This window comes from Mycobacterium sp. HM-7, from assembly GCF_053852335.1.
Map to the genome: position 1 here is coordinate 56,687 of NZ_CM132657.1, position 57,333 is coordinate 114,019.

Here is a 57,333-nt window from a genome sequence, read left to right on the forward strand (position 1 = left end):
TTCTTCATGGGAGCCCGCATCGGCATCGGCGCGCAGGCGGCGGTGGACCGGCTGCTCAAGCCGAACATCGGGTCGGACCTCGCGGGCCCGATGGCCGCACCCCAGGCCCACCTGGAACCGGTCAGCCACATGTGGGTGACCAAGTTCCTGCGCACCCACGGTCTGGTGCACGACTGCCCGAAGCTGGTGATCCTCAAGAGCTACCCGACCATCGCGATCGGTGGCGATCCAGAAGGGTCGCGGGGTCTGCTCGCCGCCATGATCTGCCACCTGGCGGTCTTCCATCCGCCGGACCTGCTGCAGATCCGGGTCCTGATGGACGACCTCGACGATCCCGACTGGGCGTGGCTCAAGTGGCTGCCGCATGTGCAGAGCCAGACCGAGTTCGACGACGCAGGACCCAAACGCCTGGTGTTCACCAAGTCGGACGGGCTGGCTGACCTGACGGCGCGCGGTCCGCACAGCGCCGACGCGCCTCCCTCTGGGCCCTATGTGCTGGTGGTCGACCTGACCGGCGGCAAGGCCGGCTTCCCGGTCGACGGCCGCGCGGGCGTCACCGTCATCACCAAGGGCAACCACAAATCCGGATACCGCATCAAGGTCAATCCTGATGGCTCATGCGAGGACCGGGCTGCGAACCAGCCGTGGCGCGAGGTGACCACCGTGACCGACTCGGTCACCCCGGCGTCGGCCGGCCGGTTGGCGCGCAAGCTCGCGGGGTGGTCCATCACCGGAACGATCATCGACAGGGGCACCCGCGTCCAGAAGAAGGTGTCGAGCGAGTGGCACCACCTGGTGGGCGCGCGCACGGTCGAGGAGGTCACACCACGGCGGTGGCGGATGTACCAGGACACCGACCAGGACCGCTTGCGGATTCCGTTCGGGCATCAGCTCAAGAACGGCGAGATCATGCATCTCGACATCAAGGAAGGTGCCGAATTCGGTGCCGGCCCGCACGGCATGCTGATCGGTACGACGGGTTCCGGCAAGTCGGAATTCCTTCGTACCCTGATCCTTTCGCTGGTGGCCACGCACCATCCGGATCAGATCAACCTGTTGCTCACCGACTTCAAGGGCGGTTCGACTTTCCTCGGCATGGAGAACCTGCCGCACACCGCGGCGGTCGTCACCAACATGGAAGAGGAAGCCGAACTCGTCAGCCGTATGGGCGAAGTGCTCACCGGTGAGCTGGACCGTCGGCAGAACATTCTGCGCCAGGCCGGCATGCAGGTCGGCGCTGCCGGTGCGTTGTCCGGTGTCGCCGAATATGAGAAGTACCGGGAACGCGGAGCGGATTTGCCGCCGCTGCCAACGCTTTTCGTGGTGGTCGACGAGTTCGCGGAGTTGTTGCAGAACCATCCCGACTTCATCGCGCTGTTCGACCGCATCTGTCGCGTGGGCCGGTCGCTGCGTGTGCACCTGCTGCTGGCAACGCAGTCGCTGAACACCGGTGGTGCCCGCATCGACAAGCTGGAGCCGAACCTGACGTACCGAATCGCGTTGCGCACCACCAGCTCCGCCGAATCCAAGGCGGTGATCGGTACGCCCGAGGCGCAGTACATCACCAACAAAGAGAGCGGCGTCGGCTTCCTGCGGGTCGGTATGGAGGATCCGGTCAAGTTCAAGAGCATCTACACCGGTGGTACCTACGTGCCGACGGTGGCGGACGGCGACGACGGTGATGATGCGCCACGAGTGGTGGCGCAGAACACCTTCCGTATCCGCCCGTTCACTGCTGCGCCGATGGCGGATTCGGGGATCGGACGATGACCAACACCGAACAGCGCGCCTTGCGTGAAGTGGTGCTGAACCAGCTGACGACCGGAGAGAGCCGGGCGTACAAGATGTGGCTGCCGCCGCTGCTGGATCCGGTACCGGTCAATGAGCTGGTGGAGCGCGATCATCGGGCCCCATTGCGCTTCGGCCTGGGCATCATGGATGAACCCCGCCGCCACAAGCAGGAAGTGTGGGGCATCGACACCTCGGCCGCCGGTGGGAACATCGCCGTCGGTGGCGCGCCGCAGACCGGGAAGTCGACCTTCCTGCAGACGCTGGTGTTGTCGGCGGCTGCGACCCACTCGCCCAGGCAGGTGCAGTTCTACTGCGTCGACCTCGGCGGTGGCGGCCTGATGTATCTCGAGGACCTGCCGCACGTCGGTGGCGTCGCCACCCGTTCTGAACCGGACCGGGTGATGCGTGTCGTCGCGGAGATGAAAGCCGTTCTGCGGCAACGTGAATTGACGTTCAAAGAGCATCGCATCGGTTCGATCGCCAGTTACCGGCAGTTGCGTGAAGATCCGAATCATCCTGCGTCGCAGGACCCATTCGGGGACGTCTACTTGATCATCGACGGCTGGCCGGCATTCATCGGTGAATTCCCGGACCTGGAGCCGGTGGTGCAAGACCTCGCCGGTCAGGGCCTCGCGTTCGGTGTGCACGTCATCATCTCGACGCCCCGCTGGACGGAGCTGAAATCCCGCGTCCGTGACTACCTGGGGACCAAGGTCGAGTTCCGGCTCGGTGACGTCAACGAGACGCAGATCGATCGCATCACCCGTGATATCCCGACGAACCGACCCGGTCGGGCGGTCTCGATGGAGAAGCACCACCTGATGATCGGTGTGCCCCGGATGGACGGCGTGCACGGCGCCGACGACCTCGTACCGGCCATCACCGCGGCCGTCGACCACATCGCGTCGCTGCACACTGACATGGCACCGCGCGTCCGCGTGCTGCCCGAGCGGATCTACCTGAACGAACTCGATCCGAATCCGCCCGGACCCGAAAGCGACTACCGGACCCGCTGGACAGTGCCGGTGGGCGTGCGCGAATCTGACCTGTCGGTGGCGTACAACCACATGTACAACACGCCGCACCAGCTCATCTTCGGTGCGCCGAAGTCCGGCAAGACCACCATCGCGCATGCGGTGGCAGAGGCGATCTGCAAGCGCAACAGCCCCGACCAGGTGCGGTTCATGCTGGCGGACTTCCGTTCGGGCCTGCTCGACGCCGTGCCCGAGACGCACCTGCTCGCGGCGGGCGCCATCAACCGCAACATCGCTGCCCTGGAGGAGTCGATCAAGGCGCTGGCGGTCAACCTGAAGAAGCGGCTGCCGCCGCCGGACCTGACCACGTCGCAACTGCGCACGCGCTCCTGGTGGAGCGGTCCGGACGTCGTGCTCCTGGTGGATGACTGGCACATGATCGTCGCGGCCAGCGGTATGGGGTCGCCGATGGCGCCCTTGGCGCCGCTATTACCGGCCGCCGCCGACATCGGGCTGCACATCATCGTGACGTGTCAGATGAGTCAGGCGCATCGATCCACGATGGACAAGTTCGTCGGTACCGCTTACGGCGCCGGAACGCCGACGATGTTCCTCTCGGGTGAGAAATCGGAGTTCCCGTCGAGCGAGTTCAAACTCCGTCGCAGGCCCCCTGGCCAGGCACTTCTGGTCTCGCCAGACGGCAAGGAGGTCATCCAGGCGGCCTATGTTGATCCTCCGGCGGAATAAGTGTAGGTGACCCCCCAAAACCCTCGGTAGTATCTGATTCAGACGTTCAGCAACGGCTAAACGCCCGCTGAACGGCACAGGGGAACGGGGGTTCCGTGGGGGATCTTCAATTCGCATTCGTGCCGTTCGCACAATTCCATACCGCGATCTTGAATTGGTAAGGAGAAAAGAAATGCAGCCTTTGGAGCACGAAGAGGGCGCAATCGGCGTCGGTACTCAGGTCGTCGCCAACGGAACCCGTGGCGTGGCCACCGGCACCGCCACCATGGCTGAGGCCGGCGCCCTGGTTCCGGCCGGTGCGGACGAGGTGTCGATGCAGGCCGCCATGGCTTTCGCTGTCGAGAGCGTCGAGGTCATGGGCATCAACGCCTTCGCCCAGGAAGAGCTGGCGCGCGCCGGTGCAGCGTACGTCGAGGCCGGGGCCATGTATGAGGCGACCGACGTGGCTACGGCCGCGACTCTGATCTAGCCCTGCTACAACGAGCCCTAGAGCCTGAGGACAGCGAATTATGGGCCTACCCGCCATGCCGGCGATGTTCTACGGAGCATTTCCGCCGGAGGTGAACACCGGCCGGCTGATGGCCGGCGCAGGTGCTGCGCCGATGCTGCAAGCGGCCGCAGGCTGGGAGGCGTTGGCTGTTGCGCTGGAGACGCAGGCGGTGGAGCTTGCCGCGAGTTTGTCGGAGCTGAGCGCCAACTGGTCGGGCATGGGCAGCGAACGTGCCGTCACGGCAACCATGCCGATGGTGACGTGGTTGCACACGACTGCGATCCAGGCGCAGAAGCGTGCGATGCAAGCGTTGGCCCAGGCCGAGTCGTACACCTTGGCCTTGACCAGTACTCCGCAGCTGCCGGAGATCGAGACGAACCACGTCACGCACGCCGTGCTCGAGGGTACGAATTTCCTGGGTATCAACACGGTCCCAATCGGCTTCAACGAGGCGGACTACGCGCGGATGTGGGCGCTGGCGGGCACCGTGATGGAGGCCTATCAAGCCGAGACCACCATGAACACCCTGTTCGAACCGATTCTGCCGGCCAAGCCCATCGTGATACCGGGTGTCGGCGAGGCCGCCGTGGCAGGGATCGTCGCGCATGCCGCGATGGGGGTTTCGGAGGCAGTGGCGCGCAACCTGGTCATCGCGCAGGTGGCCAGCCAGTCGGCAATTGAAGACGCGGCGTTGATGGTCGGTAATGCAGCGGCGCAGGCCAATTTCGCCGCAGGGCGCGCGCAGAATCAAGTGTCCAAGGCGGAATCGGCGGCGCAACGCTCGAGTGAGCAGCAGGACAAAGGGCAGCAGGGCGCCCAGATGATGATGCAGGTGGTGTCACAGCTCGGTTCACAGGCAGCGCAGCTGCCGCAGCAGCTCGGCCAGCTCATCACACAGCCTGTCCAGCAGTTGAGCCAGCCGATGCAACAGGTGACGCAAATCTTCAGTCAGCTGGGCAGCAGCTTCGGACAGAACAACGGGCCGCAGATCGGCCTGATGGGCGCGAGCCCGTTCTCCAACCACCCGCTGGCGGGTGGCTCGGGGGCGACATCAGGCGCCGGCCTGGTGCGGGCAGCGTCATTGCCGGGCTTGGGCGGTTCGGCACCGCGGACGCCGCTGATGGCCTCACTGGTCGGCAGCCTTGGAGGCCCCCCGACTGCCTCGCTCGAGGCGGGCGCGGCGGCCGGTGCGGCCGGCGCCGGCAAGGCGCCGGTAAGCAGTGCCGGTGGTGGCGGGGCCGGAATGGGGCCCCGTGGCAAAGGAGAGAAGGGCGGAGGGACGAGGGAGGCCCTCAAAGCCCCCGGGGTTCTGGTGCAGGACCTCGACGACGATGACGACGATTGGTGAATCGTCGCGTCACACAAAGGCTTTCCGGCCCCGGGGGGTCGGCAAGGACTCGCCATTCCCGTGGTGAGGACACAGGAAACAGAAAAGGTGATCCAGCATGACGAGCATGAATACAGATGCCGAAGTCCTCGCCTCAGAGGCAGGGAATTTCGATCGCATCGCGGGCGAGCTGACCGGCGTCAAGACCCACGTCGATGCGGTTGCGGGCCAGCTCGCGGCGCACATGAAGACGCCCGAGGCGGGCATGGCGGCGCAGGCCGCACTGGCGCGCTTCGACGAGGCCATGACGCAGCAGCTCAAGGAGCTGGCTGATATCTCGTCCAACATCCAGACCGCCGGCGTGCAGTACACCGCGGCCGACTCCGACGCCGGGTCGTCGCTGTCGAGCCAGATGCAGATCTAGATCTAGTCAGACATCGACCACGACGTACAACGACTTAGAAGCGGAGAAGACAAATGGCACAGGATTGGAATTTCGCGGGCATCGAAGGAAGCGCCGGCGACTTGGCTGGTGCGGTGAACACGACGCACGGCCTGCTGGACGAAGGCAAGGCCTCGCTGGCGAAGCTGGCTTCCGTCTGGGGCGGCTCGGGTTCCGAGGCCTACCAGGCCGTTCAGCAGCGGTGGGACAACACTGCGATGGAGCTCAACAACGCGCTGCAGAGCCTCGGGCATGCCGTCAGCGAGGCAGGCGGCAACATGCAGTCGACCGAGCACGGCGTCACCGGAATGTTCGGCTAGGCGATCAGCACGACGCAACACAGGAGGTGGGCAGGTCGGCGTAGGGTCGACTCTGCCCACCTCATGTGCGTTCCCGGAGTAATCCGCCCACCATCGAGAGGTACTCATGTCCGCCGACTATGACCGGCTCTTCAACAACTCGCCGGGCCAGGCCGACAACGAGGAAGCCACGCGCACCGTCGACCATGCGACCCTTGCTGCCGCCGCGCAGATGTCGGCCTCCGCGGCCGCTGCCTCGGCTGCAGGGGCCGAACCGCCGTCGGGTCCGCCCGTTGCCGCGCAACAGCAGCAGCCGTCGGGCATGGTCCCGCCGCCGCGGCCGTCTGAAGTGACGACTCAAATGCCACCTACGCCACCGCAATTCATGCAGAACGGCCTGATGCGCTCGCCGCAGGGCGCGCCGATGGCCGGGGCGCAGTACGAGCAGCCGCAGCACGCCCCGATGATGATGCCGCCCCCGCCGCGGCACATGCAGCCGCCCCCACAGCACTACGCCATGGATCCCCAGGCCGACATGCAGTGGACCGAGCAGCACATGCCGGATCAGACGTCGGCCGCCACCATCGGCGACCACCGCGCCATCGACGCGCTGTCTCACGTGGGTGTGCGGGCCGGGGTGAAGATGCCGTCGCAGCGCGGCTGGCGCCACATGCTCTACCTGCTGACCCGCATCAACCTGGGCCTGTCGCCCGACGAGCTCTACGAGTTGGACCTCTACGCCAGGATTCGCCGGAATGCCCGCGACTCGTACCAGATCGGCGTGCTCGGACTGAAGGGCGGCGTCGGCAAGACGGCTGTGACCGTCACTCTCGGTTCCGTCATGTCGAAGGTCCGTGGCGATCGGATCCTGGCAGTTGACGCCGATCCGGATGGTGGCAACCTGGCCGACCGGGCCGGTCGGCAGTCGGCGGCAACCATCTCGGATCTGTTGTCGGACAAGGAACTTGCGCGATACAACGACATCCGCGCGTACACCAGCATGAACGCCTCCAACCTCGAGGTGCTGTCGTCGGCCGAATACAGTGTGGCGCGCCGTGACTTCAACGAAGAGGACTGGGCCGCCGCGGTCAAGATCGTCTCGCAGTACTACAACCTCGTGCTCGCCGACTGCGGAGCCGGTTTGTTCCACCAGGCCTCGCGTGCGGTCCTGTCGACCGTGTCCGGATTGGTGATCGTGGCCAGCGCCTCGATCGACGGTGCCCGCCAGGCCGCGGTGACCATGGACTGGTTGCGGCAGAACGGATATCAGGACCTGCTGGGCCGGGCGTGTGTGGTCATCAACCACGTGACGCCGGGCAAGACCAACATCGACGTCGACGACCTGGTGCAGCAGTTCGAGCGGCACGTGCCGGCCGGCCGCGTCGTCGTGCTGCCGTGGGACAAGCACATCGCCGCCGGTTCGGACATCCAGTTCGACTTGCTGGGCAAGACCTACCAGCGCCGGATCACCGAACTCGCCGCTGCGCTGTCCGACGACTTCGACAGGCTCGAGCGCCGGTGACCGCATCGGCCGGCCCTGCAACCGCTGCGCCAACCGCGGCAGTTGAAAATCCGACAAGGCAGTCGACCACCCGGGTCACCATCATGACCGGTCGCCGCATGACCGACCTGGTCCTGCCGGCGTCGACGGCGATCGAGACCTACATCGACGAGACGGTCAACGTGCTCGCCGATCTGCTCGACGACACCCCGGCTGAGGTGCTGGCCGGGTTCGACTTCAAGGCGCAGGGCGTGTGGGCGTTCGCACGCCCGGGTTCGCCGCCGCTGAAGTCCACCGAGTCGCTCGACGACGCCGGCGTCGTCGACGGGGCGCTGCTGACCTTGGTGTCGGTGAGCCGGACAGAGCGGTACCGACCACTGGTCGAGGACGTTATCGACGCGATGGCGGTGCTCGAGGAGTCGCCCGAGTTCGACGGTGACGCGCTGAAACACCTTGTCGGACTCGCCATCCCGGTCGCGACGCTCGCAACCGCCGGGGCGTCGTTGTGGTCGTGGTCGCAGTCCGGCCACGGATGGTGGTGGCCGGTCGCCCTCGGCTTGCTGGGAGCGCTGGTGTTGGCCGGAAGCTTCGTCGCGAAGGGACGATACGACAACGTCGACCTGTCCGAGAGTCTCCTCGTGGCCTCGTTGCCGCTGTTGGGTGGCGCGGCGGCACTGGCGGTTCCGCTGCCGCGCGGCATCAATGACATGGGCGCACCACAACTCGCAGGTGCGGCGGCGGTGATCCTCATCGTCGTGTTGGCGACCCGCGGCGGCCCGCGGAAACGCGCAGCAGTGGCAGCATTCCTGGCAGTCATCGCGGCCGCGGTGACGGGTGCCGCCATCGCTTATGGGTATGGCGGAGCAGACTGGGTTCCCCCGGGCGCCGTCGCCCTGGGTCTCATCGTGATCACCAACGCGGCGAAGCTAACGGTCGCAGTGGCGCGGATCGCCCTCCCGCCGATCCCCGCACCGGGTGAGGTGATCGCCAATGAAGAGTTGCTGGATCCTGTGGCTGCGCACAGTGATGTCATCGACGAGGAGTCGGCGACCTGGCGTGCGATCATCGATTCTGTGCCCGATTCCGCGGCGCGGCTAACCGAACGCAGCACGCTGGCGCGTCAGCTGTTGATCGGGTTCTTGAGTGCGGGCGTGACGATCCTGACCTACGGTGCCATCGCGACGGTCGTGCAGGGGCACTTCTTCGTGCACTCGATGATCGTCGCTGCACTGGTCACTGTCATCTGCGCCTTCCGATCGCGGCTGTACGCCGAGCGGTGGTGCGGCTGGGCGTTGTCGGCGGCGACGGTGGCCATTCCGACCGGCGTGATGATCAAGTTGGTGTCCTGGGATCCGGACGGCGCGTGGTTGGTGATCGCGCTGTACGTCGCCCTCGCGGTGGTGGCACTGGTCATGATCGGCGCGACCGACGGCGTCGGCCGGGTGTCGCCAGTGACGAAACGGATCCTGGAACTGACCGACGGTGCCGCGATTGCCGCGGTGATTCCCCTTCTGCTGTGGATCGCCGGGGTCTACGACAGCATCCGGAACATCCGGTTCTGACGGGTCCATCCGGCCGCTCCGATCTGCGATACCGCCGCGCGACCGGCCCGCCGGCGCCCGTACGGTGTCTTGAGTAGTCAATTTTTAGGGAGACCACGATATGTCCGAAAATCACGAGGCCGGCCCGGTGAGCGAGCAGCCACCGGCGGCAGGTGATCTCGAGGAGAAGACCCAGGTAGTCGATCGGTCGGCATTCCAGCAACCGAGCGCAACAACCCCGGAGACGGGCGACCAGACTCAGGTCGTGCCGCCCTCGGTCACCGCCCCGCAATGGCAGCCGCCACAGCCTCCCGCCGCGCCGAATCCCTACGGCCAGCAGGTGCCGCCCGCGGCCCCGCAGTGGCAGCCGCCGCAGCCCGGCTATCAGCCGCCCGCTCCGCAGCCGCAGTTCGGTCAGCCCGGAGTCCCGGTACCGCCGCAGCCTGAGCAGCCGTGGAATCCCGCGGGTGCGCCCGTGCCGCCGCCTCCCGGGTTCGGCGCTCCGACGTACGGCGCCCCGGGTTTCGGTGCGTCGGTGCCGCCGCCGGGATTCGGCCCGGGTGGTGCCCAGCCAGGTTTCGGCGCACCCCAGCCAGGCGGATACCCCGGTCCGGGTGGTCCGCAGTTCGGTGCACCGCAGCAGACGCCCGTCGACATGGCCAAGTCGCTGCTCACCAAGGGTGATTCGTTCATCTTCCGGTTGATGACGCGCGGCGTCCGCGGCGAGCTGATCCAGCAGCCGTGGTTCCAGAACATGCGGAACAACCCGCAGGGTTCCAACCAGTTCGTCTACATCGGATACGCCGGAGCGGTGCTGATCGGGTTGTTCCTGAGCCTGTTCGGCGGCATCGGTTCGCTCATCGCATGTGTGGTCTGGCTCGGGTTGGCCTACTGCTTCCTGGCGCTGGGCACGAAGCTGGCGGCGCAGTTCGTGGCCTACGGAATTTGCGGTGTGGGTGCGGCGGCCAGCCTGCTGGGTGTGTTGATCGGCATCATCGGCCTTGCGGGCGTGAGCAGCAGCCCCTACGTCAGCGGTACCCTCACGGCGATGCTGATACTGGCAGTGGTGATCAACGGCGTCATCGCAATTGTGCTGGGCTACATCGGGATTCAGGTCCACAAGGGTATTCAGAAGATCGCTACCGGTCAGTTCTGACAGCCCGGTCGATGAACGGTGCACCCTGAAATCGGGGTGCACCGTTCGCTGTTCTGAAGCTGCCGGCAGGCCATAGTCTGGACCGAACGTCAGGGGGGCACGATGACAGACGACTTCGGATTGCGGGTGATACGCGGAGCGGCGCTGCGACGTTCGGTGGCGCTGTGCGCGGTGACGCTCCTGGCGGGCTGTGCGCCGACCGTCACCGGCACTGCGGTGTCGCCCGTCAACGACCCCTTCCACGTCGCCGATCTGCCGGCCAAGGACGGCGCGAGTGGGTTGCGGGACAACGCGCCTGCGGCGGTGGGCAAGGTGCAGAACACCAACAATGGCGACGTCGATCGACTGGCGTTACAGGCCATCAACGACATTGCCGAATACTGGCAGCACGACTACAGCGCTTCAGGTTTGAAGGGTTCGTTCAAGCCGATCGAGAAGTTCCTGTCGTACGACGCCCGCGATCGGAACAGTCCGGAGGCGTGCGACGAGGATACCGCCGGCCTGGTGAACGCCTTCTACTGCCCCAGCGAGAAGCTCATGGCGTGGGACCGCGGCGTCATGGTGCCGACCGGCCGCAAGTACTTCGGCGACGTCTCCGTCGCCGGCCTGATCGGGCATGAATACGGTCACGCGATCCAATACATGGCCAAATTGGTGACCCGCAGTACCCCGGTCATCGTGCGTGAGCAGCAGGCCGACTGCTTCGCCGGCGCGTATCTGCACTACGTCGCGGCGGGTGATTCCAAGCGGTTCATGATGAGCACCGGAGACGGCCTCAATCATGTGCTCGCCGGGTTGATCACCGTCCGGGATCCAACGCTGGGTCCGCACGACGGCGACATGCTCACTGATGGTCACGGCACCGCGCTGGACCGCGTCAGCGCATTCCAGCAGGGTTTCACCGTCGGGCCGCAGGCCTGCGCGGCCATCGATCTGGACGACATCAAGCAACGCCGCAAGGGGCTGCCGATGGAGCTCGAAGATGAGCCGATGGACGACGACCACAGATCCGCAGACCTGCCGATCGACAAGGACACGATCGGCACCTTGGTCGAGTTGCTCGGGGTGATCTACTCCCCGAAACAGCCACCGAAGTTGACGTACGAGCCGGCGAAATGTGATATCTCCCAGGGTGATTCGCCTGCATCGTACTGTCCGTCGACGAACACGATCTCGGTGAATCTGCCTACCCTGAAGCAGATCGGCACGCCGGCCGACATGGCCGAGAAGACCCTCATTCAGGGTGACAACACGGCGTTCTCCATCGTGGTGTCGCGGTACATGATGGCGCTCGAGAACCAGCGCGGGGTCAAGCTCGACAACCCGACGGCCGCACTGCGCACAGCCTGCCTGACCGCGCTGGCCCAGCGACAGATGGCCAAGCCGCATGACCTGCCCAGTGGTGCCAGCCTGCAGTTGACCGCAGGCGACTTGGACAAGGCCGTCGCCGGGCTGCTCACCAACGGCTACGTCGCCACGGCGGTCGACGGGCAGGGCGTTCCGGCCGCGTTCACCAGGATCGCGGCGTTCCGGGCCGGGCTGGCCACCGATGACGAGGGCTGCTACAAGCGCTACCAGTGAGGAGAGTGCATTCGTGAGCTCCGTCCCGCCGCTCATCGTGACGCTCGGTGGCGCAATGTTCACCTTTCCGCCCGGCAAGGAGGTCACTGTCGGCCGTGGCGAGGCATCGGACGTCAGAATCCCTGACGCCGGTCCTGGCGCCAAGCACGTGGTGTCTCGGTTGCATCTGATCATCCGGGTGGACCCCGCGGTCGGGCAGTGGGTGGCAATCGACAAGTCCCGCAACGGAATCTTCGCCAACCGAACGCGGGTGCCGTCGGCCGTCATCAGTGACGACCTGGTGCTGGCCGTCGGAGCCCCGGACGGGCCGCAGTTGCATTTCCGGACGGCCACACAAGTCATTCCGGTCGCCAAGTACCGGCAGCCACCGGCGCAGATGGCGCCCCCGCGTCCGACGCAGCCGATTCCTCAACCGCCACGGTCGATTTCGCAACCACCGCCGCCACCGCAGCGTCCGGCGGCACCGACCCCCGCGCCGCACCGCTCATCAGGTCCGCCTGCGGGCGCCGTCACCATCGGCCGGCACTCGACCGCGGCCATCAAGGTCGAAGACTCGCTGGCCTCCCGGATCCACGCGTACCTGGTGCCCGCCCCGACCGGAACCCAGTTGTACGACAACGGTTCGGGCAATGGCACTTTCGTCAACGGCCACCGCGTCGAGGCCGTCACCCTGCGTCCCGGGGACGTCATCACCATCGGCAACACCGACTTGGTGTTCGCCGGCGGTACCGCGGTCCAGTCGCGGCAGGCGGTCGCGACCGGTGGCATCGAGGTACGCCAAGTCGGGCTCGCCATCGACGGCCACCAACTGCTCACGAACGTCTCGTTCGACGCCCGACCCGGCACTCTCACGGCGGTGATCGGACCCTCGGGGGCGGGCAAGTCGACGTTGATCAGGCTGCTCGGCGGCGTTACCAAACCCACGTCAGGGCAGGTTACTTTCGACGGGCACGACGTGCACGCGCACTATGCGTCGCTCCGGTCGCGGATCGGCATGGTGCCCCAGGACGACGTCGTGCACCGGCAGTTGACGGTCAGCCAGGCACTGAACTACGCAGCCGAACTTCGGTTGCCACCCGACACGACCAAAGACGATCGCCACTCGGTGGTGGAACGTGTACTTGCCGAGCTGGAACTCACTCAGCACCGAGACAAGCGGGTGGACAAGCTGTCGGGTGGGCAGCGCAAGCGCGCCTCGGTGGCGCTCGAATTGCTCACCGGCCCATCACTTCTGATCCTCGACGAGCCCACTTCTGGGCTGGACCCGGCGTTGGACCGGCAGGTCATGCAGATGCTGCGCCGACTGGCCGATGCCGGGCGCACGGTCCTGGTGGTGACGCACTCGCTCACCTACCTGAACATGTGCGACCAGGTGCTGCTCCTGGCGCCCGGTGGCAAGACCGTCTATGCGGGACCGCCGCAAGCGGTCGGCTCGGCGATGGGAACCCAGGACTGGGCAGACATCTTCGCCTGGGTCTCGGCCAATCCCGATGCGGCGCATGCGGTGTTCCTGCAGAACAACCCGGCCGCCAACCAACCGCCTGCGCCGCCGGAGCCCGCCGGCCCGCTCGGCGCTCCGGCCCGCACCAGTACCGGCCGCCAGATGCTCACCGTTGCGCGCCGGCAGCTGCAGCTGATCTTCGCCGATCGGATCTACATCGGCTTTCTGTTGCTGCTGCCGTTCATCCTGGGCGCGATGTCGCTGATTGTGCCGGGAGACACCGGTTTTGGAGTGGCCACTGTGGGCCACTCCCCCAATGAACCGAACCAGTTGCTCATCGTCGCCAATATCGCGGCGGTATTCATGGGGACCGCGCTGACGATCCGCGACTTGGTCGGTGAACGCACGATCTTCCGCAGGGAGCAGGCGGTCGGCTTGTCCGCAGCCGCCTACCTTTCTGCAAAAATCGTTGTGTACAGCGCATTTACCGCAATACAGACGGCGATCGTGGTGGCGATCGTGGTGATCGGGAAGGGCGGGCCCACCCAGGGTGCATTGCTGCTGGGCAGCCCGACGCTCGACCTGTATGTGAGTCTGACTGTGGCAGCGATCGTTTCGGCGATCCTGGGGCTGTTGTTGTCCTCGGTGGCGCGGTCCAGCGAGCAGATCCTGCCGATGCTCGTCGTCGTCATCATGTTGTCGATCGTGTTCTCCGGCGGCATGATTCCCGTCACTGGACGCCTCGGCCTGGATCAGGCGTCGTGGTTCCTTCCGGGGCGGTGGGGATTCGCGGCGTCGGCCAGCGTGGTCGACTTGCTGAAGATTGCTCCGCTCATGTCGGTCGACGACCAGCTGTGGCACCACGAATTGCGTTGGTGGGCCCTCGATATCGGCGTGCTGGTGCTGCTCGGGGCAGTAGCTGGGTTCGTGGTCTACCGACGGCTGCGGCTGCCCGGTGATGGCACGAAGACGAGAGCGCCGAAAGTCGCGGGGATCGTGGTTGCCGTTGTGCTGGCTGCGGGGTTTGTGGCCGGTATGACCTACCTGACCCGAGACTCAGGAAACCGGCCGACGCAACCGACGGGACCCGCTGCGCCGCCCAAGGCGGCTTCCCAGGGGCACCGCATCGATCTGGCCGGCCTGCTTCCTGACGGCAAGGTGGTGAGCGCTGTCATGCAGTCGCCGCCGATGACTACCGCGACCATCGTCACCGCGGAAACTCCACGGGTTGGTACGGCAACTCCCCCACCGTGTGCCGGTGTCGCCGACGCGGGCAGCTCCGGGACCTTCGCGCCAGGATTCACGGGAATGTCGGGAATGGAGCTGCACAATCCGGCGGATCCGAACGTGTGGATGGTGGCGTACGCCGTAGGCTACCCGGGACCTCAAGCGGCAGAGCGGATTCCGGCCGCGGCCACGTGGGCCGGCTGCGCCAACATGGCCGTCACGTTCACGGCCGACGGCCAGCCGCCGCGGCAACTGGCGGTAGGTGCGGTCACGTCCGACAAGGGCACTCTCACTGCGGTGTTCACAGAGCCGGGACGCGGCTGTCAGCACGTGCTGACGACCAAGGTTGATGTGGTGATCGACGTGTTGACGTGCAGTTCGGGCGGCGGCACTCAGGCCACGGACCTGGCCAAGCAGATCGCTGACAAAGTCGGCTGACGGAAGGATCAGATGAACCCCTGGCGTACTGGAGTGCTCATCGGAGCGGTGGTCGTTGTGGCGGCGGGTTGTTCGGTCACCGACCGGAAGGTCTCGGGCACCGCCACGACGGCCACGGCTGCTGCATCTCCGACGACGTCGACGTCAGCTGTCGCCAAACCTGTCGATGATGCAGGCCTGCCGAAGTTGTTGGGCTCCCCGTCCGCGATCAGCGACCTGATGGGCGTTGCGATGACGCCGGAAGCGATCTTCAGGAAACCGGATACCAAGCTGCGGGTCGAACCGATCAGGTGCCTCGAAGCCGTCATGCCGGCTCTCGACACCATTGGGTACTACGGCCGAACGGGTTTCGCGGGGCAGCTTCTCCATGGAGATCAGCATGCTCAAGTCGTGCAGGTGGTTGCCGCGTTTCCCACAGATGTGGAGGCGGCGGACTTTCGTGAGGCGACCACCCGACTATGGCGGTCATGCCAGAACCAGCAGGCGACAGTCACGGGCGGTCAGGCGCCGCTCACGTACGCGCTGGAGGGGGTGGAATCGGTCGATTCCGTCGCGAGCGTTCCGATATCGGCGACTGCCGGCGATGGGACCCGAGTTCGTTGTCAGCACTCATTGGGTGCGCGAAGGAACGTGATCATCGATGTACGGGTGTGCGGTCCGAACGTCGGGAACAAGGGACGCGACCTGGTGGCGAAGATTGCCGCAGGCCTGTGACTCAGCGGATGACGCTCATCAGCGGAACAAAGTTGGCGTTGAGATACTCGGTAGCCAGATAACCGCCGGGATCGGCAAGTGCTGCAACGCTATTGGGGTCATCCACGATGATCATCGATCCGCGGTAGGCGGCCAATTGGTAGGGAAGCCCCGCTGCCCCACCGTTACCGGCGGCTTTGTCGGTTCGCACGACGACCAGCACTTCGCTGTGAATCAAGAACAATTTCCCGAGGTCTGGCATCGACCGGGTTGAACTACTGTCGCTTGACTTGCGACGCAAGTCGGCGTCGTAGTTCAAACCGAGCGAACTGAGATAGTCCGCTGCGTTGGACGGTGTCAGCGTCTGGCTGACGCCGTCGTCCGACACGTGGATCACCTGGACGCTCTTCCCCGCGGCTCGCGGATTCTGATTCTTCAGGTCGCTCTGCTGGGACGACACCTGATCAATGAGGTTGTCGGCGTCCTTGTCTCGGCCGAGAATCTTGCCGATCCATTTGAGCTGGGTCTGCCAGTTCCATGCCCGGCTGGTGTCTTTGGGCTGAGTCACGGTCGGGGCGATCGCCGCGAGGCGCTGGTAGGTCGCGTCGTCGATCTCGCCGGTCGCGATGATGACGTCGGGTTTGGCGGCCTGAATGGCGCTGGTGTCGATGAAACCGACGGTGTCCTTGACCGACGGGTTCCCGGTGATCTTGGACTGCAACCACGAGGGCAGGGACGTGCCTGCGCCGGCAATGGCCACCGGTTGTAGCCCGAGCGACAGCACTGCGTCCGCGTCGCCGGGGCCCAGGGCGGCGACAGCTGTTGGTGCCTTGGTGATTTCGGTGCTGCCGTGGGCGTGGGTGAACGACTGCGCGGTGTAGGCCGGGGCGCCGGGCTTGCCGATGAGCAGTATCGAGGCGACGACCACGATGACGGTGACCACGGCAGCTGCCGCGGCGCCGATGACCAGTCGACGTTTGCGTGAACGTTTCTGTGGCGCGGCTGGAAGATCGGGTGCCGCCATCTGGCGAGGCATCGGGCCACGTGGTGGTCCGGGCGGGTAGGGGCCGCTGAACTGCCCGCTGGGATACGTCAGCACGCCGCTGGGCGGCGTCGGCTGACGCGGCGGCCATGATTGCGGCCCCGGGGGTGGCAGATGGCCGGGTGGCTGTGGTGCCGGGCCGGTGTTCGCAACGGCGGCCGTTGCCGCGGCGGCGAATTCGCGCGCGGTCTGGAATCGAACGTTGGGATCTTTTGCCATCCCCCGGGCGATCACTTCGTTCAGTGCCCACGGCAGGTGGGGCACGCGGTCAGTGACGCGCGGTATCTCTCCTGTCACGTGTGCCGCGGCGATCGCGGCTATGCCGCCGGGGAGTCCTCCGTACGGCGTCCGGCCGGTGAGCAGCACGAAGAAGCTGCAGGCGAGCGAATAGACATCTGCTCGAGAATCGACGTGCTGCCCGCTCAGTGCTTCGGGCGGGGCGTAGGCGATGGACGCCATCACCGAACCGTCGGTGGTCAGGTGCGCGGCATCGTCGAATGCGCGAGCAATTCCAAAGTCCGCCAGGAAGACTCGTTCGTCATCGCCGGGATCCTCTGGATTGGCCAGCAGGAAGTTGGCGGGCTTCACATCGCGGTGCATGATGCCGCGCCGGTGTGCGTAATCGAGGGCCTTGGCGACTTCGGTGATGATGCGGGCCGCCCGCGCGGGTGACATCCGCCCGGACCGGACTTCCTGATCTGCGTCGGTTCCCGCGACGTACTGCATGGCGATCCACAGCTGGCCCGCCTCGGTTTCACCGCGCGAATAGACGGCGACGATGTTGGGGTGGTCGAGGGTGGCGGCGACGTTGGCTTCGCGGAGGAAACGCTCACGGAACTGGCCATCACCCTGAATGGAGGTCGTGAGTACCTTCAGGGCATCGCTGCGGGGCAGCTGTGGGTTCTTGGCCTTGTAGACCACACCCATGCCGCCGACACCGAGGACGGATTCGATGGTGTAGCCGGCCACGATGTCGCCGGGATTGAACGTCGAGGTCATTGTCGTCCGATTATTTCGCAGTCAGCAGCAGATACTGGGAGGCCATCCGCTGGGTGGCGTCGAATGGTTGCAACGATGCTGCGGTGTAGACCCACCGGTCCAGTGCTGCAGAGCAGGAGTAGACCCGCGCCTTTACCTCGGCGGTGTCGGTTGCCTGGCACTTCGCGGAAGGGAGACCGGCTACGCTGGGGCCCGGTTCGGTGGGATTCTTGGCGTCAGGCTCGGCGAACTTCTGCGCGAGCTGCGTCGCGGCCGCGGCGTCCTTGGCACGGTAGAGGTGGGTGCCGCGTACTGAAACGACGTCTACGTCGGCTGCCGTCAAGTCTGTGCCCGTTTGCAGCGGGTCGTCACTGAAATGAAGTATGCCGAGCGGCCCCCATAGGCCCTGATTTCCCTTCTGTTCCTTGGTAGGCACCGTCCGGCTGAGCAGGCCTTCAGGATCGGTCCGCATGGTGGCGAACTGCGCTGGATCGGTCGGCTGGAACTTGTCGATGCGCGAAGTCTGCAGATCCAGCGCCTTGGCAACGAACTGTGTTGCGGTGTCGACGTTTACGTCACTCAACGCGTATTGATACAGCACGTATGGCCCGTGCGGCGTATAGGCACTGACCGTGAAACTACGGTCTGCCGTTGTGGACTCGTGCGCGAGCGCTTCCGGGTGTCCGGGAATTGGTATCGGTTGATTGGGTGTCGCCCGATCGATGGCCGGCGCCTGCTCTGAGAATTGGCGGGCGGCATCGTTGGCCAAGTCAGCTGTCGGGAATCGCAGTACCAGAATCACCAATTGGTTGTCGTGATCCGCGCCGCGGATGGTTCCGCGACCGGAGCCGAACCCATTGATCAGTTGATGATCTTTCGCGATCTGCTTCATGGGACCGGGTTCGACGCTGCTCAGACGATCGGCATCGAGAAATAGGCCCGTCACGTTCACCCCGATGCTGATCAGGGTGGGATCGACTTCCCACGGTCCGACGACGAATTCGCCGAGCCGTTCGGCATCGATGAGGCGTCCAGATTCGGCGCCCGGTTTCATCGCCGGCCCGGGCTTGGGTGCCGTCGGATAGTTTCCTGGGTTGAGGAGGCTCACGATGGCGTCGCCTGGCTTGAATGACGGGTCTTTGGCCGCGTCACCCGTCGTCACCGTTGTGCAGCCCGCCAGCAGTGACACTGCCGCAGTCGCTGCGGTCAAACTGGCGATCTTCATGACGCTCCCCATCGTCTCCCCGGACTTGCGCAACGCCGAGGCAGTGCGCAGTTACTCTCCGCGAACTGTACGCATTCGAGTGTTTGAGTGCCTCAGTCGCTGTGGCTCGCGGTCGGAGCGCCTTGAACCGGAGGTGTAGCTATTTCGCGGTCAGCAGTAGGTATTGGGATGCCATTCGTTGTGTGGCGTCGAATGGCTGCAACGAGGACGCCGTGTACACCCACCGATCGAATGACGCGGTGCAGTCGTAGACGAGCGCCTTCACTTCGGCGTAATTGATCGCCCGGCACTTGGCCGAGAACAGGCCGGGTACGGTGGGGCCCGGTTCGCTGGGGCTTTTCCCGCCGGGCTCGGCCAACTTCCGCGCGAGCTGGGTCGCGGCGGCGGCGTCTTTCGCCCGATAGAGGTAGGTGCCGCGCACTGAGATGACGTCTACGCCGGCTGCCGTCAACGCCGCTGCGGATTGGACCGGGTCGTCGTCGAAATGGAGGAGGCCACGTGGTCCCCACAAGCCTTGATTGCCCTTGTGCTCCTTGGTGGGCACCGTCCGCACGAGCAGTCCTTCAGGATCGGTCTGCATGGTCGCGAACTGAGTGGGGTCAATCGGCCTGAAGTCATCGATCCTGCGTGCCTGCAGATCGAGCGCTTTGAGTGCCAATTGCGTGGAAACGTCGGCGCTTTCCTGTGCCGTACCGCTCTGAATCAAGACAAATGGGCCATGCGGCGAAATGATTGAAGTGGCGAAAGTCCCGTCCGGCATGGTGATTTGGAGCATCTGCGATTCCGGATGTCCAGGGACCGGGATGTCGAGTTTCGTTGAGGGATCATGGATGCGCGGGTGCTGCGTGTAGAAATCAGATGCTGCGGCAGCCGCTTCGTCGGGATTTGGAAAGCGCAAAACGGTGTTCTGCAGCTTGCGGAGGTGGTCGACGTTTACGCCCGTGTGGCGGCCGGAGCCGAATCCGTAGATCAAGTGGTGCTGTTGCGCCAGTTGGTCGAGCTCAGGCGACAGGAGCGATACGACACTAAACAACAGACCGGTCGAAATGAATCCGACGTTCAGCAGCTGCGGGTCAACTTCCCATGGGCCGACGACGTACTCGCCCATGCGTTCGCCGTCGATGATCCGGCCGCTTTCGGCTCCCGGTTTCATCGCAGGCCCCGGCTTCGGTGCCGTCGGGTAGTTGCCCGGGTTCAGCAGACTCACGATGGCGTCACCCGGCCTGAATGACGGGTCTTTCGTTGCATCGCCGGTCGTCGCCGTTGTGCAGCCGGCTAGCAGTGACACTGCCGCAGCCGCCGCGGCCAGCTTGGCGATCTTCATCCAGTGATCGCTATGGCTGAGCGGGCGGATTGCCGGCCGTGATCTCGGCGACCAGCTCGTTGAGGCGGGCCCGGTCGGCGTCGATGGCTTCAGTGGCCTTGGCGGTCGCGTTGCCGAGGGCCTCGTTGATCCGGGCTTCGACGGTATCCGCGCCGAGGCGGAGCAGACCGTCCTCGATGAACAGATCCGTCAGCCAGTGGTGGCCGTTGAGGGTGACCTCGACGGTCTTGGCTTCGTCGGTCGCGGTGAATGACTCGGTGTTCATCTTGGCGAGCTGCTCGTCCATGACCGACTGCAGGCGCTGGGCCTGCTGGAGAACCGCAGCGACCTCGGGATGCATCTCGATCATTTGGTGTCCTTCTTGTCATCGATCTTGGTGCGTCGCCGGTGTCCGATGACGCCGTCGGTGAAGGCGCGGTCTTCCTTGTACAGGACCTCGTCGGGCGACAGACTCGCGTTGCGCTTCTTTTCCTTGCCGCCTTCGCGGCCACCGCCGTGGCCGCCACCGCCCATGCCGCCACCCATACCGCCGCCGCCGCCGACCGGTGGACGGCCTGCGGCCTGGCTGGCGCCGCCCGCTGCCGCACCGCCAGCGCCCACCGCCGGTGCGACGGCCGCCGGCTGCATGGGCTGGCCGCCCAGTCCGGCGCCACCGCCGCCGGATCCCCCGCCCGCGCCGCCGCCGGCAGAAGCCGGGCTCACGCTCGGACCGTCGGGCAGGCTCGGCATCTCCGGCTTGTCGCCGCCCAAGCCTCCGGGCATCCCGCCGCTCGGTGAACCCTGCCCGGATCCGCCTGACGGGGAACCGCCACCGGAAGGTGAACCGCCAGAAGGTGATCCGCCGCCCTCGGGTTTCTGAGCTCCGGCACTGGCCGGGCTGACGCTCGGTGATTCCGGCATCGTCGGTGCCCCACCGCCTGGGGTCCCGCCGCCGCCCCCGGACGGGCCACCTCCGCCAGGACCCTGAGGTGTGGCCTTGCCCGGGTCGCCCTTCTTGGGCGCTACATCGCCGGGCTTGACTGCGGGCCACGCGCTCGACCCGAAATTGGGCGGCGGCGGTGTGACGAGGGAACGGATCGCCGCCTGCTGCGCGTACTTCGCCCGCACGGTGTCGGACTCCTGCTGCTTGGTGGCGTGGCCGGTGAAGAAGTCGTACGCCGCCTGCCCCACGGTCGCGAGCACACTGGCATTCTCGTAGTCCGCCACGTCCTGCATGCTGGGGTGCTCGGGTCGCCTGCCGCCGTGGATCGCTGACAGGTCTATGGCCTGGACGGCCAGGTTGTTCGCGGCCTGGGTCATCGCTGTCAGCCAGGTCGAGTAGTCCTTGAGCGCTTGCTCTGCGGCTTCGGCGGCGTCGCCCTCCCACTCGACGCCGGTCATGTTGAACTTGCCGTTCAACTCAGCGAGTTTCGCTGCCACTGCGGTCATTTTCGCGCCGAACTCGATCATCGAGGACCCCTGGTCGCCGCCGTTGATCTGCGCAGCGGCCTGCTCCCAGTTCATGCCGGGATTGCTGGGGTGTGACTCTCCGGCGCCAAGTGATTCGAGCATCCAGGGCAAACTGCCGACCGGGTCTGCGGGGGCCGGAGCCGGGGGGAGGTTGGGAGTGATGGGCGCACCCCCGCCGGCGCCCAGCTCAGTGGCATTGATACCGGATTTCCCGGCCGCGTCGGCGGCGTCGTAGGCCGCGGCGGCCGCCCGTAGGCAGGCGGCCAGTCGCCGGTTCTGAGCTCGCCCGGCCTTGAGTGCGGCGTCGAGCTGCTGCAGGTTGTTGTTGAGGAATCCGGCGGCCTCTTGCGCGATCGCCAACTCACATGGCGCTTTGGGCGCCTGCGGCAAAGTGGGCAGGTCAACGTCAACTTGTGCTGCCTTGGCGTTCAGCGTCTCCGAAGAGACCTTCAGTTTTCCAGCCATCTACTTGCTCCCCCTCACTTCTCCAGCGCCATCTGGAACCGGCTCTCCTCGCGCGGGTTGATCAGCTGGATCGGCAGCTGACGGTGTCGCGGAGTGTCGATGAAGTTGTGACGCAAAAGAATTCGTGAAATACCCGGGTGTGGTCCCAGGTAGGTGGTGGCATTCGGCCACGCCACCTTCGGAACGTTCCCGATCCGGGCGTTGATGAACCCTGCAAATTCCTTGAACTGCGGCGCCAGGGTGACGACGGCTCCGGCCGCCGCGGAGCGGACCACGAACTGCGTGAACAGGTGCGCGTCGCCGAGGTTGATCGTCGAGTCGACGTTGTCGAACGGCATGTAGACGGGGTAACGGTCGGCGGTCTCGCCCACCAGCACGCCGGCCGAGCCGATCGGCAATTCGTAGTGCCGGTCGGTGATGGGGCTGAGCCCCTCCAACGCGGCCCGCTGTCCACCGAACAGACACGAGAAGCCGCGGGGCGTTGTCGGCGTGGCCAGCGTCGTCAGCAGCACGGTCGCCGTCGGGGCTTGACCCGGTTTGACCCGGACCCGGGTGATGGTGTGGTCGGCGCGGGCCGACCACCACATGTTGGGGCCACCGGGTGCCGAGTAGGCCGCGGTAAAGGTGCTGCGGCCCTTGATGGTTGACCAGGTCTCGCGCTCGAAGCTGATCGCGGTCGCCCGGTCGTATTCTTCGAAGCTGCGGGCGGGGCGGGCGTCGATGCCGTGGCTGGCCAACTGGTCGGCGATGCGGGTGGTGGTCGCCACCAGGTAGCTGGCCAGGCCGGAAACCCCGGTGCCGCGGCGCATTGCCGAGCGGCGGGTCTCGTCGGGGTCGGCGCGCAACACGATCCAGGTCCGCCGGTTGGCGGGCGCGGCGTACGGGCCGACGACCTGCTCGTACAGCGCGACGACGCTCGACGGGGCCGTCTTGCCGACCCGGTAGCCGGCCGAGACGATGTCGGCCTCCAGGTCGGGTGCGTGCGCCGTGAGCAATTGCTCCACCAGGCGGGTGTCGAGGTTGTCGTCGGTGAACGCTTCGCCGTTGACGATCACGGTCGGCGTGAAGGACCGCGGCACCAGTTCGACCACGGAGATCAGGTGATCACCCAGCCAGCGCACCGCTACGTGATCGCCGGGCATGACCGTCGCTCCGACGGCGGGCTCCGACGGCGCCGGCAGGGCCACCTTGCGCCGGCGTTGCCAGGCGAACATCGCAGCGATCCAGCCGGTCAGCCGCCGTCCGCGGATGGCCAGGACCGAGAACAGCGCGATCAGGACACCCAGGGTGATGCCGAGCCACAGCAGGTTGAAATGCATGCACAGCAGCACGACCGCCGGCACCAGCGTCGCCGCCCATAGCAGGTGCCCGGTGGTGAATCGGAACCCGAAGTGCCTCATCGGCGCCTCAGTGCACGGCGGGTCACCGCACCCAGGCCGAGCAGTATGACCAGCGCAGCGCCGGCCACCACGACCATGGTGATGGGTCCGCGGTCCGGCGGCGGGATGTACACCGGCGGCGGGATGCTCTTGACCTGGTAGGGCGCCTGTTTGGGGCCGGCGGGAACGTCCCAGGTCAGCGCCGCCACTGGGTCGATGACACCGGCGCCGACGTAGTTGTCCACTCCCCCGCCGGGGTGCCGTGCCGTCGCGGTGATCCGGGTGACGATCTGCGCGGCGGTGAGGTCCGGGAACCGTTGCCGCAGCAGGGCGGCCAGACCCGAGACGTAGGCAGCGGCGAACGACGTGCCGTTGATGGGGATGGGGCCATCTTGCCCGTTGAGCCCGTTGACCGGATTGCCGTCGTAGCCCAGCGCGGTGGTGCCCTCCGCAGGTGCGGCGGCTCCGACCCATGGGCCCGACATCGAGAAGTTGCTCGGCTGGCCCTGTGGCCCGATGCCGCCGACGGTCAGCACCAGCGGCGAGTACCAGGCCGGCGAGACGATCGTTTGCACCTGCTTCCAGCCCCGCGGATCCGACGGCACGCTGGCGTCGGGCGGCGGGTTCTGGCTGCAGTCCTGGCCGGTGTTGCCGGCCGCCACGACGACCACGGCGTTCTTGACGTTCACCGCATACGCGATGGCCGAACCCACGGCGGTCTCGTTGATGGCGCGGGTCACCTTGTAGCAGGCGGCCTCGGAAATGTTGATCACCTGGGCGCCCATGTTCGCCGCGTGCACGATGGCGCGCGCCAGGCTGCGCAGTGACCCGGCGGTCTGGGTGGTGTTCGGGTCGTTCGGGTCGCTGCGGGAGTCCTTCGGCTGGAACGCCTCTGACGTCTGGCGCAGCGACAGAAGGCGCGCCTCGGGGGCGACCCCGATGAACGCGTCCGTCGGTGCCGGACGGCCGGCGATGATCGACGCCGTCAGCGTGCCGTGGGCGTCGCAGTCGGAGAGGCCGTTGCCGCCCTTGTCGACGAAGTCGCCGCCGGGTTCGGCGGGCACCCGGGGCGAGGCATTCACACCGGTGTCGATGACGGCGACGGTGATGCCCGCACCCGTCGCGAATTTCTGCGCCTCCGCGAGGTGCAGATAGTCGGCCGCCCATGGCTTGTCGGCGAAGTTGGTGTTCGGCAGCACGGTGGGCGCGGAGCAGATCTTGCGCTGCTCCATCGGCTGATCGGGGCCGGTGTCGTCGGGTGGGACGGCGCCGGGGTCGATGGCCGGCGGTTCGATGGCCAGTGCGGGCGGTGCGCTGGCGACAGCCAGCAGCAACGCCGCAGTCAGGGCGGCTAGACGACGCACGAGCTACCGCCCCCACCATGGGGACGACCGCTCGTGATGTTCCGAGTCCCCCGTGACATTCTTCCCGCTACGACATCGCCGCGAACCGCGATGCCCTCCCCATACGCATGTAGCACGAATTCATACTAGTGGTGTGTAGCGGGGGCTCTGCGCGCTTTCTGTGGCCACCGGGAGTGACCCCGGGTGCCGCGCCTCAGGCGTCGAGGTCCTGCGACACCAGGTCAGCGACCACCGCGAGCGCGGTTTCGTCGTCCGAAGCCACTGTCACCTGGGCGCCGTTGCCGGCCCCGAGGGTCATGATCATCAGCGCCGAGCCGGCGTCCACCGGTTCCCCGCCGTCGACCGCGAGGGTCACCTGGGCGCCGGAGTTCACGACGGCCTCGGAGATGACGGCTGCCGGACGGGCGTGCAGGCCGATGACGGATCCGACGGTGACGGTCTTGCTGGGCATGGCTTCTCCTTTGATGTGGGGTTGGTTGGTTGATCGGGGACGTATCAGTTGCCTGCGGGCTGCAGGGCCGCGGTGGTGTCGGCCGCCGGAAGCGACCTGCCGGCGCTCTTGGCGGCGATGACCGCCAGGGCACTGCAGACGGCGCCGACGAGGACGGCGACGACGAACCAGACGAGGTGGTCGATCGCGAAGAAGACGAAGATGCCGCCGTGCGGCGCTTTGGAGGTCACGTCGAATGTCATCACCAGAGCCCCGGTGACGGCGCCACCGAACATCATCGACGGAATGACGCGCAGTGGGTCGGCGGCCGCGAACGGGATGGCGCCCTCGGTGATGAAGCAGGCGCCGAGAAGCCAAGCAGCGCGGCCGTTTTCGCGCTCGGGTTCGGTGAACAGGCGGGGCCGGACGGCCGAGGCCAGCGCCATGGCCAGTGGCGGCACCATGCCGGCGGCCATGACGGCGGCCATGATCCGCAGCGACGCGGCATCGCTCATGTTCAGGCCCGCCGCGGCAAAGGCGTAGGCGGCCTTGTTGACCGGCCCGCCCAGGTCGAAGCACATCATCAGGCCCAGGATGACGCCGAGCAGGATCAGTGAACTGCCCGACATACTGCCGAGCCAGTGGGTCAGGCCCGAGGTCGCGGCGGCCAGCGGACGGCCCAGCAGCAGGAACATCGACAGACCGACGATCAACGAGGCACCGAGCGGGATCACCACCACCGGCATCAGGCCGCGGAACCATTGCGGCACCTTGAACGAGCCGATCCACAGCGCGGCGAATCCGGCGATGAGGCCGCCGACGATGCCGCCGATGAACCCGCCGCCGACGGTGACGGCCACCGCGCCTGCGGTGAAACCCGGTGCGATGCCGGGCCGGTCGGCGATGGCGAAGGAGATGTACCCGGCGAGGGCCGGAACCAGGAACCCGAAGGCCAGCCCGCCCAAGGTGAAGAGCACGGCGCCGAGATACTGCATCAGTCCGCCGGAAGGCAGGTTGGTCAGCGAGTTGGTGGTCGCGATGATGTGCGCGAGTGAATCGGATTGGCCGGCAGGTTTGTTGGCGATCTCGTAGCCGGCGAACAGGAAGCCGAGAGCGATCAGCAGGCCGCCGGCGGCGACGAACGGGATCATGTAGCTGACGCCGGTCAGCAGGATCTGGCGCAGTCGGGTGCCCCAGCCCAGCCCGCCGCGGTTATCGCTGGAGGCGGCCGCCGCGGTCTCGCCCTGTACCCGCGCGGCCTGCGGATCCTTGGCCGCCGCAACGGCTTCGGCGATCATGGTGTCGGGTTCGTTGATGGCCCGCTTCACGCCGGAGGCGATCACGGGCTTGCCGGCGAACCGCTGCTTGTCCTTGACCCCGACATCCGTGGCGAAGATGACGGCGTCGGCCGCGGCGATGGTCTCTGCCGACAGTGGGGTGGACCCGGACGAGCCCTGGGTTTCGACGCTGAAGCGCACCCCGGCGCGGTCGGCGGCCAGTTTCAGGGCGTCGGCGGCCATGTAGGTGTGAGCAATTCCGGTGGGACATGCGGTGATTGCGATGACGGAGGCCGTGGGCGCCGGCTCGGCGGCGGGGGCCGCGGGTGCCGATGCGGGGGGTGTGGTGGGGGCTACGGTGGGGTTTACGGGTACCGGGCTGACCACGCCTTCGACGAGTGCGACCACCTCGTCGGCGGTGCCTGCCGCGCGAAGCTGTTCGACGAAATCCTTGCGGACCAGCGCGCGGGCGAGGCTGGACAGCAGCTTCATGTGCTCGGCGCCACCGGATTCCGGTGCGGCGATCAGGAACGCGAGGTCGGCGGGGCCGTCGGGCGCGCCGAACGCGACCGCGGGCGCCAGTCTGGCGAATCCGATGGTCGGTTCGTCGACATGGGGTGATCGGCAGTGCGGGATCGCGATCCCACCGGGAAGTCCGGTGGCGGACTGGGATTCGCGCGCCAGGGCGGCCTCGACGAGACCGTCACCGTTGGTGGCGCGACCCGTCTCGGCCATCCGCGCGGCCAGCAATTCGATCACGTTCTGCTTGTCGGGGCCGGCGTCGACGTCGAGTGCGACGAGGTCCGAGGTGATGATCGGCATGGGTGTTCCTTTGAATGGGGCGAGATCAGAGAGGAGCGGAGGCGGACGTGACGGCCTGTACCCGAACGGCTTTCACGTCGATCTGTTCCGGGGTGGGTAGTGCCGAACCCGGCAACGAGGCAGCGGCGCTGCCGTAGGCGACGGCCGTCTGGAGCCGTTGGGCCGGCGAGGCGCCGGCGATGGTGGCCGCGAGGTAGCCCGCGAGTGATGCGTCACCCGCTCCGACGGTGCTGCGGGGCACGATCGGCGGTGCCGTGGCGGACCAGGTGCCGTCGCGGTCGACCAGGACCGCACCCGCGCCGCCGAGGGTGACGAGCACCGTGCGCGACCCGCGGTCGACGAGTTGCTGGGCGGCGGCGACGACCGGCAACGGATCACCTTGTGCAGCAGCGTCTTCCAATGCCTGCGCGGAGCAGCCGGTCAGCGAGCCCAGCTCCTCGGAGTTGGGCTTGATGAGGTCCGGCGCCGCCGTGGCGAAGGCCGCGGCCAGCGCGGTGAGTGGACGCTCGGAGGTATCGACCGCGACGCGGCACGGCAGTGCCGCCAGCCGGCCCACGATGTCGGCGTACCAGTCGTCGGGCACCCCCGGCGGAAGTGACCCGGACAGCACCACCCACGTGGCTCCCGCCGCGTGGTCACAGACGGCGGTGGTCAGGGCTGCCAGGGCAGCGTCGTCCAGATATGCCCCGGGTTCGTTGAGTTTGGTTGTGGTCCCGTCGTTTTCGGTGATGGTCAGGTTGCTGCGGACGGCACCGGGGATGTCGATGTTGTGGAACGGCACCCCCCGGGCACGCAGCCCCGTCAGGATCGGATCGTGATCGGCGGCCGGCAGCAGGGCGACGGTGTCGACACCGTTCTGCGTCAGGGCGCGAGATACGTTGACGCCCTTGCCGCCTGGCTCGGTGGAGACCGGGGTCAGTCGGTGCACCGCTCCCCTGGTCAGCGGCTCGTCGAGGGCGAGGGTTCGGTCGAGGCTCGGGTTCAGCGTGACGGTGACGATCATGAGCCGGCCTCTGCGCAGATGACCTCGACGCCGGCGTCGACGAGCTGTTGGCGGTCGTGGGCGCGGATCTCGGTATCGGTGACGACGGTTCGAACGGCCGACAGTGGCGCGAAACTGACCAGGTCTTCCCTGTCGAACTTGCTCGAATCAGCCGTTACCACAATATGATTGGCGCACCGAACCATGGCGCGCTTGATGGCGCCCTCGTCGCTGTCGGGGGTGGAGAAGCCGTGCCGGACACTGATGCCGTTGGTGCCGAGGAAGGCGACGTCGACGCGCAGGGAGTCGAGTGTCCGCAGGGCCTGGTCCCCCACCACGGCCTGGGTCAGGCTGCGGACCCGGCCGCCCAGTAGCTGCAGGGACACGGCGGGGTTGGCCGTGAGCTTCGCGGCCGCGGGGATGGAGTTCGTGATGACCACGAGGTCGCGGTCGGTGGGGATGAGTTCGGCGATGCGGGCGGTGGTGGTGCCGGCGTCGATCAGCACGGTTCCGCCGGTGGTGGGCAGCAAGGCAATCGCTGCAGCCGCGATGGCTGCCTTCTGCTGTGTCTGGGTGGAATCGCGCTGGACCACTCCCTGCTCGACCAGGTGCAGGGTGCGGGCGGGCACCGCTCCCCCGTGCACCCGCCTGATGACGCCGGCCTTGTCGAGGACGTCGAGATCGCGGCGGACGGTTTCGGTGGTGACGTCGTAGGCGTCGGCCAGGTCGTTGACCGACGCGCGACCGTCGGCGAGGACTCGCGCGGCGATGGCTTGCTGCCGTTCTTCCGCGTACATGACCCTCCAAGGGTGTTGGAATGCATCCGATTCGATCTTTGTATTGTTTGTTTTACGCTTGGATATGTTGACTTGTCAACGGTTCGGAGTAATCTACATCACATGAGCCAGACATCTGTGAGCCCGTCGCCATTGGCAGCCGACGTGGAAACCGATCGTTCGCCCAGCGGTGCACCTGTGGTGCTGCACGGGGTCCCTGCCGTCGGCGGCGTGCGGTACGCGCCGGTGCTGTGGCCGGGTGCCCGGCCCGCGCCCGAGACTGACGACACCGCCGCTGAGCTGGCAGAGCCGGAACGGCCGGGGGAGCGGGAGCGCTTCGCGGCGGCCTCGTTGGCGGTTGCGGACCGGCTTCGCGGCCGGGCCGCGCGGGCGACGGGAGCGGCTGCGGAGGTGCTCGCGACGACTGCCACACTCGCGCAGGACCGGGCCTGGGCGGCGGCCACCGACAAGCGCATCGCCGACGGTATGACCGCGGTGCGCGCGGTCGTCGCGACGGCAGACCAGTTTGTCGAGATGTTCACCCGCATGGGCGGACTCATGGCCGAGCGGGTCGCTGATCTCAGGGATATTCGGGATCGGGTGATCGCGGATCTACGTGGCCTTCCCGAGCCGGGGGTGCCTGTGCCGGATGTGCCGTCGGTGCTGTGTGCCGAGGATCTGGCACCTGCGGACACCGCCGGGCTGGACCCCAACCTGGTCGTGGCACTGGTGACCAGCCTGGGTGGGCCGACCAGCCACACCGCGATCATCGCCCGCCAACTGGGAATTCCGTGCGTCGTGGCCGTGTCCGGTCTCGAGAAGGTGCGATCGGGCGCGATGGTCCTGGTGGACGGTACGCACGGGACCGTGACCGTCGAGCCCGACGCGACCGTGGCCGCCGCGGCCGTCGCGCAGGCGCGCCACGACGCCGACCTCGCCGAGAGCTGGCGTGGCCCGGGTGTCACGGCGGACGGACATCGCGTCGCGGTGCTGGCCAACGTGCAGGACGGCGCCGCCGCGCAGGCCGCAGCCGGCACGCCGGCGGAGGGGATCGGCCTGTTCCGGACCGAGTTGTGCTTTCTGAACCGGGATCTCGAACCGAGTGTCGCCGAGCAGGCCGAGATCTACGGCGAGGTGCTGGCCGCGTTTCCCGACCGGAAAGTGGTGGTGCGCACCCTCGATGCGGGTTCGGACAAGCCGCTGCGCTTCGCCGGGCATGCCGACGAGGCGAACCCGGCGCTCGGGGTTCGCGGTATCCGCATCGCCCAGGGCAATCCGGACCTGTTGACCCGTCAGCTCCAGGCGATCGCGGATGCGGCCGCGGCGACCGGCCAGCGGCCGTGGGTGATGGCCCCGATGATCGCGACGCCGGCGGAAGCGAAAGCCTTTGCGGCGCAGGTGCGGTCCTTCGGCCTGACGCCCGGTGTGATGATCGAGGTGCCCGCCGCGGCGTTGTTGGCCGACCGGATACTGCGGCACGTCGACTTCCTGTCGATCGGGACCAACGATCTGACGCAGTACACGATGGCGGCGGACCGGATGTCGGCCGACCTCGCCACGCTGAGCGACCCGTGGCAGCCGGCGGTGCTGGCGCTGGTGCATGCGGCCGCCAAGGCGGGTGAGGCGCAGGGCAAGCCCGTCGGGGTGTGCGGGGAGGCCGCGGCTGATCCGGCGCTGGCGTGCGTGCTCGTCGGGTTGGGCGTGACGTCGCTGTCGTCGGCGGCCGCCGCGGTGCGCGCCGTCGGTGCCGCGCTGGCCGGGGTCACGCTGGATCAGTGCCGGGCGGCGGCCGATGCGGCGCTGGCGGCGGAGTCGTCGGCGGATGCGCGCACTGTGGCGCTCGCTGCGCTGGCGACGCGCTGACCAGCGGATATCCGCCGTCCGTAGCACCCGGAATTAATCGGACCGCAGTCCGGTTATTGGTGACATGCCTGCTATCACCGCTGACACGATCAGCTTGCCGCGTATTGCTCCCGCTGCGCCGAGCGACACAGAACGCCCGGTGCGGTCCATCACCACCGGCCCCCGTGGTTACGAGGGCGAGGGTTTCCCGGTGGTCCGTGCCTTCGCCGGGGTCGGCCCGGCCGACCTCGATCCGTTCGTCCACCTGGACCAGATGGGTGAGGTCGAGTACGAGCCCGGTGAACCGAAGGGCACCGACTGGCACCCGCACCGCGGGTTCGAGACGGTGACCTACATGATCGACGGCCGCTTCGCGCACCAGGATTCACACGGTGGCGGCGGCCTGATCACCGACGGCGCCACACAGTGGATGACCGCCGGCTCGGGCATCCTGCACATCGAGACACCGCCGGCCGAGTTGGTCGAGAGCGGTGGACTGTTCCACGGCCTGCAGCTGTGGGTGAACCTGCCCAAGAAGGACAAGTTCGCCGCCCCCAGGTACCAGGCCATCGAGGGCACCGACGTGACCTTGCTGTCGTCCGATGACGGCGGCGCGCTGGTTCGCGTCATCGCCGGCGAGATCGGTGATGCGAAGGGGCCCGGCGGTACACACACGCCAATCACCATGGCGCACGCCACAATTGCGCCCGGAGCTCGACTCGACCTGCCGTGGAACCGCAAGTTCAACGCGCTCGTCTACATCCTCTCCGGACGCGGCACTGTCGGACCGGTCGGCCACCCGATCCACCAGGGTCAGCTCGCGGTGCTCGGGCCGGGGGACCGGATCGCCGTCGCCGCTGACGAGGGTCAGGACTCCAACCGGCCCGCGCTCGAGGTGCTGTTGCTCGGCGGTCAGCCCATCCGGGAACCGGTCTTCCACTACGGCCCGTTCGTGATGAACTCCAAGTCGGAGCTCATCGAGGCGTTCGAGGATTTCCAGTCCGGGAAGTTCGGCGCCATTCCGCCGGACGCGTTGAAGCCACACCGGCCCGGGCGCTGATCACGCGGGTGCCGCGTCCGGATAGAGCAGTTCCAGCTCGCCGAGGCTGGCGGCGACGGTCACCAGAGGCAGCGCCGCTTCGACCGATAACGTTCCGCCGCCGGTCTCGGCGCGCAGGGCGAGTACGAAGTCGTCGCTGATGGGTGTGCGCTCCGCGGCACGGGGGTCTTCGGTGCCCGCGATGCGGGCGCAGATCGAGGCGGTGTGCGCTTCCAGGACCTCGCGGGCGGCCCGGTACGGAGCCAGGGGCGGCGGCACGACGTCAGCGATGAGGTCGGCCGCCGCCCGCAACCGCACCGTCTGATTGGCCGCCCGGACCACCGGTGCCCGCAACTCCGTGGCTCCGCTGCTCTCCGAAAGGAAGTGGCGCACAGCATCATCCACGGTCCGTGAGGCCGTGAGGGCGTCGAAGCTCAGGGCGTGCACCCGGTCGGTGGCGGCCTCCGACGCGCCGCGGGTCACCCGCCGCACGGCCGCGGTCAGATACCGCGTGCCTGCGGTGCGAGCCGCCTCCAGCGTGCGCTGGACGACCGCCGCCGAGCCGCGCGGCCACAACAGCAGCGACACCACGACGCCCACCGCGGCGCCGACGAGGACGTTCTCGAGCCGGATCAGCCCGACGCGCCAGCCGGCCGGACTGATGAGGTTGTAGATGGTGAGCACCAGCATCGTGAACATCGCCTGGCCTGCGACGAACGAAAACACATCGGGCACATACGCCGAACCGAACGCCACGGTCGGCAGCACCAGCCACAACAGGACCGGGTTCGCGCCGATCAGGTGGATCACCACGGTGCCGAGGAGGAAGCCGATCGCGGTGCCGCCGACCGCGCGGACCACGCGCGTACCGGTGGTGAGCGCACTGCTGCGCAGCACGGACAGGGACGCCATCGCGATCCAGAATCCGTGTTGCAGGGGAAAGAGATGAACGACGGCGACCGCCACGGCCAACCCGATGCCGGTGCGCAGGCTGTTCTGCACCACGACGGCCCGGGTCGCGACGAACCCCGACGGGATGGCGGACACGGCCTGGGATTCGGACAGCACCCGGTCGAGGTTTCCGGCCACGGGCAGCCGTCGTCCCAGGACGCGGGCCCAGACCGGGCGGGCATCGGCGTCGGCGGCCAGTCCGATGACGCGGCCGGTCGCCCCGATGCATGCCGAGAAAGTGCGCAGCCGCAGCAGTTTTCGTCCCGTCGCGACGGCCACCAGGTCGTCGGGCTCGCCCTGGATCAGCTCGATGTCCTCGCGGTAGCGCCCGCGAGTCGCGGCCCGGTGCGCGGTGAGCGCCTCGGCCAGATCGGCACGGTACCGATCGCGGCCCTCGGCCCGCGGCGTGCTGAGCACTCGGGCGCAGTCGTTCAGTACCCGAATGGCGGGCGCCCGCGTCTCCGCCAGCAGGGGGCCGGTGGCATCGGTGGCGCGGTCGCACAGCCAGCGCAGATCGTCGACCACGCGGACCAGGGCACGACTGCCGGCGGTCAGACCGACCGGGCGGAAGTCGGCGCCCAGGAAGTTGTCATTGAGGACCTCCATCGCATCGGAGAGTTCCTGCGCCGTCGCCGACCCCTCCAGGCGGGCCGCCAGCAGTCGGCACACCTGCGCCGCGTGCTTGCGCAGGTCGTCGTGATGGGTGGGTGGCAACAGGAACAACGCGGCCGGCACGGCGATGGTCCAGGCCACCGCCCAGCCGAGCAGTCGATCGGGCACCGGGCCGGCCGGCGTGCACACCGGCAGCACGAACGTCATTAAGGTGGACCGCTGACCCGCGGCGATGATCTCGCTGAGCACGCCGGAGAACGTCACCAGCAGCCCGACGGCGAACATCGTCGGCACCGCCAACCAGGGATGCGGGGACAGCAGCGTGCCCAGCGTGATCAGGACCGCGCCGTTGAAGCCGAGCCCGGCGTACGCCAGGGCCCGCGCCGGCCGGTTACCGGGGAAATCCACCACCACCAGCAGCGCGACCGCGCCGAAGATCGCGAACATGGTCGTCTGCGAGGTACTGCCGACGGCGGTACCGGCCGCCAATCCGGCGACGGCGACGACCGGCAGCACCAGACCCGCGCGCGTGGCGCGCCGCAGGGCGTCGTATTCGGGATCCTTGTCCCGCAGCCGGGTGCGCAGCTGCTGCCAGCTCACCGCCGGCGACTCTCGCGACACCACGCCCACCATGGCGCCCAACATTAATTTGGCTGACGCCGCCATGCCCCGGCAACAACACGCCTGTGGGCCGGGTCTCTCCCGGCCGCCGACAGCCCCGGGGTCGTTCCTGGCCGGGCTACCGATCGGGACCGGGCGGCCGCCGGGAACCGCGCGCTGTGCGGTGACCGGTTGTTGACAGAACTGCAAGTTTGCTGGAAGAAGCAATTTCAGCGGTCGTGCTTCGCATACGAGCAGGGCCGGGCCGAGATCTGTGGCACAATTTGACGATGCCGTACATCGCCACCCGAGGCCCGGGTCGCCCTCCCGCGGCGAAGGCGGCCGAAACCCGTGAGCGCATCCTGCGTGCTGCACGCGAGGTTTTCAGTGAACTTGGTTACGACGCAGCAACATTCCAAGCGATTGCGATCCGCGCGGATCTGACGCGTCCAGCGATCAATCATTACTTCGCGAACAAGCGGGTGCTGTACGGCGAGGTCCTTGATCAGACCAACGCCATGGTCGTCGCTGCGGGCCGTCGCCGGGCCGAGGAAGAGACCACCTTCATCCGGCGCCTGTCGTCCTTTTTCATCGCCGCCATCCAGGCCGACTCCGAGGACCGGTCCGCCGCGGCGTTTCTGGTGACCTCGATCCTCGAGGCGCAACGACATCCCGAATTGCGCCAAGAGGAGCACGATGCGCTCGTGGCCTCCCGTGACTTCGTCACCTGGGCCGTCACCGACGCCATCGAACGCGGTGAACTGGCGGTCGACACCGAGGTGTCCACGGTGGTGGAGATGCTCATCGCGGTGATGTGGGGGATGGGCTTCTACGCCGGATATGTGGGCAGTTATCAGGAGCTGACCGCCGTCATCGAGCGGCTCGAGCTATTGCTCGCCAACAAGTTGTGGCAGGTCACCGAATAGACCGGCGGCAGCTGGTACATCTGGTACATGGGCAGCGAGCGCTCCGACGACGACACCTGGGATATCGCTAGCAGCGTCGGTGCGACGGCGGTGATGGTGGCCGCCGCGCGGGCCGGTGAAACCGAGCGGGACGACGCGTTGATCCGCGATCCGTTCGCGAAGATCCTGGTCGCCGGCGCCGGAACGGGCGTGTGGGAGACGATCCTCGACGCCGACTTCAACAACCGGATGGCCGGCGCCGATCCCGAGGTCGCGGCGGTACTCGAGCACATGGGCAACTACCAGGCGGTGCGCACCCATTTCTTCGACGCGTACTTCGCCGATGCCGCTGCGGCCGGTATCCGTCAGATGGTGATCCTGGCGTCAGGGCTGGATTCCCGGGCCTATCGATTGGACTGGCCCGCGGGTACGACGGTCTTCGAGATCGATCAGCCGAAGGTGCTCGAGTACAAGGACCAGACCTTGAAGGCGCACGGTGCGACGCCGGCTGCGGCACTGCACCAGCTGCCGATCGACTTGCGCAATGACTGGCCGAAAGCGTTGCGGGACACGGGATTTGATGATTCGGCACCGACGGCCTGGTTGGCGGAAGGACTGCTGATGTACCTGCCGGCCGACGCGCAGGACCGCCTTTTCGAGAACATCACCGCCCTCAGTGCATCGGGTAGTCGCATCTCGGTCGAGACGGTTGGCGAGCACGCCGCCGAACGTCGCCAGCGGATGCGGGACCGATTCGACAAGCTCGCCGGCCAGTTCGGCATGGGGCAGGTCATGAATGTGCAGGATTTGATGTACGAGGACCCCGATCGCGCCGACGTGGCCGCCTGGCTCGACTCCCACGGTTGGTCGTCCACCTCGGTCACCTCGCAGGAGGAGATGCGCCGGCTGAATCGCTGGGTGCAGGTCGATACCGCCGACGACAAGGCGTTTTCCACGTTCGTGACCGCCGGCAAAGACTGATACTCGGGGTCGACCCTTCCGAACCAACCGGCTGGTTGACTAGGATTTCGATGTTGCCTGGCTCACGTAAGGACATCGCCATGACCACCCCATCCGTCGCACCTACTGCGACCACTGACATCCCGGCTGTCGTAGCCGGTCTTCGCAAGACCTTCGCGACTGGGCGCACGCGTGACCTGCAGTGGCGCAAGCGTCAGCTGCTCGCGCTGGCCCAGGCCATGGAAGAGAACGAGACGGCCATCGCCAAGGCGCTGGAGGCCGACCTCGGCCGCAAGCCCTTCGAGGCGTGGCTCGCCGACAGCGTCGGCACCATCGCCGAGGCCAAGGACGCCGCCAAGAACCTGCACAAGTGGGCGAAACGTCGCTACCGCCTGCTGGAGCGCTCGCAGCTGCCCGGCCGCGGCTGGGTCGAGTACGAGCCCTACGGCACAGTGTTGATCATCGGCGCCTGGAACTTCCCGTTCTACCTCACGCTCGGCCCGCTAGTCGGCGCGATCGCCGCGGGAAACACCGTGGTGCTCAAGCCATCTGAGTTCGCACCCGCCTCGTCACGACTGATGGTCGAGCTGGTCGAGAAGTACCTGGACAACTCGGCCTTCGCGGTGGTGGAAGGCGACGGCATGGTCAGCCAGGAACTGATCGCACAGGGCCTCGACCGCATCATGTTCACCGGCGGCACCGAGATCGGCAAGAAGATCATGGCCGCCGCCGCACAGCACCTGACGCCGGTCACGCTGGAACTTGGCGGCAAGAGCCCCGTGATCGTCGCGGCCGACGCCGACATCGACGTCGCCGCGAAACGCATCGCCTTCGCCAAGGTGGTCAACTCGGGCCAGATCTGTGTAGCGCCGGACTATGTGGTGGCCGAGAAGCCCATTCGCGACGAGCTGGTCAGCAAGATCCGCGACGCCATCGTGGCCTTCACCGCCGACGACGTCGACGGCCTGCCGATCGTCAGCGAGCGGCAGTTCAACCGGCTCAGCAGCTACCTCGGTACCGGCGGCGACGTCGTCACCGGTGGTGGCACGAACCCGGCGCGGCTCACCATGCAGCCGACCGTGGTGGTCGACCCGCCGCTGGACGCACCGGTGATGACCGAGGAGATCTTCGGGCCCATCCTGCCGGTGATCACCGTCGATTCGCTGGACCACGCCATCGCGTTCGTCAACGCCCGGCCCAAGCCGCTGGCCGCCTACTTGTTCACCAAGGCCAAGGCTGTCCGCGAGCGGTTCATCCGTGAGGTCCCGGCCGGCGGCATGCTGGTCAACCACCTGATCTTCCAGGTATCGACGACCCGCTTGCCGTTCGGCGGTGTCGGACCGTCCGGCATGGGTGCCTATCACGGTCGGTACGGCTTCCTGGAGTTCAGCCACGCGAAATCGGTGATGACCAAGCCGACCCGGCCCGATCTGGGCAAGCTCATCTACCCGCCGTACACCGACAAGGCGTGGAAGATCGCGCGCAAGTTCTTCTAGGCCGTTCGACGTTAGCCCGTACCCGACGACGCGGCGGCCGATCGGTCGCCGTATACACAAGGGGTGGCCCATCTCGGTGAGCCGTCTCATCGCCCTTCCATGAGAGGAAACCCATGCCTGGAGTGCAGGATCGCGTCATTGTCGTCACCGGTGCCGGTGGCGGCCTGGGTCGTGAATACGCGCTGACGCTGGCGCGCGAAGGCGCCTGCGTCGTGGTCAACGACCTCGGCGGCGCCCGTGACGGCACCGGTGCCGGCCACAACATGGCCGACCAGGTCGTCGACGAGATCAAGGCCGCCGGTGGCCGTGCCGTCGCCAACTACGACAGCGTCGCCGAGCCCGAGGGTGGCGAGAACATCGTCAAGACCGCCCTCGAGGCATTCGGCAAGATCGACGGCGTCGTGTCCAACGCGGGCATCCTGCGTGACGGCACCTTCCACAAGATGACCACCGAGCAGTGGGACATCGTGCTCAAGGTGCACCTGTACGGCGGATACAACGTGATCCGCGCCGCGTGGCCGCACTTCCGCGAGCAGAGCTTCGGCCGGGTCGTGGTTGCCACCTCCACCAGCGGTCTGTTCGGCAACTTCGGCCAGGCCAACTATGGCGCGGCCAAGCTCGGTCTGGTCGGTTTGATCAACACGCTGGCCCAGGAGGGCGCCAAGTACAACATCAAGCTGAATGCCATCGCGCCGATCGCCGCGACCCGCATGACGCAGGACATCGTGCCGCCGGAGGTGTTCGCGAAGCTGTCGCCGGAGTACGTCGCCCCGGTGGTGGCCTACCTGATGACCGAGGAACTGCCCGACACCGATTCGATCTTCATCGTCGGCGGTGGCAAGGTGCAGCGCACCGCGCTGTTCCAGAACGAGGGCATCACCTTCGGTGACGTGCCGTCGGTGGACGACGTCGCCGCCAAGTGGGGCGAGATCACCGACTTGTCCGCCGCCAAGGCTGCTTCGTTCGCGCTCGGCTGATAGGTGAAAGCGCTTGTCGCGCAGACGCTTACCGGCCCGTCCGGGCTGTCCTACACCGATATCGATGACGCCGCAGACCCTTCGGGGAATGCGGTGGTCATCGATGTCGGTGCGGCCGGCGTCTGCTTTCCCGATCTGCTGCTGATCCGCGGCGAATACCAACTGAAGTTGCCGCCGGGATTCACCCCGGGCATGGAGGTGGCCGGTACCGTCCGGTCCGCGCCGGAGAGTTCAGGTTTCGTTGCCGGGCAGCGCGTCTCGGCGTTCACCATGATGGGCGGCTATGCCGAGCGCGCGCTGGCGCTGCCGGATTCGGTGATCCCGACGCCCGCGGCCCTGGACGACGCCGAGGCGGTCTGCCTGCTGGGCAACTACTACACGATGTATTTCGCGCTGGCCCGCCGCGGCCGGTTGCTGGCGGGGGAGACGGTGCTGGTGCTCGGCTCCGCCGGCGGCATCGGGGTGGCGGCCATTCAGATCGCAAAGGCCATGGGCGCCAAGGTGGTTGCCATGGTGCACCGCGCCGAGGCGATGGACTTCGTGGCCTCGGTCGGTGCCGACGTGGTGCTGCCTCTGGCCGACGGGTGGCGTGACGCCGCGCTGGCGGCGACCGACGGTCGGGGAGTGGACCTGGTGGTCGACCCGGTCGGCGGCGACGCGTTCGACGACGCGATCCGGGTGCTGGCGCCCGAGGGCCGACTGCTGGTGCTGGGTTTCGCTGCCGGACAAGGTATCCCGTCGGTCAAGGTCAACCGGCTGCTGCTGCGGAACGTCAGCGTGATGGGCGTCGGCTACGGCGAGTTCATCCGGCAGGTGCCCGGTTCGGCCGCAGAGATCGGCGCCGGCCTGGCCAAGCTGGTCGAGACCGGACTGCGCCCGCCGGCGCCGGTGCGGTTCCCGCTGGCCTCTGGTGCCGAAGCTCTGCAGGCATTGGCGGACGGGAAGATTCACGGCAAGGCAGTCCTGGAGCCCTAGTGAATACCTTGGGCACGGTGCTGGTTGCGCTGTTCATCGCGATAGGCCTGGTCGGCATCGTGGTCCCGGTGCTACCCGGTGGCTTGGTGGTGTTCCTCGCGATCGCGGTGTGGGCGGTGGCCGTCCACACCGCGACCTCGTGGGTGGTGCTCGGCGTCGCGGCGGCGTTGTTCGTGGCCGGTGAGGTGATCAAGTACGTCTGGCCGGTACGCCGGATGCGGCAGGCCGATGTGGCCACGCGCAGCCTGATCATCGGCGGAATTCTCGGTGTCATCGGATTTTTCGTGATCCCGGTGCTGGGGCTGGCCCTCGGATTCGTGCTGGGGGTCTACCTGTCCGAGTACTCGGCGCTGCGCGACAAGGGCCGAGCCTGGGTGTCAACCAAACATGCGCTGAAGGGCGTCGCCCTGGCGATGGGAGTAGAGCTGACGGCCGCGCTGCTGGCGACCGTCGCGTGGGTGACGGGATTGGTGGTCGGTAGTTGACCGCAGAGAAACGGACTCTCGACGCATCGGCCGGTGAGCTGCTTCTGCACACCGGCGTCACCGGCACCGCAGCCCGGATGGGACACCGGTTGACCATCGCGGTGCGCTCATGGCAGGCGACCGTGGACGTGGACGGAGACGAACCCGAGGCAATCGAGGTGACCGTCGACCTGGACTCGCTGGAGGTGCTGACGGGCGAGGGCGGGATGACGCCATTGTCCGGCGCGGAGAAGTCGTTGGTCCGCACCAATGCCCTGAAAATGCTGCAGGCCAAGCGCTTTCCACGGGCGACGTTCCGTGCGTCATCGGTCGAGTGGAACGACGACTCGTGGCGGTTCACCGGGATCCTCGACCTCAGCGGCCAGAGCCGCGAGCAGACCGTCGTTGTCCACGTGGTGCGGGACGGCGCAGACCTGCGGATCACCGGTGAGGCGGTGGTACGGCACAGCGACCATCGCATCAAGCAGTATTCGATGCTGATGGGTGCGATGAAGGTGGCCGATGAGGTGCGGGTGACGCTCACCGCGCCACGGGCAGACCGGCCCTAGCCCCGCAGCACGCTCCGCAACCGCGTCAGCTGGTCATCGGTGACACCAATGGCAGCAAGGTAATTCGTCAGTGAACCGTATTCGGCATCGACGACGCTGAGAGCGGTGTCCAGGTACTCCTCGCGGACCCCCAGCACCTCTTCGGTCAATCGGGCCTCGGCGAACGTGACGACCTCGGCCGTCTGGCCGGCCCGGGTGCGGATGGTCTCCAGGATGCCCTCGCGCAGCTGCGGCACCGCGTCGTTGCTGCGCAGGAAATCGGTCAGGATCGCGTCGCGCTCGATGCCGACGGCGCCGAGCACCGTCGCCACGGTGAACCCGGTGCGGTCCTTGCCCGCGAAGCAATGCGCGATCACCGGCCGGGAATCGGCCAGCATCGAAATGACCTGGCGTATCGCAAGATGCGCACCCGGCAGGGCGGGGAAGCGGCGGTACTCCTCGACCATGAAGCGACCGGCGGCCACCGCGACGTCCTCGTCGTCGGGCTTCTCCGTCATCATCTTTTCGAAGGCGTTCTCATGCGGCGCTTCGGCCCCGTCGGTCCCGGCGGCGGCCAGTTCGTGGAACGGCAGCAGGTGGATCGCGACGCCGTCGGGCACTTGACCCGGACCACGACGTTCCACCTCGCGCAGCGACCGGAGGTCCGCGACATCGCTGATGCCGTAGCGCTGCAGTGCTTTACGGCCGTCTTCGGCCAATCCACTCAGCTCGCTGGAGCGGAAGAGCCGGCCAGGGGCGATGCCCGATTCCTCGGCGACGTCGCGGAAATTCCAGGCACCGGCGAGTTCCAAGCCAGTGGACCGCATCAGTGGCCCCCGGACTCGGTACACGCGGCCGCCAATGCCGACTTCTCGCGGCCCAGTTCGGCGCGCGCGATGGTGCGCATGTGCACCTCGTCGGGTCCGTCGAACAACCGCATCGCCCGGTGCCAGGCGTACAGCCGGGCCAGCGGCACGTCGTCGCAGATACCGGCCGCGCCGTGCACCTGGATGGCGCGGTCGATCACATCGCACGCGACCTGCGGGGCCACCGACTTGATCTGCGAAACCAGCACATGCGCGGCCTTGTTGCCCTGCTGGTCGATCGTCCAGGCGGCCTTCTCGCAGAGCAGCCGGGCCTGGTCGATCTGGTTGCGCGACTTGGCAATCGACTCACGCACCACGCCCTGCTCGGCGAGCGGCTTGCCGAACGCCACGCGCGTCTGTACCCGGTCGATCATCAGGGCCAGGGCACGTTCGGCGGCGCCGAGCGCGCGCATGCAGTGGTGGATGCGGCCCGGCCCCAACCGGGCCTGGGCGATGGCGAAGCCCGAACCCTCTTCGTGCAGCAGGTTCTCGGCCGGCACGCGCACGTTGTCGAAGACGATCTCGCAATGCCCGTGCTGGTCCTGCCAGCCGAACACCGGCAGCGACCGCTGGATGTCCACGCCCGGCGTATCGGCGGGCACCAGGATCATCGACTGCTGGGCATGGGAGGCGGCGTCGGGATTGGTGCGGCCCATGACGATCAGGAGCTTGCAGCGCGGATCGGCGGCGCCGGTGATCCACCACTTGCGGCCGTTGATGACGTAGTCGCCACCGTCGCGCAGCATCGTCGTCTCGATGTTGCGGGCATCCGACGAGGCCACGGCGGGCTCGGTCATCGCGAACGCGCTCCGGATGTCACCGTTGAGCAAGGGTTCCAGCCACTGCTTGCTCTGCTGCTCATTGGCGAACAGGTGCAGGGTCTCCATGTTGCCGGTGTCGGGGGCGGCGCAGTTGATGGCCTCGGGGGCGATTTCCATGCTCCAGCCGGAAATCTCGGCCAGCGGGGCGTATTCCAGATTGGTCAGCCCAGATTCCGACGGCAGGAACAGGTTCCACAGGCCGCGCTTGCGGGCCTCGATCTTGAGCTCCCCGACCACCGGCGGCACCGTGTGGTCTTTGGGCCCCTTCTCCTCGCGATAGGCGTGATAGGAGGCCTCGGCCGGCAGCACGAGCTCGGTCATGAACTCGGTGAGCCTGTGCTGGTAATCCTGCGCTTTTGCCGACAACGCGAAGTCCATGCCAGCCACGATATGCCACTTGTCTAACGATGTGACGGGCGGTCGTCGGCGCGAGGTCTGGACGCGCAAAGACGGATTCCCTCCCCGCGACGACTTCGGGGAGGGAATCCGGGCTTGCGGGCGGTCAGCGGACCTGGCCGGGCAACAGGGTGGCCACCCGGTAGATGCCGTGGTGCCACAGCACGCCGGGCAGCGGAGTCCCCGCCGGCGGGGCGGTGATGGACGGGGTGGCGACCACGGCCGGCGGACGGACGTCGGGTCCGAGGGTGGTGGCGCCGGCGGCGCCGGCCAGGCCGAGTGCCGAGCCACCCAGAACGCCGGCGGCGATGATCGAGAAACCGAAGGTACGGGCGGTGGTGCTCATGTGAATTCTCCTGTGTCAGTTTGCTTTTGACGTATTGCTCCGGGGTGTTCCGGTGATGACTCAAGAGTGCCGTCCCGGGCGTCGGATGTCTGTCCGGTGATCGGCTGGTCCGCCGGTGGATTTGGGTGTCCGCTGATCGGGGGACACGGGGCCGTCAATTTGCGATCGGAGTTACTTTTCGCCCGTCGCCGTGCGACGCTGACGGCATGACCGACGAACGGGTTCGCGTGGTGGTGGGCGACGACCACCCGATGTTTCGCGACGGTGTCGTCCGCGCGCTGACGGCGAGTGGGGTCATCGAGGTGCTGGCCGAAGCCGACGACGGGACTTCGGCTTTGGAGGCGATCCGGACGCACTCACCCCAGGTCGCGCTGCTGGACTACCGCATGCCCGGTATGGACGGTGCCGAAGTCGCGGCGGCGGTGCAACGAGACGGCCTGCCGACGCGCGTGTTGCTGCTCTCCGCGCATGACGAGGCGGAGATCGTGTACCGCGCGCTGCAGGACGGCGCGGCCGGCTTCCTGCCGAAAGAGTCGACGCGCAGCGAGCTCGTCAACGCGATCTTGGAATGCGCGAAGGGCCGCGACGTCGTCGCGCCCAGCCTGGCCGCGGGGCTCGCTGGTGAGATCCGTCGTCGGGCCGAGCCGGACGCCCCGGCGCTGAGTCCGCGCGAGCGGGAGGTGCTGCAGATGATCGCCAAGGGCGCGACCATCCCCGCCATGGCCAAGGAGCTGTACCTGGCGCCGTCGACGGTCAAGACCCATGTGCAGCGGCTCTACGAGAAGCTCGGGGTCGGTGACCGCGCGGCGGCGGTGGCCGAGGCGATGCGTCGGAAGCTACTGGACTGACGTGAGTCCGACACTCAGCCGGATCGGGGAGTACCTGGCCGCTGAACCGGTGCGGATTTCGGCCGGGCTGCGGCTTCCGCTGACCGCGTTGATCGGCGTCCTGGTGTGGTTCTGGGAGGTCGACCATTGGTTGCCCGAGCTGTATGCGGTGATCCTGGGGCTGTACGCGGTCGCCGCGGTGATCTGGCTGGTGGCAGTGCTGCGCGGACCCGTGCCGCGCTGGGCGGACTGGGCGTCCACCGGCATCGACCTCGTGGTGATCCTGGCACTGTGCCTGGTGTCGGGCGGCGCGACCGCGGCCCTGTTGCCCGTCTTCTTCCTGCTGCCGATCTCGGTGGCGTTCCAGGACCGTCCGCTGATGACCGCGGCGATCGGCACCCTGACGGCCACGGGCTACCTGGCGGTGTGGATCTTCTACTCCAAGCACGACGACCGCATGGGCCTGCCGAACATGGTCTACACGCACTTCGGGTTCCTCGTGTGGCTGGCGGTGGCCACCACGGTGTTGTGCTTCGTGTTGGTGCGTCGGCAGGGGCGCGTGCTGGCCCTGCAGGACATGCGCCGTCAGCTGGTGTCCGAGGCCATGCTGTCCGACGAGCGGCACAACCGCGACGTTGCCGAAGGGCTGCACGACGGCCCGCTGCAGACTCTGCTGGCGGCCCGTCTGCAGCTCGACGAGGTCCGGGAGCGGACGCCGGGGCCGGAACTCGACGCGGTCTACGCAGCCTTGGAAGACACTGCGACAGCGCTGCGCTCGACGGTCACCGAGCTGCATCCGCAAGTGCTCGCCCAGCTCGGCTTGACGCCGGCGGTGCGGGAGCTGTTGCGGCAGTTCGAGTCTCGAAGCCGGATCGTGGTGCGGGCCGACCTCGAAGAAGTGGGTAAGCCCGATTCGCAGCAGCTGCTGTACCGGGCGGCCCGCGAGCTCCTGACCAATATCGGCAAGCATGCGCGGGCGACGGCGGTGTCGGTGCGGTTGGGCCGTATCGGTGATCGTGTCGTCCTGAGCGTGTCGGACGACGGTGTCGGGTTCGACCCGGCGGTCGTGGCCCAGTACGTGGCCGACGGACACATCGGGCTCGGTTCGCTGCTCGCGCGGCTCGACGCGATGGGTGGCTCGATGCTCGTCGACTCAGCCGCCGGCGGCACCCGCGTCACGGTCACTTCACCTCCCGAGCGCGCGGAAAACGGATCGCCGACAGGCAGGTCGCGGCGGTAGCGTCACGCCATGAAACTGCGCATTCTCGTGGGTCTGCTCGTCGCGGCGGTGGTGGCGTTGGCCGTGAACGCCGTGGTCGTCGCGCATACCAGCCGGGCTGCGGAGCCCTTCGCCGGCGGCCACGTCCTGAAACTCGACGGCCCCGACCTCAATGTCCGCGAGTACGGGCCACCAGGCGAGCGGGCAATCGTTCTGCTGCACGGATATTCGGCCTCCATCGAATGGTGGGAGAAGGTCGCCCCGGCGCTGGCCGCACATCAGCGCGTGATCGCCGTCGACCTCGTCGGCCACGGTGGTTCCGAGGCGCCGACCGATGCGGCGCCGTATCACGCCGACGGTCAGGCCGAGGCCGTCCACCGCGCGCTGGCGGCGCTGGGTGTCCGGCATGCCGAATTGGTGGGGCATTCGATGGGCGGCAAGGTGGCTGCCGAGTTCGCCGCCAAGTACCCGGAAATGGTTGAGCGCGTGGCAGTTTCCGATACGCCTGCGGGAGAGGATCTGGTCGCCATGCCGCTGCTCGGCAGGATGCTGTGCTGGCCCGTCATCGGACCCGCACTGGACCGCTTCCGGGATGTGGACGCGATCAGTGAGAGCTCGCTGCAGACCGGGTTCGCCGCCGACTATCCCGTCCCGCAGTTGGCATACCGCTCCCTGAAACAGCTCAATTACGCGGGCGTGTGCGATTCCAAGGACGCGGGCCGTCCCGTCGCCGAGACGCTGAAGGGGTTGGGGAAGCCGGTGCTGGTGCTGTGGGGTGACAAGGATGTCCTCACCCCGACGGCGTCGAACGTCGCGCGCTACACCGCCGCCGGCCTACCGCCGCACCTCATCGAGGGCTCCGGGCACAGCCCGATGGTCGAGAAGCCGGATCAATTCCTCGCGGCGATAGGCGATTTCGTCCGCTGACGGGGCTGCCGGCCATCGCGGAGCGCGATGCGCAAACACAATGTCAGGCTGACGGCTTCGCCGTGCCACTATTTGCGTGGCGGCGTTCTCAGACCGACATTGTGTTGGGCGCCGCAACGAAAAAGCCTCCAATCCGAATGGATTGGAGGCTTTTACGTGTACCGGGTTGCTACAGCGCGGCGAGGATGTCGTTGACGCGGTCGCGGGCGTCGCCGAACAGCATCTGGCTGTTGTCGCGGAAGAACAGTGGGTTCTGCACGCCCGCGTAGCCGGAGGCCATGGAGCGCTTGAACACGATGACGTTGTTGGCGTTCCACACCGTGAGCACCGGCATGCCGGCGATCGGGCTGCCCGGGTCCTCGGAGGCGGCGGGGTTGACGGTGTCGTTGGCGCCGATGACGAGCACGACGTCGGTGTCGTCGAAGTCGTCGTTGATCTCGTCCATTTCCAGCACGATGTCGTAGGGCACCTTGGCTTCGGCGAGCAGCACGTTCATGTGGCCGGGCAGGCGGCCGGCGACGGGGTGGATACCGAAGCGGACGGTGACGCCCTTGTCGCGCAGCTTGCGGGTCAGGTCGGCGACGCCGTACTGGGCCTGGGCGACGGCCATGCCGTAGCCGGGGGTGATGATGACCGAGCTGGCCGAGGCGAGCATTTCGGCGGCGCCTTCGGCGGTGATCTCGCGGTGCTCGCCGTAGTCCTTGTCCTCGGCGGGGCCGGCCTCGATGCCGAAGCCGCCGGCGATGACGGAGATGAACGACCGGTTCATCGCCTTGCACATGATGTAGGACAGGTAGGCACCGGAGGAGCCGACGAGCGCGCCGGTGATGATCAGCAGGTCGTTGGACAGCAGGAAGCCCGAGGCGGCCGCGGCCCAACCGGAGTAGCTGTTGAGCATCGACACCACGACGGGCATGTCGCCGCCGCCGATGGAGGCGACCAGGTGCCAGCCCAGCAGCAGGGCCAGGACGGTGACGCCGACCAGCAGCCACAGGTTCGGCGAGATGCAGAACCACACGGTCAGCGCGACGAACAGCACCAGCGAGCCGACGTTCAGGAAGTTCTTGCCCGGCAGCATCAGCGGCGCGGACTTGATCTTGGCCGACAGCTTCAGGTTGGCGACGATCGAACCGGTGAAGGTCACGGCACCGATGAAGACGCCGATGAAGACCTCGGCGGAGTGGATGCCGAGCATGCCTTCCTTGGCGAGCTCGAGTGCGCCCTGGCTGTTCGGGTCGTACTCGGCGTGCAGGTAGCCGCTCCAGCCGACCAGCACGGCGGCCAGACCGACGAACGAATGCAGCAGCGCGATGAGCTCGGGCATGCCGGTCATCTCGACGACCTTGGCGCGCCACAGGCCGATCGCGGCGCCGACGGCCATGGCGCCGATCAGCAGCGCCAGGCCCAGGGGCTCGATCTTGTGGTTGATGGCCAGGACGATGGTGGCGATGAGCGCCACCCCCATGCCTGCCATGCCGAAGGCGTTACCGGCCTTGGAGGTCTCGTGCTTGGAGAGCCCGGCCAGAGCGAGGATGAACAACAGCGCCGCCACCACATAAGCGGCGTTGGCGATATTGGTGATGGTTTCTGCGTTGAACATGAATCCGTTCCAAAGTTTTCTGGGTCAGCAGGCTCTAGCTGCGGGAGAACATGGCCAGCATGCGGCGGGTCACCGCGAAGCCACCGAAGACGTTGATGCTGGCGAGCAGGATCGCGACGCCGGCCAGGACGGTGATCGGCGTGTTGTCGTGGCCGATCTGCAGCAGGGCGCCGACCACGATGATTCCGGAGATCGCATTGGTCACCGACATCAGCGGGGTGTGCAGGGCGTGGTGCACGTGCCCGATCACGTAGTAGCCGATGACGATCGCGAGCGCGAACACCGTCAGGTGGACCTGCAGGGCGGCCGGCGATGCGGCGATCAGCAAGAAGAGCACGGCCGCGGCACCGAAGGTGATGCCCAGGCGACGCGCCGTGGTCATGGGCTCTTTTGTCTTGGACACCGCCGGGGCGGCGGCGGGCTGGGCGGCCGGGGCGGCGGAGACCTGGACCGGCGGTGGGGGCCAGGTGATCTCGCCGTCGCGCACGACGGTCACGCCGCGCTGCACCACGTCGTCGAAGTTCAGGACGACCTGGCCGTCCTTCTCCGGGGTCAGCAGCTTGAGCAGGTTGACCAGGTTGGTGCCGTACAGCTGGGAGGCCTGGGCGGGCAGGCGGCCGGCCAGGTCGGTGTAGCCGATGATCGTCACACCGTTGTCGGTGACGATGGCCTGGTCCTTGACGGTGCCTTCGACGTTGCCGCCGTTGGCTGCGGCCATGTCGACGATCACCGAGCCGGCCTTCATCGCGGCGACCATGTCCGCGGTGATGATCCGCGGCGCCGGGCGGCCCGGGATCAGCGCGGTGGTGATGATGATGTCGACGTCTTGGGCCAGTTCGGCGTAGAGCGCGGCTTCGCGGGCCTTGTAGTCGTCGCCCATTTCCTTGGCGTAGCCGGTGGCCGAGACCTCGCCGGCGTTGGGGTCGACGGACACGTACTCGCCGCCGAGGGAGGCGACCTGGTCGGCGACCTCGGGGCGCGGGTCGGTGGCCCGCACGACGGCACCGAGCGAGCCGGCGGCACCGATCGCGGCCAGACCGGCCACACCGGCACCGACGACGAGGACCTTGGCGGGGGGGACCTTGCCGGCGGCGGTGACCTGGCCGGTGAAGAACCGGCCGAACGCGTGCGCGGCTTCGACGACGGCGCGGTAGCCGGCGATGTTGGCCATCGAGGACAGCACGTCCAGGGACTGGGCGCGCGAGATGCGCGGCACCGCGTCCATGGCCAGCACGGTGATCGGGCGGGTCGCGAGCTTGTCGACCAGTTCGGGCTTGAGCCCGGGGGAGATCAGCGAGACCAGCGTGGCGCCGTCCTTGAGGGCGGCGATCTCGCCGTCGTCAGGGGCGTTGACCTTCAAAACGATGTCGGCGGACAGTGCCTGCGCGGCGGAGCCGATGTCGGCCCCGGCCTCTACATAGGCGGCGTCGGAGAAACTGGACAAGTCGCCGGCGCCGGACTCAACCACTACCGAATAGCCCAGCTTGAGCAGCTGCCCGACAGTTGCAGGAGTGGCGGCAACCCGTGTCTCACCAGCCAGAGACTCGCGGGGAATCCCGATGATCATCGAATCCGATCCGATCTGTGTTGGTTTGCTTGCAAGAGTCTCCCCCATCCACGTCCGGATGGTGCTCTTGCCCCCTATACCAGTTAGCAATCGCTTATAAATTAGCAGTCGCTCATAACGCGACCAAAAGTCCGCTGCCGGTATTGCCCGGATATGTCTACGTCATCGGCAGGGATTTGGGTACACAGATTCCGACCGGTGGGACGCTGCGCGCCAACACACCGGTCGGTGGGGTGAAATTCTCGGGTGGTTACACCGGGGGGTACGCCGGGGGCGGGTACACGCCGCGCAGGCCCCACGGGACCCAGTTGAAGAAGTACTCGACCTCGTCGCTCGCGTCGTAGTCCGGACTCGGATCCATCAGTACCTCCAACCGACAAGCTTGTTACTCGCGAGTTTAGCTGGTGGATCCCGGTTGCGAGTGGCGGATCGGCCGCTGAGATGCCACGGCATAGACTGGCCAACCAGTTGGTTTGACCCTTCCCGCTCGTCAGGGCCACAGGTTCATCACAGGTCTTCGACAGCTGCGTAACAGAAAATTCCATATGGCTGTATTGACATTACCGTCAGCGACCGTGCTCGGTGTAGTTCTCACATGGTCTGAAGCGATCGACCTGTTCCTTGGAATGCTGGCTGGCATGGGCGCGCCTGCGACGACCATCAAGCTGCGGCGGGATCAACTCACTTACCTGTCACGCTTTCTTCCGGCGCCGGGAGACGTTCGCCGCGAAGACATCGAATCAGTGTTTGGTGACCACAGCTGGCAGCTCGAAACGCGGCGGTCGTACAGCAATGCGGTTCGTCGGTTCTTCGGGTACCTCGCCGAGGTTGAGAAGATTGTCGAGGATCCCACTGTCAGGCTGCCGAAGGTGCCGACTCGGCCGCCCGTCGCACGTCCTGCGCCCGATGATGTGTGGGCCGCGGCGATCATGCGCGCCGACGACCGGGGGCGGCTGATGATGCGTCTCGCTGCCGAGGCCGGCCTCCGGCGCTCCGAGGTGGCCAAGGTTCATCGCCGCGACCTGCTCGCTGGCCCATGCTTGCTGGTCCACGGCAAGGGTGCCAAGGACCGCGTCATCCCGATCAGTGACGACCTCGCGCGACTCATTGAGAGCGCCGATGGCTGGCTTTTCGTCGGTCGCTCGGGTGGTCACATAGAGCCGAAGTCTGTCGGCAACATCGTCAGTGACCTGCTACCGCCCGGCTGGTCGATGCATACGCTGCGGCATCGATTCGCTACGCGGGCCTACCGAGCAACACGCGACATTCGGGCCGTGCAGATGCTGCTGGGACATGCGTCTATCGCAACGACCCAGCGCTACCTGGCCACCAGTGACGAAGAGATGCGCGTCGCGATGCTGGCGGCGGCATAGCCCAGCCCAAGGGGTATGACCTCAATCGGCGCGAGCCTGTTCGAGTATGTCCAGAGACGCGAGCAGCGTTTTTCTGCAAGGTTGCTGTGAGTAGCCGTAAGCTCCGCCACATGATTCGTACTGCCATTTGTCTCGCGGCCTCGGCCGCGATTTTCGCCGGGTGCGGCTCGTCGGAGAACTCGAATGCGTCGGGGGCTATATCGAGCAGCTCCAGCACAGCGCCGGCCGTGCCGACAGTGAGCGGCGCGAACGCCACGGTCGCCGCCCAGGTCGATTGCGGCGAAGATGGCGTCGCGAACGTCGAGGTCGTCTTCGGCAAGGTGGACGACAAGGTACTCGTTGGTCGCAACCCCACGACCCGAGCGGTTGGTGGCGCCAAGACCTTCGATCAGCACTACAGCATCGGCGCGGGCTACCAGGACCTGACATTCACGTTGGGCACAGCGCCAACGACGGGTACGTGCAAGGCTTCAATCACCAACTACGACACTGGCGAGGTCATCGCACAGAAGGAATCCGCCGGCCGCAGCGTACTCAAGGTTGTTCTGACCGGGCGGGACTAGCTGCAGTCCCGGCGCACTGCTCGATTGCGATGTCGTCGGGCAGTAGCCAAAGCTGCATGGCGACGCGAGACTGGTTGTTGCCGCTGGAAGCCCGGATCGTGACGACGGCCAGCCAGCCGCCATCAGCGCGCCGAACCCACGCAGTTTGTCGCCCGGGCATCCATGGTTCGAGGTGCAGTCCGCCGGCCTTTACCCACATCGGGACTTGGTCGCGCCGGAAGCCGGCGGGAGGGAAGGCTCTCGCGGTGTTCACCATGACGGGCCGGTCGACCAGGATGAGCGTGCGGTAGCCCAGGAGTTCCGCACACCAGTCTTCGAACACATTTTCGAGTGTGGCATCCTCTAGCGCCCCCAGCAAGTCTCGACATTTGCCGTGCCAGGGGCCCGCCTTGCAAGTCTGAGAGTTGGCTGTATCACTGTTTGACCAGACCGTAAACGAGCGCGCGAGATCAGCAATACACTCTCGCAAATTGGGGGGCCAAACTGCGCCGTGATGCGCTCTTGGCCAAGGGGGAAGGAATATCAAAGTGGCGGACGGCGGAAACATCGAGGTCGCGACGCTGGGGCACGTGTCGTTGGTGGTGCTCTCTTGGGCCGACCTGGTCCTGGACTCGGAGAATCCGCGTTTGGAAGATGGCGGAGATACCACACGCGAGTCGGTCAACGCGTTGCTGGAGCTCTACGGCGACAAGATGATCAACATCGCTCGCGATATCTCCGAATCTGGGATGTTGAGCCCATTCGATCTACCCGGAGTTGTGTGGGAAGACGACGCCTTCGTCGTAGTCGAGGGGAATCGCAGGGTAGCAGCGCTGAAGATGTTGAAAGAGCCAACCCTCATCGACGACGCCCGGATTCGACGCAGGATCGAGGGTATCGCCGCCGGCGGTACAGGCCCGGATGAAGTCGCTTGCTCTCACTTCGAAACGCGAGAGAGCGCACGACGGTGGATCGAGCTGAGACACACCGGCGAAAATGAGGGCCGCGGCGTCAGTCCGTGGGATTCGGACATGTCCAACCGGTTCAGCCGAGACCGAGGTTCGCAGACCGATCTGGCCATGCAGCTGCGTGACTTGATGACCGAGGCCTACCCTGACGACGGTGAGCTCCTTCGGCAGCTCGAAGTCATTTTTCGTGGCGGCTACGACTCCGAGGGCAACAGGATTCGAAAACGCCCCACGACGCTTGGACGCCTCATCGCGCCCGCGCAGATGCAAGAGTCTTTCGGCTACACCATCGACAGCGGTGAAATCGTTGTCGTCGGCCCAGAAGTCGACGTTCACAACGCCTTCCGTCAATTCATCTATGACGTCGCGGAAGGCTTGACCGCGAGGCATATCAACACCCGCGCCCAAATCGAGGCATACATCCAACAGATCGCCAGCTTGAAGGTCTTGCAGCCGCCGACGACCCCAACGCCTCTTCCAGCGCCGTCCACCGATTCGCCAAATCCGGCGCCCAGCTCGACGCCGGCCGGAGGTGGCAGCGCTAGTGTCCTGAGTCGTTAATTCGTCTGCAGTAGTTGGCGATGGATTCGATGATTTGGTCGGCGGTCTTGGTCCACACGTAGGGGCGGGGGTTGTCGTTCCAGGTGTCGATCCAGGCACGGATGTCGGTGTTGAGCTGACGTACTGAGGTGTGGGTGCCGCGGCGCAGTTTCTTGGTGGTCAGTTCGGCGAACCAGCGCTCGACGAGGTTGAGCCATGAGGAGCTGGTCGGGGTGAAGTGCAGCGTGAAACGTGGATGGGCCAGCAGCCAGCGTTTGACGGCCGGGGTTTTGTGGGTCGAGGCGTTGTCGAGCACGACGTGACAATCGAGGTCTGCCGGGACATTGGCATCGATCTTTTTCAGGAACGCCAGAAACTCCTGGGACCGGTGCCGGGCATGTAAGGACCCAATGACCTTGCCCGAGGCCAGATCTAGTGCCGCATACAGGCTTGAGGTGCCGTGGCGGACGTAATCGTGGCTGGCTCGCGCTGGGGTTCCCGGCAGCATCGGGAACACCGGCTGGGTGCGGTTGAGGGCTTGGATCTGGGTTTTCTCATCCACGCACAGCACCACCGCCCGTTCGGGCGGATCCAGGTACAGGCCCACCACGTCACGGACCTTTTCCACGAACAGCGGGTCCTTGGACAGCTTCCACGAGTCCTGCTTGTGCGGCGCCAGCCCGAATGCCCGCCACACCCGCGAGACCATCGATTGCGACAGTCCGAGATGCTCGGCCATCGACCGGGTCGACCAGTGCGTGGCCTGCGGCGGAGTGGTCTCCAGGGTCGTGGTGATCAACTCCTTGATCTGCTCGTCACCGACCACCCGTGGCCGACCTGGCCGGGGCTCATCGAGCAGCCCGTCCAAGCGCAGCTCGACAAACCTGTTGCGCCACTTACGGATCGTGCCCCGATCGAGCTCTAGGCGATCAGCCAACTCCACATTGGTGCCGCCGTCGGCAGCGGCCAGCACAATCCTGGCCCGAAGCGCCAGACCCGCGGCACTGGTGCGCCGACGCGTCCAGCCCACCAACTCCGCACGCTCGTCATCGGTCAACACAATCTCGACAGCGTGGGGCGAGGGCATGACCCACCCTAACAAGAGAAGGTGAATTAACGACTCAGGACACTAGCCCAACTCCAACTCCGACTCCGCAGCCCCCACAACCTCCACCTGCTGCTCCAATTATCCGCCGGAAGATGCCACGCGAGGATCGCGAAATCTTCAAGGGCCTCAAGCTCAACAAGTTCGACTTACGCATCTCCAAGACACTTGAGCAAGCTCAGCGAGTCGACATCGATACCAGCCCGCTGGTTGCGGCAGTGATGGTCCGGGTGATCGTCGAACTATGCGTGACTGAAGCAGTGGACCGGTTGAATCTCAACGCGAACGAGGGTGACAAGTTGCCCAAGAAGATTCGCGTATGCATCAAGCATCTTGACCCGGATATTGAGTCCGCGCGCGCTGATAAAACCCTTGAGCCCGCGTGGGTTAACAGCCAGAAGTCGTCGGGAGATGGCCTCGGCGTCGTTCTGATGCACTCATTTGTGCACGGACTTAACAAGACGGCCGCGCCGTCGGAAGTCCGCACGCTCAGCAGCGAGTACAAGGCGGTACTTCAACGCCTGAATGACGAATTACCTTGATTAACAACAGAATTAGACCTGGATGTGCTTGTGGCCACCGATCGGTTTTTGGGATATGATCCCCCAATGCCGCGACCGTTAATCTTCTGCGCACCAATCCAATTAACGAAGATGCACGGTCAGTCGTGAGGCATCTAAGCCCGCTTCGATACCCGGGTGGCAAGGCCCGGATTGCGCCATTCGCGGCCGAGTTACTAGCTGCGCAGCCTAGTCGGCCACGTCGGTATGCCGAGCCATTCGCCGGCGGCGCTGGAAGTGCGCTAGCGCTACTAGTCGGCGAACACGTTGATCTGATCCACATCAACGACCTCAACCCGGGCATCGCCGCGTTCTGGCGTTGTGTATTCAACCAGACCAAACGGTTCGCTCGCCTGGTTGAGACAGCCGAAGTAACCATGGACGCTTGGTATTCGGCCCGCGAGGTGTACCTGCATCCGAAGCGGCGGTCGGACCTTGAACTCGGATACGCGACGTTCTTCCTCAATCGTTGCAATCGCTCGGGGATCCTGACAGCCAGACCAATCGGTGGTCTCGAGCAGACCGGCCAATGGAAGATCGATGCGCGCTTCAACAGAACCGAACTCGCGCAGAGGATCACACGCATCGGCTCGTATCGTCGCCGAGTCCAACTCACAGAACTCGACGCCCGCGACTTTCTCAAGTCACTGAATCCGCACAAGCGAGAGCTGCTCGCGTACGTCGACCCGCCCTATCTCGGGCAGGGTGATGATCTGTACCTGGACAAACTCAACGCCGACGACCACCGAGCTCTCGCAATCCAACTGCGCACATCGCCTCTGAAGTGGTTTCTCACGTATGACGCCGACGACCGAGTGACCGACGAACTGTACGTCAACCTTCGTTGTGCGGAGTTCGATATCAAGCACACCGCCCAGGTCAACCACATCGGCAGTGAGTTCGTCGTGTTCGCCGACAACCTTGCGGTGCCCGACGACCTGCAGGTGTTGTCGACGGCCAAGGGCCGCTGGGTAGTCGCCTAGCTCGGCGCGACATCCGGCCACCTGGACTGGATCGGGAATGTGAGGTCGTCCCCGGCCTGGAGAGTATGACCGGGAACGACTCCACACCTATTCAGACGGTTGAGGCATTCGATCGGTTCCACCCAGTTTCAGGTCATCCGTCGGCGCAGGTCCTTCAACTCGTTGTCGACGCGCGCGATGTCGGTGCGGTGCGTCTCTCGGTCGTCGACAGCAGAATCGGCCAATCGGCCGACGTCCTTCTTCACGCCTCGCATGTCGCCGGCCATGTCCTCCTGACGCTTTTCCATCCGATTCTGGTTCCGCTCAATGCGGTCGAGCTGGAGGCGCAGGTTTCGGTCGCCGTGGTCGTTCACCACCTGCTCTTTGACCTCGGTCATCTGACCGGCTACGTCGGACACGCTGCCGGCGACGTCGGTGAGGACCTGTTCGCGCTTCACGGCTCGGTCCTTTCCCCGGCGCTGTCCGATGACCGTGATGATCAGTTGCGCACAAACGAGAGCAACGACGGCCAGGAACGCCCACGGGTTGTCCATCTCGGCCCAGTTGATCACTTGGCGTTGACCGCCGCTGCTGCCGCTATCACCTGCTGTGCGAGTGAGCCGGCCTGTTCGGCGATGGATGCGGCGCCGGATCCGATGACGGGAATGCTGCCGAACGCGTCTTTGGCTGCGGTGGTGACCTTGTCGATGTCGGCGGCGACCTGGGCGTGATTGTCCGCCAGGACGCTCAGCCCGTTGACGATCTGGTCGACCACTGGCGGTTGTTCGGGTGTGGGTTCGAGCATGCCCGGTACCCGTTTCTGCGTCTTGAGCACCGCCGCCGCCGTCACCGCCGCGCCGCCGCCGGCCAGGCCGCCGAGCAGCTGCACGATGTTGACGATCGCGTTGGCCGTCGAAGGGTCGATCACCTTGATCACGCCGAGGAATAGCGCGACGGCGACACCGACCTGTCCGGCGGCGTAGATCGCCGCCCGGGTGTCGATCTTGTCTTCGCTGGCGAGTTTCTTCATGGGTCATGCCGCTTTCTGTGTGTCGATGAAGCCCTGCAGGACAGCAGGGTTGGTGGCTTGGAGGTAGTTGATGACGTTTATCGCCTTCTCTTTTGCCCACGGATCGATGCCCGGGTTTTCGATGCCGGCGTCGACCTCCCACCACTTGGTGGCCCCGACCCCGCCCGCCGCAGTAGCAGCCACCAGCAGTAGTGCCCACTGCTCGCCGCGGATGGCGCACTGCTCGACCCAGTTCATGTGCGCGCAGGCATCGGCGCCGAGCGAGGCATCGTCGCCGCGCATCGTCCGCTTATTGCTGGAGCGGTAGATGGACCGCGAGGTGTGCAGTGTCATGTCGATCTCCGGTTCGGGTTGGGGTTGTGTGGCCACGTCGATGCCCAGCTCACGCGCGAAAGCCGTTGCGGTGAGCCCGTTTGCGGTGTTCATGTCGCAGTTGCCGAACGGCGGTGCGCCCTCAGGCAGGCCGCCGCCGTAGCCCTGGCCGTCGGTGTACTGGTGCGCGATCAGGCCGGGGTAGTTGGGCAGGTGCCCGTAGCCGGCGACGACCAGCCGCACGCCGGCAGGTTTGGTGGGCCAGAGGTTGTCCAGATCCCCGACGTTGCCGTAGCCAATGACTCGGCGGCTGTCGCCGAGCCACTGCGCGATGTCTTGAAAGGCTGCGTTGATGCCGGCGGACTGGTTGCCACGGATCTGGTTGTTCCACGATTCGACGTCGAGCATGATCGCCATGCGCGGATGCGGCTGCCCGATCTGCGATTTCAGCGTGGCCACGGCGTCTTGCCAGTTGGGCCGCCACACGAAGTAGACGATGAAGAACGCCAGCCGGCCACTGTCGGCGGAGGCCTTGCACCAGCGGTAGTTCTGGACCCAGTTCTTGTCCCGGTAGGTGCCGTCGTTCGAGCGGATCGTTAGCACCCGGTACGGGTACGAATCATCCACGGGGCGTTGCCATTCGGAAACGTCGGCGAACAGCGTGTCGCCCGGTTCGATCACAACCGGCGGCGTGCCGTCTTCGGCGATCGGTCCTGGCAGGTAGGCCCACGAGGTGGCGTACGGGTTGTCGATCGACCATGCCGACGGCGCGGTCACCAGCCCTTTGTTGCCGGCGGATTCGATGCGCATGCCGTCGAGTTCGCCCCACATGTGCGAGTTCG

The 57,333-nt window shown here is 66.5% G+C and carries 53 protein-coding genes (2 of these 53 only partly in view); 29 read left to right on the forward strand and 24 right to left on the reverse strand.

Annotated features, from left to right (window positions below):
* From eccCa to ACWW1C_RS00335, 11 genes are all read left to right on the forward strand, one after another.
* A protein-coding gene (gene eccCa / locus ACWW1C_RS00285) for a type VII secretion protein EccCa (protein ID WP_455981561.1) crosses the window boundary here: on the forward strand, positions 1-1,770 show its 3' portion. 468 nt of this gene lie to the left of the window's left edge; 1,770 of the gene's 2,238 nt are visible here — the last part of the coding sequence; its start codon lies beyond the left edge, outside the window; the stop codon is at positions 1,768-1,770.
* Entirely contained in the window at positions 1,767-3,512 is a 1,746-nt protein-coding gene (gene eccCb / locus ACWW1C_RS00290) for a type VII secretion protein EccCb (protein WP_455981562.1), read from the forward strand. Before eccCa ends, eccCb begins: the two co-directional genes overlap by 4 nt.
* 172 nt (positions 3,513-3,684) lie before the next feature.
* Positions 3,685-3,981: a PE domain-containing protein gene (locus ACWW1C_RS00295; protein ID WP_455981563.1), complete on the forward strand. Its 297-nt coding sequence runs from the start codon at positions 3,685-3,687 to the stop codon at positions 3,979-3,981.
* Positions 3,982-4,021: 40 nt separating this feature from the next.
* Positions 4,022-5,350 (forward strand): PPE family protein, encoded by a 1,329-nt coding sequence (locus tag ACWW1C_RS00300; RefSeq protein WP_455981564.1) that lies wholly within the window; start codon positions 4,022-4,024, stop codon positions 5,348-5,350.
* 97 nt (positions 5,351-5,447) lie between these two features.
* Positions 5,448-5,753, forward strand: coding sequence for a WXG100 family type VII secretion target (locus ACWW1C_RS00305; protein WP_455981565.1), 306 nt, complete (start codon positions 5,448-5,450; stop codon positions 5,751-5,753).
* Between the two features lie 53 nt (positions 5,754-5,806).
* Positions 5,807-6,091 carry a WXG100 family type VII secretion target gene (locus ACWW1C_RS00310; protein WP_061000005.1) on the forward strand — a complete coding sequence of 95 codons (285 nt, stop codon included), beginning with the start codon at positions 5,807-5,809 and terminating at the stop codon, positions 6,089-6,091.
* Positions 6,092-6,197: 106 nt separating this feature from the next.
* On the forward strand, positions 6,198-7,592 hold the full coding sequence (locus tag ACWW1C_RS00315) for a nucleotide-binding protein (RefSeq protein ID WP_455981566.1): 1,395 nt from the start codon (positions 6,198-6,200) through the stop codon (positions 7,590-7,592).
* On the forward strand, positions 7,589-9,133 hold the full coding sequence (gene eccD / locus ACWW1C_RS00320) for a type VII secretion integral membrane protein EccD (RefSeq protein ID WP_455981567.1): 1,545 nt from the start codon (positions 7,589-7,591) through the stop codon (positions 9,131-9,133). The genes ACWW1C_RS00315 and eccD overlap by 4 nt, the downstream gene beginning before the upstream one ends.
* A gap of 100 nt (positions 9,134-9,233) precedes the next feature.
* Positions 9,234-10,268, forward strand: coding sequence for a hypothetical protein (locus ACWW1C_RS00325; protein WP_455981568.1), 1,035 nt, complete (start codon positions 9,234-9,236; stop codon positions 10,266-10,268).
* A gap of 102 nt (positions 10,269-10,370) precedes the next feature.
* Complete coding sequence (locus ACWW1C_RS00330) at positions 10,371-11,849, forward strand: neutral zinc metallopeptidase (RefSeq protein WP_455981569.1); 1,479 nt, start codon at positions 10,371-10,373, stop codon at positions 11,847-11,849.
* The gene (locus tag ACWW1C_RS00335; RefSeq protein WP_455981570.1) at positions 11,818-14,955 is read left to right on the forward strand and encodes an ATP-binding cassette domain-containing protein; all 3,138 of its coding nucleotides are present in this window, start codon (positions 11,818-11,820) and stop codon (positions 14,953-14,955) included. Before ACWW1C_RS00330 ends, ACWW1C_RS00335 begins: the two co-directional genes overlap by 32 nt.
* 8 nt (positions 14,956-14,963) lie before the next feature.
* On the opposite strand, the gene ACWW1C_RS00340 is transcribed toward ACWW1C_RS00335, so the two are convergent.
* On the reverse strand, positions 14,964-15,263 hold the full coding sequence (locus ACWW1C_RS00340; protein WP_455984509.1) for a hypothetical protein: 300 nt from the start codon (positions 15,261-15,263) through the stop codon (positions 14,964-14,966).
* Here ACWW1C_RS00340 and ACWW1C_RS00345 point away from each other — a divergent pair.
* Complete coding sequence (locus tag ACWW1C_RS00345; RefSeq protein ID WP_455981571.1) at positions 15,175-15,669, forward strand: sensor domain-containing protein; 495 nt, start codon at positions 15,175-15,177, stop codon at positions 15,667-15,669. The two genes, ACWW1C_RS00340 and ACWW1C_RS00345, sit on opposite strands and share 89 nt — an antisense overlap.
* 1 nt (position 15,670) lies before the next feature.
* Here ACWW1C_RS00345 and ACWW1C_RS00350 read toward each other — a convergent pair whose 3' ends face one another.
* The 11 genes from ACWW1C_RS00350 to ACWW1C_RS00400 form a co-directional block, all read right to left on the reverse strand.
* Positions 15,671-17,689, reverse strand: coding sequence for a serine/threonine-protein kinase (locus ACWW1C_RS00350; RefSeq protein WP_455981572.1), 2,019 nt, complete (start codon positions 17,687-17,689; stop codon positions 15,671-15,673).
* A gap of 10 nt (positions 17,690-17,699) precedes the next feature.
* Positions 17,700-18,893, reverse strand: coding sequence for a DUF7373 family lipoprotein (locus ACWW1C_RS00355; protein ID WP_455981573.1), 1,194 nt, complete (start codon positions 18,891-18,893; stop codon positions 17,700-17,702).
* A gap of 139 nt (positions 18,894-19,032) precedes the next feature.
* The gene (locus ACWW1C_RS00360) at positions 19,033-20,217 is read right to left on the reverse strand and encodes a DUF7373 family lipoprotein (protein WP_455981574.1); all 1,185 of its coding nucleotides are present in this window, start codon (positions 20,215-20,217) and stop codon (positions 19,033-19,035) included.
* A gap of 10 nt (positions 20,218-20,227) precedes the next feature.
* Positions 20,228-20,566 carry a YbaB/EbfC family nucleoid-associated protein gene (locus ACWW1C_RS00365; RefSeq protein WP_455981575.1) on the reverse strand — a complete coding sequence of 113 codons (339 nt, stop codon included), beginning with the start codon at positions 20,564-20,566 and terminating at the stop codon, positions 20,228-20,230.
* On the reverse strand, positions 20,563-22,131 hold the full coding sequence (locus ACWW1C_RS00370; protein ID WP_455981576.1) for a PPE domain-containing protein: 1,569 nt from the start codon (positions 22,129-22,131) through the stop codon (positions 20,563-20,565). The genes ACWW1C_RS00365 and ACWW1C_RS00370 overlap by 4 nt, the downstream gene beginning before the upstream one ends.
* Before the next feature lie 14 nt (positions 22,132-22,145).
* Positions 22,146-23,531 carry a type VII secretion protein EccE gene (eccE, locus tag ACWW1C_RS00375; RefSeq protein ID WP_455981577.1) on the reverse strand — a complete coding sequence of 462 codons (1,386 nt, stop codon included), beginning with the start codon at positions 23,529-23,531 and terminating at the stop codon, positions 22,146-22,148.
* On the reverse strand, positions 23,528-24,874 hold the full coding sequence (mycP, locus tag ACWW1C_RS00380) for a type VII secretion-associated serine protease mycosin (protein WP_455981578.1): 1,347 nt from the start codon (positions 24,872-24,874) through the stop codon (positions 23,528-23,530). Before mycP ends, eccE begins: the two co-directional genes overlap by 4 nt.
* 193 nt (positions 24,875-25,067) lie before the next feature.
* Positions 25,068-25,325: an HPr family phosphocarrier protein gene (locus tag ACWW1C_RS00385; protein ID WP_455981579.1), complete on the reverse strand. Its 258-nt coding sequence runs from the start codon at positions 25,323-25,325 to the stop codon at positions 25,068-25,070.
* Positions 25,326-25,369: 44 nt separating this feature from the next.
* A complete protein-coding gene (locus ACWW1C_RS00390; RefSeq protein WP_455981581.1) occupies positions 25,370-27,403 on the reverse strand; it encodes a PTS fructose transporter subunit IIABC in 2,034 nt (677 codons plus the stop codon).
* Positions 27,404-27,428: 25 nt separating this feature from the next.
* Positions 27,429-28,406, reverse strand: a complete 978-nt coding sequence (pfkB, locus tag ACWW1C_RS00395) for a 1-phosphofructokinase (protein ID WP_455981582.1) — start codon at positions 28,404-28,406, stop codon at positions 27,429-27,431.
* On the reverse strand, positions 28,403-29,182 hold the full coding sequence (locus ACWW1C_RS00400) for a DeoR/GlpR family DNA-binding transcription regulator (RefSeq protein ID WP_455981583.1): 780 nt from the start codon (positions 29,180-29,182) through the stop codon (positions 28,403-28,405). Before ACWW1C_RS00400 ends, pfkB begins: the two co-directional genes overlap by 4 nt.
* Positions 29,183-29,284: 102 nt before the next feature.
* On the opposite strand from ACWW1C_RS00400, the gene ptsP reads away from it, so the two are divergent.
* Positions 29,285-31,024 carry a phosphoenolpyruvate--protein phosphotransferase gene (ptsP, locus tag ACWW1C_RS00405; protein WP_455981584.1) on the forward strand — a complete coding sequence of 580 codons (1,740 nt, stop codon included), beginning with the start codon at positions 29,285-29,287 and terminating at the stop codon, positions 31,022-31,024.
* A 64-nt stretch (positions 31,025-31,088) separates the two neighbouring features.
* A complete protein-coding gene (locus ACWW1C_RS00410; protein ID WP_455981585.1) occupies positions 31,089-32,063 on the forward strand; it encodes a pirin family protein in 975 nt (324 codons plus the stop codon).
* On the opposite strand, the gene ACWW1C_RS00415 is transcribed toward ACWW1C_RS00410, so the two are convergent.
* Positions 32,064-34,250 (reverse strand): FUSC family protein, encoded by a 2,187-nt coding sequence (locus tag ACWW1C_RS00415; RefSeq protein WP_455981586.1) that lies wholly within the window; start codon positions 34,248-34,250, stop codon positions 32,064-32,066. It lies immediately after the preceding gene.
* Positions 34,251-34,495: 245 nt separating this feature from the next.
* Between ACWW1C_RS00415 and ACWW1C_RS00420 the strand changes: the two genes are divergently transcribed.
* The 7 genes from ACWW1C_RS00420 to ACWW1C_RS00450 all read left to right on the forward strand — a co-directional run bounded on the left by ACWW1C_RS00420 (position 34,496) and on the right by ACWW1C_RS00450 (position 40,551).
* On the forward strand, positions 34,496-35,131 hold the full coding sequence (locus tag ACWW1C_RS00420; protein ID WP_455981587.1) for a TetR/AcrR family transcriptional regulator: 636 nt from the start codon (positions 34,496-34,498) through the stop codon (positions 35,129-35,131).
* A 27-nt stretch (positions 35,132-35,158) separates the two neighbouring features.
* Entirely contained in the window at positions 35,159-36,091 is a 933-nt protein-coding gene (locus tag ACWW1C_RS00425; protein ID WP_455981588.1) for an SAM-dependent methyltransferase, read from the forward strand.
* Positions 36,092-36,171: 80 nt separating this feature from the next.
* A complete protein-coding gene (locus tag ACWW1C_RS00430) occupies positions 36,172-37,566 on the forward strand; it encodes an aldehyde dehydrogenase family protein (RefSeq protein WP_455981589.1) in 1,395 nt (464 codons plus the stop codon).
* Between the two features lie 113 nt (positions 37,567-37,679).
* Positions 37,680-38,543, forward strand: a complete 864-nt coding sequence (locus ACWW1C_RS00435) for an SDR family oxidoreductase (protein ID WP_455981590.1) — start codon at positions 37,680-37,682, stop codon at positions 38,541-38,543.
* 3 nt (positions 38,544-38,546) lie between these two features.
* A complete protein-coding gene (locus ACWW1C_RS00440; RefSeq protein ID WP_455981591.1) occupies positions 38,547-39,518 on the forward strand; it encodes an NADPH:quinone oxidoreductase family protein in 972 nt (323 codons plus the stop codon).
* Positions 39,518-40,003, forward strand: a complete 486-nt coding sequence (locus ACWW1C_RS00445; RefSeq protein ID WP_455981592.1) for a DUF456 domain-containing protein — start codon at positions 39,518-39,520, stop codon at positions 40,001-40,003. Before ACWW1C_RS00440 ends, ACWW1C_RS00445 begins: the two co-directional genes overlap by 1 nt.
* Positions 40,000-40,551 carry a YceI family protein gene (locus ACWW1C_RS00450; RefSeq protein ID WP_455981593.1) on the forward strand — a complete coding sequence of 184 codons (552 nt, stop codon included), beginning with the start codon at positions 40,000-40,002 and terminating at the stop codon, positions 40,549-40,551. The genes ACWW1C_RS00445 and ACWW1C_RS00450 overlap by 4 nt, the downstream gene beginning before the upstream one ends.
* Here the strand turns inward: ACWW1C_RS00450 and ACWW1C_RS00455 are convergent.
* From ACWW1C_RS00455 to ACWW1C_RS00465, 3 genes are all read right to left on the reverse strand, one after another.
* Entirely contained in the window at positions 40,548-41,357 is an 810-nt protein-coding gene (locus ACWW1C_RS00455; RefSeq protein ID WP_455981594.1) for a tyrosine-protein phosphatase, read from the reverse strand. The two genes, ACWW1C_RS00450 and ACWW1C_RS00455, sit on opposite strands and share 4 nt — an antisense overlap.
* The gene (locus tag ACWW1C_RS00460; protein ID WP_455984492.1) at positions 41,357-42,583 is read right to left on the reverse strand and encodes an acyl-CoA dehydrogenase family protein; all 1,227 of its coding nucleotides are present in this window, start codon (positions 42,581-42,583) and stop codon (positions 41,357-41,359) included. Before ACWW1C_RS00460 ends, ACWW1C_RS00455 begins: the two co-directional genes overlap by 1 nt.
* A gap of 136 nt (positions 42,584-42,719) precedes the next feature.
* Entirely contained in the window at positions 42,720-42,959 is a 240-nt protein-coding gene (locus ACWW1C_RS00465; RefSeq protein WP_455981595.1) for a hypothetical protein, read from the reverse strand.
* A 206-nt stretch (positions 42,960-43,165) separates the two neighbouring features.
* Here ACWW1C_RS00465 and ACWW1C_RS00470 point away from each other — a divergent pair, with 206 nt between their 5' ends.
* The 3 genes from ACWW1C_RS00470 to ACWW1C_RS00480 are packed head-to-tail and all read left to right on the forward strand — an operon-like array spanning position 43,166 to position 45,932.
* A complete protein-coding gene (locus ACWW1C_RS00470; protein ID WP_455981596.1) occupies positions 43,166-43,807 on the forward strand; it encodes a response regulator in 642 nt (213 codons plus the stop codon).
* Position 43,808: 1 nt separating this feature from the next.
* The gene (locus ACWW1C_RS00475) at positions 43,809-45,026 is read left to right on the forward strand and encodes a sensor histidine kinase (RefSeq protein WP_455981597.1); all 1,218 of its coding nucleotides are present in this window, start codon (positions 43,809-43,811) and stop codon (positions 45,024-45,026) included.
* A 9-nt stretch (positions 45,027-45,035) separates the two neighbouring features.
* A complete protein-coding gene (locus ACWW1C_RS00480) occupies positions 45,036-45,932 on the forward strand; it encodes an alpha/beta fold hydrolase (RefSeq protein WP_455981598.1) in 897 nt (298 codons plus the stop codon).
* Between the two features lie 169 nt (positions 45,933-46,101).
* Here the strand turns inward: ACWW1C_RS00480 and pntB are convergent, their stop codons facing one another.
* From pntB to ACWW1C_RS00495, 3 genes are all read right to left on the reverse strand, one after another.
* Positions 46,102-47,532 carry a Re/Si-specific NAD(P)(+) transhydrogenase subunit beta gene (gene pntB, locus ACWW1C_RS00485; protein WP_455981599.1) on the reverse strand — a complete coding sequence of 477 codons (1,431 nt, stop codon included), beginning with the start codon at positions 47,530-47,532 and terminating at the stop codon, positions 46,102-46,104.
* Positions 47,533-47,566: 34 nt separating this feature from the next.
* Positions 47,567-49,099 carry a Re/Si-specific NAD(P)(+) transhydrogenase subunit alpha gene (locus tag ACWW1C_RS00490; protein ID WP_455981600.1) on the reverse strand — a complete coding sequence of 511 codons (1,533 nt, stop codon included), beginning with the start codon at positions 49,097-49,099 and terminating at the stop codon, positions 47,567-47,569.
* Between the two features lie 250 nt (positions 49,100-49,349).
* On the reverse strand, positions 49,350-49,463 hold the full coding sequence (locus ACWW1C_RS00495; RefSeq protein ID WP_177127396.1) for a hypothetical protein: 114 nt from the start codon (positions 49,461-49,463) through the stop codon (positions 49,350-49,352).
* 211 nt (positions 49,464-49,674) lie between these two features.
* On the opposite strand from ACWW1C_RS00495, the gene ACWW1C_RS00500 reads away from it, so the two are divergent.
* Entirely contained in the window at positions 49,675-50,472 is a 798-nt protein-coding gene (locus ACWW1C_RS00500) for a tyrosine-type recombinase/integrase (RefSeq protein WP_455981601.1), read from the forward strand.
* A 227-nt stretch (positions 50,473-50,699) separates the two neighbouring features.
* On the forward strand, positions 50,700-51,035 hold the full coding sequence (locus ACWW1C_RS00505) for a hypothetical protein (RefSeq protein WP_455981602.1): 336 nt from the start codon (positions 50,700-50,702) through the stop codon (positions 51,033-51,035).
* Here ACWW1C_RS00505 and ACWW1C_RS00510 read toward each other — a convergent pair.
* Positions 51,007-51,357, reverse strand: a complete 351-nt coding sequence (locus ACWW1C_RS00510; protein ID WP_455981603.1) for a hypothetical protein — start codon at positions 51,355-51,357, stop codon at positions 51,007-51,009. The genes ACWW1C_RS00505 and ACWW1C_RS00510 overlap by 29 nt on opposite strands.
* 205 nt (positions 51,358-51,562) lie before the next feature.
* Between ACWW1C_RS00510 and ACWW1C_RS00515 the strand changes: the two genes are divergently transcribed.
* Entirely contained in the window at positions 51,563-52,543 is a 981-nt protein-coding gene (locus ACWW1C_RS00515) for a hypothetical protein (RefSeq protein ID WP_455981604.1), read from the forward strand.
* Here the strand turns inward: ACWW1C_RS00515 and ACWW1C_RS00520 are convergent.
* A complete protein-coding gene (locus tag ACWW1C_RS00520) occupies positions 52,524-53,609 on the reverse strand; it encodes an IS630 family transposase (protein WP_455979207.1) in 1,086 nt (361 codons plus the stop codon). The two genes, ACWW1C_RS00515 and ACWW1C_RS00520, sit on opposite strands and share 20 nt — an antisense overlap.
* A gap of 113 nt (positions 53,610-53,722) precedes the next feature.
* Between ACWW1C_RS00520 and ACWW1C_RS00525 the strand changes: the two genes are divergently transcribed.
* Together ACWW1C_RS00525 and ACWW1C_RS00530 are read left to right on the forward strand one after the other, a co-directional pair.
* Positions 53,723-54,169 (forward strand): hypothetical protein, encoded by a 447-nt coding sequence (locus tag ACWW1C_RS00525; protein ID WP_455981605.1) that lies wholly within the window; start codon positions 53,723-53,725, stop codon positions 54,167-54,169.
* A gap of 125 nt (positions 54,170-54,294) precedes the next feature.
* Positions 54,295-55,170, forward strand: coding sequence for a DNA adenine methylase (locus tag ACWW1C_RS00530; RefSeq protein ID WP_455981606.1), 876 nt, complete (start codon positions 54,295-54,297; stop codon positions 55,168-55,170).
* A 128-nt stretch (positions 55,171-55,298) separates the two neighbouring features.
* On the opposite strand, the gene ACWW1C_RS00535 is transcribed toward ACWW1C_RS00530, so the two are convergent.
* The 3 genes in view from ACWW1C_RS00535 to ACWW1C_RS00545 are tightly spaced (at most 3 nt apart) and all read right to left on the reverse strand, a layout consistent with a single transcriptional unit that may run on beyond the window.
* Positions 55,299-55,721 (reverse strand): hypothetical protein, encoded by a 423-nt coding sequence (locus ACWW1C_RS00535; protein WP_455981607.1) that lies wholly within the window; start codon positions 55,719-55,721, stop codon positions 55,299-55,301.
* On the reverse strand, positions 55,718-56,179 hold the full coding sequence (locus ACWW1C_RS00540; protein ID WP_455981608.1) for a hypothetical protein: 462 nt from the start codon (positions 56,177-56,179) through the stop codon (positions 55,718-55,720). The genes ACWW1C_RS00535 and ACWW1C_RS00540 overlap by 4 nt, the downstream gene beginning before the upstream one ends.
* 3 nt (positions 56,180-56,182) lie before the next feature.
* On the reverse strand, positions 56,183-57,333 hold the 3' portion of the coding sequence (locus ACWW1C_RS00545; RefSeq protein WP_455981609.1) for a hypothetical protein. It continues 322 nt past the right edge of the window; only the last 1,151 of its 1,473 coding nucleotides appear in the window; its start codon lies off the right edge, out of view; the stop codon is at positions 56,183-56,185.

Coding starts and splice junctions, on each gene's coding strand:
- eccCb (WP_455981562.1), top strand. CDS start 1,767: ATGACCAACACCGAACAGCGCGCCTTGCGTGAAGTGGTGCTGAACCAG.
- ACWW1C_RS00295 (WP_455981563.1), top strand. CDS start 3,685: ATGCAGCCTTTGGAGCACGAAGAGGGCGCAATCGGCGTCGGTACTCAG.
- ACWW1C_RS00300 (WP_455981564.1), top strand. CDS start 4,022: ATGGGCCTACCCGCCATGCCGGCGATGTTCTACGGAGCATTTCCGCCG.
- ACWW1C_RS00305 (WP_455981565.1), top strand. CDS start 5,448: ATGACGAGCATGAATACAGATGCCGAAGTCCTCGCCTCAGAGGCAGGG.
- ACWW1C_RS00310 (WP_061000005.1), top strand. CDS start 5,807: ATGGCACAGGATTGGAATTTCGCGGGCATCGAAGGAAGCGCCGGCGAC.
- ACWW1C_RS00315 (WP_455981566.1), top strand. CDS start 6,198: ATGTCCGCCGACTATGACCGGCTCTTCAACAACTCGCCGGGCCAGGCC.
- ACWW1C_RS00325 (WP_455981568.1), top strand. CDS start 9,234: ATGTCCGAAAATCACGAGGCCGGCCCGGTGAGCGAGCAGCCACCGGCG.
- ACWW1C_RS00330 (WP_455981569.1), top strand. CDS start 10,371: ATGACAGACGACTTCGGATTGCGGGTGATACGCGGAGCGGCGCTGCGA.
- ACWW1C_RS00335 (WP_455981570.1), top strand. CDS start 11,818: ATGACGAGGGCTGCTACAAGCGCTACCAGTGAGGAGAGTGCATTCGTG.
- ACWW1C_RS00345 (WP_455981571.1), top strand. CDS start 15,175: ATGGGCGTTGCGATGACGCCGGAAGCGATCTTCAGGAAACCGGATACC.
- ACWW1C_RS00340 (WP_455984509.1), bottom strand. CDS start 15,263: ATGACGGCTTCGAGGCACCTGATCGGTTCGACCCGCAGCTTGGTATCC.
- ACWW1C_RS00350 (WP_455981572.1), bottom strand. CDS start 17,689: ATGACCTCGACGTTCAATCCCGGCGACATCGTGGCCGGCTACACCATC.
- ACWW1C_RS00355 (WP_455981573.1), bottom strand. CDS start 18,893: ATGAAGATCGCCAGTTTGACCGCAGCGACTGCGGCAGTGTCACTGCTG.
- ACWW1C_RS00360 (WP_455981574.1), bottom strand. CDS start 20,217: ATGAAGATCGCCAAGCTGGCCGCGGCGGCTGCGGCAGTGTCACTGCTA.
- ACWW1C_RS00365 (WP_455981575.1), bottom strand. CDS start 20,566: ATGATCGAGATGCATCCCGAGGTCGCTGCGGTTCTCCAGCAGGCCCAG.
- ACWW1C_RS00370 (WP_455981576.1), bottom strand. CDS start 22,131: ATGGCTGGAAAACTGAAGGTCTCTTCGGAGACGCTGAACGCCAAGGCA.
- eccE (WP_455981577.1), bottom strand. CDS start 23,531: ATGAGGCACTTCGGGTTCCGATTCACCACCGGGCACCTGCTATGGGCG.
- ACWW1C_RS00385 (WP_455981579.1), bottom strand. CDS start 25,325: ATGCCCAGCAAGACCGTCACCGTCGGATCCGTCATCGGCCTGCACGCC.
- ACWW1C_RS00390 (WP_455981581.1), bottom strand. CDS start 27,403: ATGCCGATCATCACCTCGGACCTCGTCGCACTCGACGTCGACGCCGGC.
- pfkB (WP_455981582.1), bottom strand. CDS start 28,406: ATGATCGTCACCGTCACGCTGAACCCGAGCCTCGACCGAACCCTCGCC.
- ACWW1C_RS00400 (WP_455981583.1), bottom strand. CDS start 29,182: ATGTACGCGGAAGAACGGCAGCAAGCCATCGCCGCGCGAGTCCTCGCC.
- ptsP (WP_455981584.1), top strand. CDS start 29,285: ATGAGCCAGACATCTGTGAGCCCGTCGCCATTGGCAGCCGACGTGGAA.
- ACWW1C_RS00410 (WP_455981585.1), top strand. CDS start 31,089: ATGCCTGCTATCACCGCTGACACGATCAGCTTGCCGCGTATTGCTCCC.
- ACWW1C_RS00415 (WP_455981586.1), bottom strand. CDS start 34,250: ATGTTGGGCGCCATGGTGGGCGTGGTGTCGCGAGAGTCGCCGGCGGTG.
- ACWW1C_RS00420 (WP_455981587.1), top strand. CDS start 34,496: ATGCCGTACATCGCCACCCGAGGCCCGGGTCGCCCTCCCGCGGCGAAG.
- ACWW1C_RS00425 (WP_455981588.1), top strand. CDS start 35,159: ATGGGCAGCGAGCGCTCCGACGACGACACCTGGGATATCGCTAGCAGC.
- ACWW1C_RS00430 (WP_455981589.1), top strand. CDS start 36,172: ATGACCACCCCATCCGTCGCACCTACTGCGACCACTGACATCCCGGCT.
- ACWW1C_RS00435 (WP_455981590.1), top strand. CDS start 37,680: ATGCCTGGAGTGCAGGATCGCGTCATTGTCGTCACCGGTGCCGGTGGC.
- ACWW1C_RS00455 (WP_455981594.1), bottom strand. CDS start 41,357: ATGCGGTCCACTGGCTTGGAACTCGCCGGTGCCTGGAATTTCCGCGAC.
- ACWW1C_RS00465 (WP_455981595.1), bottom strand. CDS start 42,959: ATGAGCACCACCGCCCGTACCTTCGGTTTCTCGATCATCGCCGCCGGC.
- ACWW1C_RS00470 (WP_455981596.1), top strand. CDS start 43,166: ATGACCGACGAACGGGTTCGCGTGGTGGTGGGCGACGACCACCCGATG.
- ACWW1C_RS00480 (WP_455981598.1), top strand. CDS start 45,036: ATGAAACTGCGCATTCTCGTGGGTCTGCTCGTCGCGGCGGTGGTGGCG.
- pntB (WP_455981599.1), bottom strand. CDS start 47,532: ATGTTCAACGCAGAAACCATCACCAATATCGCCAACGCCGCTTATGTG.
- ACWW1C_RS00490 (WP_455981600.1), bottom strand. CDS start 49,099: ATGATCATCGGGATTCCCCGCGAGTCTCTGGCTGGTGAGACACGGGTT.
- ACWW1C_RS00520 (WP_455979207.1), bottom strand. CDS start 53,609: ATGCCCTCGCCCCACGCTGTCGAGATTGTGTTGACCGATGACGAGCGT.
- ACWW1C_RS00525 (WP_455981605.1), top strand. CDS start 53,723: ATGCCACGCGAGGATCGCGAAATCTTCAAGGGCCTCAAGCTCAACAAG.
- ACWW1C_RS00540 (WP_455981608.1), bottom strand. CDS start 56,179: ATGAAGAAACTCGCCAGCGAAGACAAGATCGACACCCGGGCGGCGATC.